General features: G+C 71.9%; 56 protein-coding genes, 1 tRNA gene and 3 pseudogenes (2 of these 60 running past the window's edge). 24 read left to right on the forward strand and 36 right to left on the reverse strand.

Annotation, left to right across the window (positions count from 1 at the left end; all coding sequences use genetic code 11):
- The 3 genes in view from ACLJWH_RS05130 to ACLJWH_RS05140 are tightly spaced (each overlapping or abutting the next) and all read right to left on the reverse strand, a layout consistent with a single transcriptional unit that may run on beyond the window.
- Positions 1–205, reverse strand: partial view of a hypothetical protein gene (locus ACLJWH_RS05130; protein WP_411140339.1) — the 5' portion only. Its footprint begins 92 nt before the window's first position; the window shows 205 of its 297 coding nt (coding positions 1–205); it begins with the start codon at positions 203–205; its stop codon lies beyond the left edge, outside the window.
- Complete coding sequence (locus ACLJWH_RS05135) at positions 202–393, reverse strand: hypothetical protein (RefSeq protein ID WP_411140340.1); 192 nt, start codon at positions 391–393, stop codon at positions 202–204. Before ACLJWH_RS05135 ends, ACLJWH_RS05130 begins: the two co-directional genes overlap by 4 nt.
- Positions 383–643, reverse strand: a complete 261-nt coding sequence (locus tag ACLJWH_RS05140; protein ID WP_411140341.1) for a hypothetical protein — start codon at positions 641–643, stop codon at positions 383–385. The genes ACLJWH_RS05135 and ACLJWH_RS05140 overlap by 11 nt, the downstream gene beginning before the upstream one ends.
- Positions 644–746: 103 nt before the next feature.
- Here ACLJWH_RS05140 and ACLJWH_RS05145 point away from each other — a divergent pair, with 103 nt between their 5' ends.
- On the forward strand, positions 747–1577 hold the full coding sequence (locus ACLJWH_RS05145) for a helix-turn-helix domain-containing protein (protein WP_411140342.1): 831 nt from the start codon (positions 747–749) through the stop codon (positions 1575–1577).
- Entirely contained in the window at positions 1574–1786 is a 213-nt protein-coding gene (locus ACLJWH_RS05150; protein ID WP_411140343.1) for a DUF397 domain-containing protein, read from the forward strand. Before ACLJWH_RS05145 ends, ACLJWH_RS05150 begins: the two co-directional genes overlap by 4 nt.
- A 139-nt stretch (positions 1787–1925) precedes the next feature.
- On the opposite strand, the gene ACLJWH_RS05155 is transcribed toward ACLJWH_RS05150, so the two are convergent.
- The gene (locus tag ACLJWH_RS05155; protein ID WP_411140344.1) at positions 1926–2063 is read right to left on the reverse strand and encodes a hypothetical protein; all 138 of its coding nucleotides are present in this window, start codon (positions 2061–2063) and stop codon (positions 1926–1928) included.
- 443 nt (positions 2064–2506) lie between these two features.
- Complete coding sequence (locus tag ACLJWH_RS05160; RefSeq protein WP_411140345.1) at positions 2507–2836, reverse strand: helix-turn-helix domain-containing protein; 330 nt, start codon at positions 2834–2836, stop codon at positions 2507–2509.
- A gap of 88 nt (positions 2837–2924) precedes the next feature.
- Between ACLJWH_RS05160 and map the strand changes: the two genes are divergently transcribed.
- Positions 2925–3692 carry a type I methionyl aminopeptidase gene (gene map, locus ACLJWH_RS05165; protein WP_411140346.1) on the forward strand — a complete coding sequence of 256 codons (768 nt, stop codon included), beginning with the start codon at positions 2925–2927 and terminating at the stop codon, positions 3690–3692.
- Between the two features lie 275 nt (positions 3693–3967).
- Here map and ACLJWH_RS05170 read toward each other — a convergent pair whose 3' ends face one another.
- A complete protein-coding gene (locus tag ACLJWH_RS05170) occupies positions 3968–5365 on the reverse strand; it encodes an SGNH/GDSL hydrolase family protein (protein WP_411140347.1) in 1398 nt (465 codons plus the stop codon).
- A gap of 391 nt (positions 5366–5756) precedes the next feature.
- Between ACLJWH_RS05170 and ACLJWH_RS05175 the strand changes: the two genes are divergently transcribed.
- Positions 5757–6254, forward strand: coding sequence for a hypothetical protein (locus tag ACLJWH_RS05175; RefSeq protein WP_411140348.1), 498 nt, complete (start codon positions 5757–5759; stop codon positions 6252–6254).
- Positions 6255–6530: 276 nt separating this feature from the next.
- Here ACLJWH_RS05175 and ACLJWH_RS05180 read toward each other — a convergent pair whose 3' ends face one another.
- Positions 6531–7175, reverse strand: coding sequence for a pentapeptide repeat-containing protein (locus ACLJWH_RS05180; protein WP_411140434.1), 645 nt, complete (start codon positions 7173–7175; stop codon positions 6531–6533).
- Between the two features lie 485 nt (positions 7176–7660).
- Between ACLJWH_RS05180 and ACLJWH_RS05185 the strand changes: the two are divergent.
- Positions 7661–8855: pseudogene (locus ACLJWH_RS05185) on the forward strand (FAD-dependent oxidoreductase).
- 223 nt (positions 8856–9078) lie between these two features.
- Entirely contained in the window at positions 9079–10077 is a 999-nt protein-coding gene (locus ACLJWH_RS05190) for a zinc-binding dehydrogenase (RefSeq protein WP_411140349.1), read from the forward strand.
- 255 nt (positions 10078–10332) lie between these two features.
- Here ACLJWH_RS05190 and ACLJWH_RS05195 read toward each other — a convergent pair whose 3' ends face one another.
- The 3 genes from ACLJWH_RS05195 to ACLJWH_RS05205 form a co-directional block, all read right to left on the reverse strand.
- A complete protein-coding gene (locus ACLJWH_RS05195; protein ID WP_411140435.1) occupies positions 10333–11436 on the reverse strand; it encodes an aminopeptidase P family protein in 1104 nt (367 codons plus the stop codon).
- Positions 11437–11745: 309 nt separating this feature from the next.
- Positions 11746–12123: a hypothetical protein gene (locus ACLJWH_RS05200; protein WP_411140350.1), complete on the reverse strand. Its 378-nt coding sequence runs from the start codon at positions 12121–12123 to the stop codon at positions 11746–11748.
- A gap of 420 nt (positions 12124–12543) precedes the next feature.
- Complete coding sequence (locus ACLJWH_RS05205) at positions 12544–13314, reverse strand: ArsR/SmtB family transcription factor (RefSeq protein WP_411140351.1); 771 nt, start codon at positions 13312–13314, stop codon at positions 12544–12546.
- 209 nt (positions 13315–13523) lie between these two features.
- Here ACLJWH_RS05205 and ACLJWH_RS05210 point away from each other — a divergent pair, with 209 nt between their 5' ends.
- The 4 genes from ACLJWH_RS05210 (at position 13524) to ACLJWH_RS05225 (ending at position 16382) form a co-directional block, all read left to right on the forward strand.
- Entirely contained in the window at positions 13524–13946 is a 423-nt protein-coding gene (locus ACLJWH_RS05210; protein WP_411140352.1) for a RidA family protein, read from the forward strand.
- Between the two features lie 32 nt (positions 13947–13978).
- Positions 13979–15403, forward strand: coding sequence for an MFS transporter (locus ACLJWH_RS05215; RefSeq protein ID WP_411140353.1), 1425 nt, complete (start codon positions 13979–13981; stop codon positions 15401–15403).
- Between the two features lie 134 nt (positions 15404–15537).
- The gene (locus ACLJWH_RS05220) at positions 15538–16101 is read left to right on the forward strand and encodes a hypothetical protein (protein ID WP_411140354.1); all 564 of its coding nucleotides are present in this window, start codon (positions 15538–15540) and stop codon (positions 16099–16101) included.
- A gap of 20 nt (positions 16102–16121) precedes the next feature.
- Positions 16122–16382 carry a hypothetical protein gene (locus ACLJWH_RS05225; protein ID WP_411140355.1) on the forward strand — a complete coding sequence of 87 codons (261 nt, stop codon included), beginning with the start codon at positions 16122–16124 and terminating at the stop codon, positions 16380–16382.
- Between the two features lie 113 nt (positions 16383–16495).
- Here ACLJWH_RS05225 and ACLJWH_RS05230 read toward each other — a convergent pair.
- Positions 16496–16569 (reverse strand) — tRNA-Thr (locus ACLJWH_RS05230).
- Positions 16570–16773: 204 nt separating this feature from the next.
- Between ACLJWH_RS05230 and ACLJWH_RS05235 the strand changes: the two genes are divergently transcribed.
- From ACLJWH_RS05235 to ACLJWH_RS05245, 3 genes are all read left to right on the forward strand, one after another.
- Positions 16774–17910 carry an ABC transporter ATP-binding protein gene (locus tag ACLJWH_RS05235; protein WP_411140356.1) on the forward strand — a complete coding sequence of 379 codons (1137 nt, stop codon included), beginning with the start codon at positions 16774–16776 and terminating at the stop codon, positions 17908–17910.
- 228 nt (positions 17911–18138) lie between these two features.
- Complete coding sequence (locus ACLJWH_RS05240; RefSeq protein WP_411140357.1) at positions 18139–18555, forward strand: hypothetical protein; 417 nt, start codon at positions 18139–18141, stop codon at positions 18553–18555.
- A gap of 53 nt (positions 18556–18608) precedes the next feature.
- Complete coding sequence (locus ACLJWH_RS05245; protein WP_411140358.1) at positions 18609–19337, forward strand: NDP-sugar synthase; 729 nt, start codon at positions 18609–18611, stop codon at positions 19335–19337.
- Positions 19338–19582: 245 nt separating this feature from the next.
- On the opposite strand, the gene ACLJWH_RS05250 is transcribed toward ACLJWH_RS05245, so the two are convergent.
- From ACLJWH_RS05250 to ACLJWH_RS05280, 7 genes are all read right to left on the reverse strand, one after another.
- A complete protein-coding gene (locus tag ACLJWH_RS05250; RefSeq protein WP_411140359.1) occupies positions 19583–21217 on the reverse strand; it encodes a DoxX family membrane protein in 1635 nt (544 codons plus the stop codon).
- 202 nt (positions 21218–21419) lie between these two features.
- Positions 21420–22376: a 23S rRNA (guanosine(2251)-2'-O)-methyltransferase RlmB gene (gene rlmB / locus ACLJWH_RS05255; protein ID WP_411140360.1), complete on the reverse strand. Its 957-nt coding sequence runs from the start codon at positions 22374–22376 to the stop codon at positions 21420–21422.
- Positions 22377–22492: 116 nt separating this feature from the next.
- Complete coding sequence (gene cysS, locus ACLJWH_RS05260; RefSeq protein WP_411140361.1) at positions 22493–23884, reverse strand: cysteine--tRNA ligase; 1392 nt, start codon at positions 23882–23884, stop codon at positions 22493–22495.
- A 103-nt stretch (positions 23885–23987) separates the two neighbouring features.
- Entirely contained in the window at positions 23988–24392 is a 405-nt protein-coding gene (locus ACLJWH_RS05265; protein ID WP_411140362.1) for a PPOX class F420-dependent oxidoreductase, read from the reverse strand.
- 161 nt (positions 24393–24553) lie between these two features.
- Positions 24554–25078 carry a 2-C-methyl-D-erythritol 2,4-cyclodiphosphate synthase gene (ispF, locus tag ACLJWH_RS05270; protein WP_411140436.1) on the reverse strand — a complete coding sequence of 175 codons (525 nt, stop codon included), beginning with the start codon at positions 25076–25078 and terminating at the stop codon, positions 24554–24556.
- Positions 25071–25823: a 2-C-methyl-D-erythritol 4-phosphate cytidylyltransferase gene (gene ispD, locus ACLJWH_RS05275; RefSeq protein ID WP_381684035.1), complete on the reverse strand. Its 753-nt coding sequence runs from the start codon at positions 25821–25823 to the stop codon at positions 25071–25073. The genes ispF and ispD overlap by 8 nt, the downstream gene beginning before the upstream one ends.
- Before the next feature lie 484 nt (positions 25824–26307).
- Positions 26308–26790, reverse strand: a complete 483-nt coding sequence (locus ACLJWH_RS05280; RefSeq protein WP_003953493.1) for a CarD family transcriptional regulator — start codon at positions 26788–26790, stop codon at positions 26308–26310.
- Between the two features lie 899 nt (positions 26791–27689).
- Here ACLJWH_RS05280 and ACLJWH_RS05285 point away from each other — a divergent pair.
- Positions 27690–28310 (forward strand): DUF461 domain-containing protein, encoded by a 621-nt coding sequence (locus ACLJWH_RS05285; protein WP_411140363.1) that lies wholly within the window; start codon positions 27690–27692, stop codon positions 28308–28310.
- A gap of 109 nt (positions 28311–28419) precedes the next feature.
- On the opposite strand, the gene ACLJWH_RS05290 is transcribed toward ACLJWH_RS05285, so the two are convergent.
- Together ACLJWH_RS05290 and ACLJWH_RS05295 are read right to left on the reverse strand one after the other, a co-directional pair.
- Positions 28420–29100 (reverse strand): response regulator transcription factor, encoded by a 681-nt coding sequence (locus tag ACLJWH_RS05290; RefSeq protein WP_052856056.1) that lies wholly within the window; start codon positions 29098–29100, stop codon positions 28420–28422.
- Positions 29097–30365, reverse strand: coding sequence for a sensor histidine kinase (locus ACLJWH_RS05295; RefSeq protein WP_411140364.1), 1269 nt, complete (start codon positions 30363–30365; stop codon positions 29097–29099). Before ACLJWH_RS05295 ends, ACLJWH_RS05290 begins: the two co-directional genes overlap by 4 nt.
- A gap of 635 nt (positions 30366–31000) precedes the next feature.
- Between ACLJWH_RS05295 and phoU the strand changes: the two genes are divergently transcribed.
- Positions 31001–31684 (forward strand): phosphate signaling complex protein PhoU, encoded by a 684-nt coding sequence (phoU, locus tag ACLJWH_RS05300; RefSeq protein ID WP_411140365.1) that lies wholly within the window; start codon positions 31001–31003, stop codon positions 31682–31684.
- Positions 31685–31949: 265 nt separating this feature from the next.
- Positions 31950–32108 (forward strand): hypothetical protein, encoded by a 159-nt coding sequence (locus tag ACLJWH_RS05305; protein WP_411140437.1) that lies wholly within the window; start codon positions 31950–31952, stop codon positions 32106–32108.
- Between the two features lie 164 nt (positions 32109–32272).
- Here the strand turns inward: ACLJWH_RS05305 and ACLJWH_RS05310 are convergent, their stop codons facing one another.
- The 4 genes from ACLJWH_RS05310 to ACLJWH_RS05325 all read right to left on the reverse strand — a co-directional run bounded on the left by ACLJWH_RS05310 (position 32273) and on the right by ACLJWH_RS05325 (position 35505).
- A complete protein-coding gene (locus ACLJWH_RS05310) occupies positions 32273–33034 on the reverse strand; it encodes a phosphoglyceromutase (RefSeq protein WP_411140366.1) in 762 nt (253 codons plus the stop codon).
- Between the two features lie 110 nt (positions 33035–33144).
- Positions 33145–34365 carry a glycosyltransferase family 39 protein gene (locus ACLJWH_RS05315; protein ID WP_411140367.1) on the reverse strand — a complete coding sequence of 407 codons (1221 nt, stop codon included), beginning with the start codon at positions 34363–34365 and terminating at the stop codon, positions 33145–33147.
- Between the two features lie 170 nt (positions 34366–34535).
- Complete coding sequence (locus ACLJWH_RS05320) at positions 34536–35015, reverse strand: hypothetical protein (RefSeq protein ID WP_411140368.1); 480 nt, start codon at positions 35013–35015, stop codon at positions 34536–34538.
- On the reverse strand, positions 35008–35505 hold the full coding sequence (locus ACLJWH_RS05325) for a SigE family RNA polymerase sigma factor (protein WP_411140369.1): 498 nt from the start codon (positions 35503–35505) through the stop codon (positions 35008–35010). The genes ACLJWH_RS05320 and ACLJWH_RS05325 overlap by 8 nt, the downstream gene beginning before the upstream one ends.
- Positions 35506–35656: 151 nt before the next feature.
- On the opposite strand from ACLJWH_RS05325, the pseudogene ACLJWH_RS05330 reads away from it, so the two are divergent.
- Positions 35657–35994, forward strand: a pseudogene (locus ACLJWH_RS05330) (deoxyxylulose-5-phosphate synthase).
- Positions 35995–36012: 18 nt separating this feature from the next.
- Here ACLJWH_RS05330 and ACLJWH_RS05335 read toward each other — a convergent pair.
- The 3 genes from ACLJWH_RS05335 to mshA form a co-directional block, all read right to left on the reverse strand.
- Positions 36013–37812: a glycosyl hydrolase family 28-related protein gene (locus ACLJWH_RS05335; RefSeq protein ID WP_411140370.1), complete on the reverse strand. Its 1800-nt coding sequence runs from the start codon at positions 37810–37812 to the stop codon at positions 36013–36015.
- 238 nt (positions 37813–38050) lie between these two features.
- The gene (locus ACLJWH_RS05340) at positions 38051–38665 is read right to left on the reverse strand and encodes a YbjN domain-containing protein (protein ID WP_411140371.1); all 615 of its coding nucleotides are present in this window, start codon (positions 38663–38665) and stop codon (positions 38051–38053) included.
- A 22-nt stretch (positions 38666–38687) separates the two neighbouring features.
- Positions 38688–40058 carry a D-inositol-3-phosphate glycosyltransferase gene (mshA, locus tag ACLJWH_RS05345; RefSeq protein ID WP_411140372.1) on the reverse strand — a complete coding sequence of 457 codons (1371 nt, stop codon included), beginning with the start codon at positions 40056–40058 and terminating at the stop codon, positions 38688–38690.
- 156 nt (positions 40059–40214) lie between these two features.
- Here mshA and ACLJWH_RS05350 point away from each other — a divergent pair, with 156 nt between their 5' ends.
- A complete protein-coding gene (locus ACLJWH_RS05350; protein WP_411140373.1) occupies positions 40215–41066 on the forward strand; it encodes a class I SAM-dependent methyltransferase in 852 nt (283 codons plus the stop codon).
- 22 nt (positions 41067–41088) lie between these two features.
- Here ACLJWH_RS05350 and ACLJWH_RS05355 read toward each other — a convergent pair whose 3' ends face one another.
- Positions 41089–41979, reverse strand: coding sequence for a helix-turn-helix domain-containing protein (locus ACLJWH_RS05355; RefSeq protein ID WP_411140374.1), 891 nt, complete (start codon positions 41977–41979; stop codon positions 41089–41091).
- A 160-nt stretch (positions 41980–42139) separates the two neighbouring features.
- On the opposite strand from ACLJWH_RS05355, the gene ACLJWH_RS05360 reads away from it, so the two are divergent.
- Positions 42140–43147: an aldo/keto reductase gene (locus ACLJWH_RS05360; RefSeq protein ID WP_411140375.1), complete on the forward strand. Its 1008-nt coding sequence runs from the start codon at positions 42140–42142 to the stop codon at positions 43145–43147.
- Between the two features lie 67 nt (positions 43148–43214).
- On the opposite strand, the gene ACLJWH_RS05365 is transcribed toward ACLJWH_RS05360, so the two are convergent.
- From ACLJWH_RS05365 to ACLJWH_RS05385, 5 genes are all read right to left on the reverse strand, one after another.
- Entirely contained in the window at positions 43215–43646 is a 432-nt protein-coding gene (locus tag ACLJWH_RS05365) for an NUDIX hydrolase (RefSeq protein ID WP_411140376.1), read from the reverse strand.
- Positions 43647–43721: 75 nt separating this feature from the next.
- The gene (locus ACLJWH_RS05370; protein ID WP_411140377.1) at positions 43722–45104 is read right to left on the reverse strand and encodes a CHAD domain-containing protein; all 1383 of its coding nucleotides are present in this window, start codon (positions 45102–45104) and stop codon (positions 43722–43724) included.
- Positions 45067–47355 (reverse strand): RNA degradosome polyphosphate kinase, encoded by a 2289-nt coding sequence (locus ACLJWH_RS05375; protein WP_411140378.1) that lies wholly within the window; start codon positions 47353–47355, stop codon positions 45067–45069. The genes ACLJWH_RS05370 and ACLJWH_RS05375 overlap by 38 nt, the downstream gene beginning before the upstream one ends.
- A gap of 302 nt (positions 47356–47657) precedes the next feature.
- A complete protein-coding gene (locus ACLJWH_RS05380; RefSeq protein WP_411140379.1) occupies positions 47658–48713 on the reverse strand; it encodes an ABC transporter permease in 1056 nt (351 codons plus the stop codon).
- Positions 48710–49852, reverse strand: a complete 1143-nt coding sequence (locus ACLJWH_RS05385) for an ATP-binding cassette domain-containing protein (protein WP_411140380.1) — start codon at positions 49850–49852, stop codon at positions 48710–48712. Before ACLJWH_RS05385 ends, ACLJWH_RS05380 begins: the two co-directional genes overlap by 4 nt.
- A 105-nt stretch (positions 49853–49957) precedes the next feature.
- Here ACLJWH_RS05385 and ACLJWH_RS05390 point away from each other — a divergent pair, with 105 nt between their 5' ends.
- Together ACLJWH_RS05390 and ACLJWH_RS05395 are read left to right on the forward strand one after the other, a co-directional pair.
- Entirely contained in the window at positions 49958–50560 is a 603-nt protein-coding gene (locus ACLJWH_RS05390; RefSeq protein ID WP_411140381.1) for a GNAT family N-acetyltransferase, read from the forward strand.
- 167 nt (positions 50561–50727) lie between these two features.
- Positions 50728–51177, forward strand: coding sequence for a DUF523 domain-containing protein (locus ACLJWH_RS05395; protein WP_411140382.1), 450 nt, complete (start codon positions 50728–50730; stop codon positions 51175–51177).
- A gap of 141 nt (positions 51178–51318) precedes the next feature.
- On the opposite strand, the gene ACLJWH_RS05400 is transcribed toward ACLJWH_RS05395, so the two are convergent.
- Positions 51319–51597: a hypothetical protein gene (locus tag ACLJWH_RS05400; protein ID WP_411140383.1), complete on the reverse strand. Its 279-nt coding sequence runs from the start codon at positions 51595–51597 to the stop codon at positions 51319–51321.
- Positions 51598–51652: 55 nt separating this feature from the next.
- Between ACLJWH_RS05400 and ACLJWH_RS05405 the strand changes: the two genes are divergently transcribed.
- Positions 51653–52384, forward strand: a complete 732-nt coding sequence (locus ACLJWH_RS05405; RefSeq protein ID WP_411140384.1) for a MerR family transcriptional regulator — start codon at positions 51653–51655, stop codon at positions 52382–52384.
- Between the two features lie 116 nt (positions 52385–52500).
- On the opposite strand, the gene ACLJWH_RS05410 is transcribed toward ACLJWH_RS05405, so the two are convergent.
- The gene (locus ACLJWH_RS05410; protein ID WP_411140385.1) at positions 52501–53133 is read right to left on the reverse strand and encodes a hypothetical protein; all 633 of its coding nucleotides are present in this window, start codon (positions 53131–53133) and stop codon (positions 52501–52503) included.
- Positions 53134–53366: 233 nt separating this feature from the next.
- Between ACLJWH_RS05410 and ACLJWH_RS05415 the strand changes: the two genes are divergently transcribed.
- Together ACLJWH_RS05415 and ACLJWH_RS05420 are read left to right on the forward strand one after the other, a co-directional pair.
- Positions 53367–54185 carry a helix-turn-helix domain-containing protein gene (locus ACLJWH_RS05415; protein ID WP_411140386.1) on the forward strand — a complete coding sequence of 273 codons (819 nt, stop codon included), beginning with the start codon at positions 53367–53369 and terminating at the stop codon, positions 54183–54185.
- Positions 54182–54538 (forward strand): DUF397 domain-containing protein, encoded by a 357-nt coding sequence (locus ACLJWH_RS05420; RefSeq protein ID WP_411140387.1) that lies wholly within the window; start codon positions 54182–54184, stop codon positions 54536–54538. The genes ACLJWH_RS05415 and ACLJWH_RS05420 overlap by 4 nt, the downstream gene beginning before the upstream one ends.
- A gap of 120 nt (positions 54539–54658) precedes the next feature.
- Here the strand turns inward: ACLJWH_RS05420 and ACLJWH_RS05425 are convergent.
- Positions 54659–54755: pseudogene (locus ACLJWH_RS05425) on the reverse strand (putative ATP-grasp-modified RiPP); it runs 139 nt beyond the window's last position.

A 54755-nucleotide genomic window follows, 5' to 3' on the forward strand; every position in this document is an offset into this window, starting at 1 on the left:
CCCGCACCAGCGGGGTCGGGCGCTTCGGCGTTGCGTGCCGGCGGGGGCCGGGCGGTACGTAGACCACGCCCGACGCCTGATCCAGAGCCCCTCCGTGCGGCGTCCACCACCCCTCGGGACTGCCCTCGTACGGGGTGCCCGCGAAAGGATCGGTAGCTGCGGCAGTCCCCTGCGCCGTCGCAGCATCTTCACCTCGTTCGGTCATGCCTCCACCTCCGTCTCGTGCGGGTGCCGCTGGATGATCGTGTTGCAGCCCTGGATGGTCACCGTGCTGCCCAGTTGGTGACCGCGATTACGGGCTCGTGCCGCCGCCATGCAGATGGGGCACTCCGGATGGGGCACGGGCTCCAGCCCGGGGACGCGCAGGGCCGGGACCGGATCTTCACTGCTCATCAGACCTCCGCTTGAGCTGGAGAAGACCGATCTCGACCCTCCGCAAGATCGTCCAGTTGGGCACGGCGTACGGGCCGCGCGGTACCTCAATGGGCAGCGGCGCCCACGGGGAGAACCAGACTTCGGCGGGGGTGTCCGCAGCTCCCCCTTCCGGGGTCAGTCGCCAGAACCCGCCGGCATCGATCAGTAGGGATAACTGGCCTGCTGTGAAGTCGAGTTGGTGTTTCGGGGGAGTGTGCTTCTGAGGCAAGGTCGCTCCTCTCCGTAGCAGTTCCACTACCGAGGCGGCCCAGCGTGGCCTACAGTCAGCCCGTCTTCAACCTGCGTGATATGAGTGGGGAGTTGGTACCCAGATGGTGAATCGCAAGGAACTGAACCCTGACGAGTCGCCCGGCGCGCGCTTCGGCGTACGTTTACGCATGTTGCGGGACGAACACGGCTGGACACAGGACGAGCTAGCTAGGCGCATGGGGTTCTCCCCAACGCACATTTCAGCCGTTGAAACTGGTCGTCGCCCCCCAACTACTCGCTTCGCGAGTAGCGCTGACCGGGTCTTCGGCACAGGGGATCGGCTCGAACGTCAAGGCCGGGCCGCACGGGACAGCTCAATACTGGAGGGATTTCCCGAGTTTGTTGCGCAGGAGGTATGCGCGGCAGAGATCAGGCTCTTTGAACTGGGCATCATCCCCGGCCTGCTCCAGACTCCGGAGTACGCCGCCGCCATCACCACGGGCGCTGTGCGACGGGGCGCGATCACGGAGCAGCAGGCAGAGGAACGGCTAACGCTTCTCGCGCGGCGGCAAGCGTCCTTAGATCGGACTCCCGCGCCCCTGGTCTACGTGGTTCTTGACGAGAGCTGCGTACGGCGCGTGGTGGGCGGTCCCCAAGTGATGTCGGCCCAGCTTGACCGGCTCGCCGCTTTCGCCGAACTGCCCTCTACGACTCTTCAGGTGGCTCCCTACGACCTTGGGGAGCGAAGGTCGTTCGATCTACCAGTGCACTTGCTGACGCTGCCAGACCGGTCCCAACTCGCCTACGCAGAGTCCGCACAACAAGGAAGGTTGGAGCGTGATACGCGCTTCGTCCAGCCCCTGCTGACGGCCTACCATCAGCTACAGATCGAAGCGCTCTCCCAGGTAGCATCCGTGGCCATGATCGAGCAAGTACGAAAGGGCTCCCCGTGACGACGACCGATTCCCCCCGCTGGTTCAAGTCCTCCTACAGCAGCAACGGCGGCGCGTGCATCGAGGTCGCCGCCAACCTCGTCGTCTCGCGCGGCATCGTCCCCGTCCGTGACTCGAAGGACCCGCACGGCCCGGCTTTGGCCTTCGGCGCAGGCGTGTGGGGCGAGTTCGTAGCAGAGGTGAAGGGCGACGGTTTCCCGTCCACCTGAGTCAGCACCAAGTCAGCACGGTGCCCACAACGACACAGAAACGGCCCGGAACACTCCGAAGAGTGACCGGGCCGTTTGCCCCCTGACCTGCGGATTTGGCGCCGTAAGTCAAGGATGATAGAAGCCTATGAAAAGGACGCTACGGACTTCGGCGTGAACGTCTGAGTCTCAATGCCCGGTTGGCCGCATTGACTGCGGCGATCGCATCGGCCGCGGCGATCGCATCGGCCGCGGCGATCGCATCGGCCGCGGTGATCACATTGGCCGCGGTGATCACATTGGCACGGTGATCGCATTGGTACGGCGATCACATCGGCACGGTGATCGCGTTGATCGTGGTGGCCATGTTCCGGAGCTACGGAATCGCGGAGTTCCGTAGTTACGTGGCTCCGTAGTTACGTGGCTCCGTGGTGGTTGAACGGCCGTAGCCGTTGGACGGTCGCGGTGGCTGGGCAGCCCTGGCCGCCGGCTGCTACGACGTCAGGACGGCTACGGCAGCCGGATGTCCGCGCCGACGCAGGAGCGTGCGGCCGCATGACCGCGCGGAGGGCCGGTTCCCTTACGGGGGCCGGCCCTCCGGCACGTCCAGGGGCAGGGACAAGGGCAGGGACAAGCCGGAGACGGGCCGGGCCCGCGACGAGAGCGCAGGCGAACCGAAGCGCGAACGCGACCGAACGCGACCGAAACGGCCGAACCGACCGAACCAGCCGCACGTGCCGCCTACGCAGCCACTCCGCGCCCCACCCCGCCCCGCACCACACTTCGCGCCCCGCCTCCCGTACCGTCCCGCGGCCCCTCCCCCGCGGCGTCAGGTGCCGCCAGGACGGCCAGTTCGTCCAGCGACAGGCCGAGCGCGCCCGCGAGGGCGGCCATGGTGAAGAACGCCGGGGTCGGCACGCGCCCCGTCTCGATCTTGCGCAGCGTCTCGGCGGACAGTCCCGCCCCCGCCGCGACCTCGACCATGCTGCGGTCACCGCGCGCCGCGCGCAGCAGCGCACCCAGCCGCTCGCCGCGCTCGCGTTCCCAAGGGGTCAATGGAGTTCGCACCATGCCCGTGATACTAATACCGGTATACAAATACCGGTAAATAAATACCGCCCCCGCACGCCGCGGCCGGGCCGGGCAGGAGGTCGTACCCATGGTGGAGATCAAGACGGATGCAGCGCTGGACGCGATGCGGGTGGCCGGCCGGGTCGTCGGCGACGCGCTGGCGGCGGTGCGCGCGGCGGCCGCCCCCGGGATGCGACTGCTGGACCTGGACGAGGTTGCCCGTACGGTCCTGCGCGAGGCCGGCGCCACCTCACCGTTCCTCAACTACCGGCCGTCCTTCGCACCCACCCCGTTCCCCGCGGTCATCTGCATCTCCGTCAACGACGCGATCGTGCATGGCATCCCGGACACCTACCGGCTGTGCGACGGCGACCTGGTGAGCATCGACTGCGGCGCCATCGTGGACGGCTGGGCCGGCGACGCGGCCGTCAGCTTCACCGTCGGCACACCGCGCCCCGAGGACCGCCGCCTGATGGACACCACCCGGCAGGCGCTGGAGGCGGGAATCGCGGCGGCCGTGGTCGGCGGCCGGATCGGCGACATCGCGCACGCGATCGGCAGCATCGGGCGGGCGGCCGGTTACGGCATCCCGGAAGACTTCGGCGGTCACGGCATCGGCCGCCAGATGCACGAGGACCCGCCGGTCCCCAACGACGGCCGCCCCCGCCGCGGATTCCGCCTCCGCCACGGCCTCGTGATCGCCATCGAGCCGATGTTCCTCGCCGGCGGCGGCAATGACTACTACGCCGCCACCGACGGCTGGACGCTGCGCACCTCGGACGGCAGCCGCGCCGCCCACTTCGAGCACACCGTCGCGATCACGGACGAGGGTCCTCGGGTGCTGACCCTGCCGTAGTAGGGGTACGCGAGACGGCGCGGCGCGTGCGGCACGAGACGGGATGCGGAAGGAACGGCGGAGTGCGCGGGGCCCTGGGGCGAGGCGGGGCCCCGGATCGGCTCAGTGTTCCGATCACGGACCGGATCACGGACCAGATCACTGCGCCGAGCTTCGCGCCGATACCCGGCCGTCCGCCCACCCGTCCACATGTCCACCTGCCCGCCCGCCTGCCCGCCCGCCCGCCTGCCCGTCTGCCCGTCTGCCCTCCATCCGTCCGTCCCCACGCCGCGGCCTCAGAGGGCGTCGAGGTCTACCGCCGCGGCCATCGCGCGGTAGCCGGCGTCGCTCGGGTGCAGATGGTCGCCGACGTCATAGGGGGCCGCGATCCGGTCCCGGTCGGCGGGGTCGGCCAGGGCGTGGTCCAGGTCCAGCACCCCGTCGAACTCGCCGGAGGTCCGTATCCACTCGTTGAGCGCATCACGCTTGGCCTCACCCCGCTCGGTGTAGTACAAGGCACCCTTGAACGGTGTCAGCGTGGCGCCGATCACCCTGACGCCCCTGCTGTGCGCCTGGCGTATCAACTCCCGCTGCCCCGCGATCAGTTGCCGGACCGAAACCTCCGGCGTCGGGCTTTCCGAGGTGATGCTGCGCTCGCTCGCGCCGATGTCGTTGATGCCCTCCAGCACGATGACCGTGCCCACATTCGGCTCGTCCAGTACGTCCTTCCGAAAACGGGCCACTCCCTTCTCGCCGGACCCGCTCGTGTCGTTGGTCAGCTGGTTGCCGCTGATCCCTGCGTTGAGGACGCTCCGCGACCGCCCGGTGGCGGCGAACCGCTCGGCCAGCGCATCCGGATAGCGGTGGTTGGCATCGGGTGTGGAGCCGTAGCCGTCGGTGATGGAGTCCCCGAAGGCCACCACGGCGTCCCGTTGCACGGCCCGGCCGCCGGAGACCTCGACGCCCGAGAGGTAGTACCAGGACCGCGAGGTCTCGGCGAAGGCCGCGGCCCCGGTGTCGGAGCGGTGATCGCCGGCCGCCCGGTAGCTGGTGGCCATGGCCAGTGCGTGGAACGTGGCCGGGCCGGTCGGCGCGTCCAGATACAGCGTGACGGTCAGCGACTCCAGGGCGCCGACCGTCAGCCCGACGCCGTCGCTGCGCAGCTCACCGCCGGCCGGTATGGTCGCCGACCGGCTGTGCCCGAAGGTCAGTGCCCGCACCGACCCCGGCCGCACCGAAGCACCCCGCGCCGTACGGGCGATGGACGCACCGGCCACTTTCAGCGGCGTACCGCCGTACCGGTTCGACAGCTCTATGCGGGCCCGCGAACCGCCGGTACTGACGCGGACGACCTGCCGGACCGTCTGCCGGACGAACCCGGCCTCGGACCAGTTCTGACCGTTCCCGCCGGCCGGTGCCTGCGGCGAGGCGGCCCAGCCACCACGCCATCGGCCGCCGAGCCCGCCGCCGGATCTGTCGCCGGGTATCCCGTGTCCCGCGTCGTGCCCCTGACCGTGGCCCGTGCGCTGACCGGCGGAGACTCCCCCCTCGGATCCTGAGGCCGCGGACGCCGGTACGGCCGCCGCCCCCTGCACCCCGAGTCCGGCCGGCCGGAACGGCAGCACCGGTAACGCCACCAGCACAGCCGTCGAGATCAGTGCGACACCTGAACGCCGCAATATGGAACCAGACATGACCATTCCCCGCCCTCTCCCCGCCCTCTGAATCCATGGGGTCTCAATAACTACCCACCGAATCGCTGAACCACAGAGACGAAACAGAGACGTAGCTGTGGGACGAACCACCGGACTGCTGGGACGAACCAGCGGGACAGGTCCAGCGGCCCGAACCCGTGGGACGAACCAGCGGATCAATGAGGCACCTCAGTGATCCGCCGGACCGGCGAACCGGCGGATCAGCAAACCGTCGGTCCGGTGAATCGCCGGTTCCGTGAAGCGCCGGTTCCGTGAAGCGCCGGTTCCGTGAAGCGGTGCGACGCTCTGATCGTTTGCCGTGCATTCCCCTGGCGGGCCGTAAGCCGACCGGTGTGGGCGGCCCGCCCCACCGGCGTGACACCATCAAGAGGTGATCGACCTCGGCTATTCCCTCTCCCGCCGTTTCCCGGACCCCCCTCAGATGGACTACCGGACCGCGGACGTGCACACGCTGCGCCACGACCTCTTCTGCGGCGACGTCTACATCGCCGACACCAAGGCGGACCGCGAGCTGTCCACCGCCTGGGGATGGGTGCCGGTCCTCGACTTCTCCTGGGCGCTGTGCGACATCGTCGAACAGCTCGACCGCGACCCGCGCGGCAACCGCTCCGCCCGCACCGTCCACGCCGAGCTGGACTTCACCGAGTCCAGCGACCGGCTGCTCTTCGAGCGCCGCTTCGGGTGGGTGGACATCGACGCCGACTGGATGCCGGCCGACGAGCCCCCGCTCAGCTTCAACCACTCCGCCCTGCGCCGGGAGGCCCGCGACTTTCTGCACGACCTGATCGCCGACCTCACCGATATGCACGACGGCCTCGACGACAACCCGGTCATCTGGGACCTCCAGGCCCGCTTCCCCCGCGTCTGACCACCGCGTCCGACCACGGCCAGACCACCACCGGGCAGCAGCCGGACCGCATCCGGACCGCATCCGGACCGCATCCGGACCACCGTGGACCGCCTGCCGACCACCCGCTGATCACCAACGGATCACCAGCGGGCCGTCGCCGGACTGGCCGACCACCGACCCCGTCAGCGCCCCACGCCCGCGCCCGCCGACGCTCCTGACCGCTACCCCCTGCTCCCTCTCCCGCGTCCCTCCCGCTGTCCCCCCTCTCGTCCCGCTCCCGCCCCGCCCCTCCCCTCACTCCACCCGTACGCCTATCGCCGCCGCGAACGCCGGTGCCAGATCGAGCAGTTGGGACGGGCTGATCACCGCTCCGTCCAGCCGGTCGATCCCCCGCGCGATGTCCACCGCGGCCGCACCGCGCAGATCGACATCCTTCATCCGGGCGCCGGTGAAATCCGCCCGTGCGATGGTGCAGTCGTCGAACGTCACTCGCTCCAGCTCCGCGCCCGAGAAGTCCGCCTCGACCAGCACGCACCCTTCGAAGGCGACATCCCGCAGCTTCGACGTGCGCAGATTGAGGAAGTCGATCTTTCCACCGCGCACCACGACCCGCTCCAGCACCGCACCGTGCAGCTGCGCCCCGCCGAGCCGGGCGTCCGACACCTCCACATCACGCAGTGATGCCTGGGACAGGTCGGTCCCGACACCGCGCACACCGCTCAGCACGCTGTCGATGATCCGTGCCCGGCTCAGCACCGTCTCATCCAACGCGCACCGCCGCACGGCGCAGTCCATGAAGCGGGCGCCGCGCGCCACCTGACCCGCCCAGTCGGCGTCCGCGAACTCCAGCCCGTCGTAATCCCCTTCGGGCTCCAGCTCCCCGCCGTCGTACGGCTGCAACTCGGGCAACCGCACCTCCGGCCGCCGTACCGCCCGCACCGTCCCCTTACCGCGCCCAGCCACGCGATCCACCGCCTTTCCGTACCGCTCGTGCCCGTTCGTTCTTCCGAACCCGTCGTCCGGGCGCATCTTCCGCGTCCGCCTTCCGCATCCGTCTTCCAGATCCGCCTTCCAGATCCATCCTCCGGATCCGCCCTCCGCTTCTCGTGACCGGAATCGCCGCCCGCGACCGGCGCCGACGTGCTGCCCGGCCCGCCGAACCGATCACCGCTCGCAGACCCCATCACTGTCCGCACACCCCATCGTGAACCACGCCACTGACAATGCCCCGCCGCTCACCCCACACCCACCACTTGACCTGCGGAAACGGGAAATCTCCGAAGCGCATGTCACATCCGGCACCCCGCCACCCGTCCAAGCCCGCAACGACACAGCGCAATCCCCTGCCCGCCCACCCGTCGGCCAACCCCCAACCCGCGCCCCACCAACTCACCAACTCACCAACTCACCAAAGGAGCGTCGCCATGCCCCACCGGATCTCCGGCGTCGGAGGCGGCTTCACGGGTCTGACCGCAGCCATCTCGGCTGCCGCGGCAGGCGCGGACGCCACCCCCCACGAGGCGCACCGCACCCTGGACGGCCGTGCCCGAACCGGCGACAGCCCGTACCTCACCCACGACGGCCCGCACGCCCTCCACAACCGTGGCCCGCCCTGGGCCTGGCTCAAGCAGCGCGTCCTGCTCGAACCGATCGCCGCGCTGCCGCCCCCAGAAATCACCCGTCCGCGCCTCTTCCACCACGGTGCGCTGCGCCGGCTCCCCCGTCCGGCCTCTTGAAGCTGCGCGCGGCCACAGGAAACCCCCCGTCGACCAGGTCTTCCTCGCCTGGGCGACCTCTCGGGTCGGCGAGCCGACCCCGAGCGCCACGGCCCCCTACGCAGGCGCCGCCACCTTCCACCACGCCCCGGCTCCCGCTCCCGCTCCGCCACCTTCATCCAGGAACGGCTGCGGCGCGCCACCAGCATCCCGCCCGAGGCCCACTACGTCCGCGGCCGCTGGAGCGGGCTGATCGCGCGGACAGCGGACCACGCCCGCGGCCTCGGCGCCCGCATCGAGACCGGCGCCCGCGTCGAGACCGGCTCCCGCGTCGACAAGCTGTCCGAGACCCACCCGATCTTCGTCGCCATCCCTCTCTCCCCGGTCCGCGCCCTCCTCAAGGACGACGGCCTCAACCTGGGCCAACGCCCGTACGGTGCTGCTCGACATCGCCGTACGGACCAGGCGCGGCGCCCTGTTCGCGCTGTCCGGACTCGACTTCTCCGGCTGAATCGAGCGGTCCACCGCCCCGGACCCGGGCCCCGCGCCGGGCGGCGAACAGCTTCCCCAGGGCCGGACCGGTATCGCTCCGGACGAACGGCGCGCCGACGGGCTCGCGCGCGCCGAACGCCTCCTGGACGCCGGTTTCCCGGACTGGCGCCGACCCGCCACCTGGCGCCGCGAGTCCCTGTCCACCGGCCGTACGGGCGCGGTGGATCTGCCGGGCACCACCTGGCTCGACCGTCCGGCCATCGACCGTGGCTACGGCGTCTGGCTGACGGGCGGCCAGGTCGCAGCACCGGGCCTGCTCTGCGAAGTCTCCTTCCACAGCGCCATCGAGGCGGTCTCGCTCGCCCTGCCCGCAGGCATCGCCCGGCGAACAGGAGACGCACGGCGCGCATAGGCACCTCGCGATGCAGCGCGAAGTATCAGCATCACGAGGGGGAATTGACCTCAACCAACCTTGAGTTAGCAGAGTGACAGCAGTTGTCCGTCAGCCAGCCGTACGGCAGATATGGCCGCCCCACCAGCCACCCCTGCCCCGACCCACTCGCCCTCCCCCCTATCCCCCCTATCCCCCCTTCCTCCCTCCCTTCCCTCCCTCCGCCTCAAGGAGACGCCCCACCATGCACGCCATACGCCTGCACGCCTTCGGTCCCGCGGCAAACCTCACCTACGAGACGGCCGAGGACCCCCGGCCGGGGCCCGGCGAGGTCCGCATCGCCGTGGCCGCGGCCGGCGTCCACGTCCTGGACACGGCTCTGCGCGCGGGCAAGCAGGGCGGCCCGGCGCCGCTTCCCGATCTGCCGACGATCCCCGGCCGGGAGGTCGCCGGCACCGTGGACGCCCTCGGCGAGGGCACCGACCCCGCCTGGCTCGGCCGCCGGGTCGTCACCCACCTCGGCATGGTCCCCGGCGGCTACGCCGAACTGGCCGTGGCCGCCGCCGACCGGCTGCACGCGATTCCCGAGGGGCTCGACGCAGGCCAGGCCGTCGCCATGATCGGCACCGGCCGCACCACCATGGGCACCCTGCTCTTCGCCGACCTCACCCCCGACGACATCGTGATCGTCACCGCGGCGGCCGGCGGCATCGGCTCACTGCTCGTCCAGTACGCGAAGAACACCGGAGCGACGGTCATCGGCCTGGCCGGCGGCCTGACGAAGGTGGCACGGGTCCGCGAACTGGGCGCCGACCTCGCCGTCGACTACACCGACGCCGACTGGCCGTCCCTGGTCCGTGCCTTCCTCGACGACCGTGCCGCGGCCGGTACCACCATCGTCTTCGACTCGGTCGGCGGCGAAGCCGGCCTGGCCGCCGTGGACCTGCTCGTCCGAGGGGGCCGGCACCTCGTCTCCGGCTGGTCCTCGGGCGGCCCGCTGGAGTTCACGGACGACGAACTGGCAGCCCGCGGCATCACCTCCGAGCGGGTCGTCGGCCCACCGATGCTGGCCAAGGCCGGCGGCGACAACCCGACCCGCACCTTGGAGACCGCGGCGCTGGCGGAGGCGGCGGCCGGCCGACTCGTACCGGAGGTCCAGCGCTTCCCCCTGGCCGAGGCGGCCGCCGCCCACCACGCCTTGGAGAACCGCGCCACCATGGGGAAGGTCGTCCTGGTCCCGTAGCGGACTTCCGCCGGCCGTCATCCCCGTCCCGGTCCCCCGTCCCGATCTCCATGAGGAGGACGGGGGACCGGAAACGGTGCCGGAGACAGGGACGGACACGGAGGTGGAGCTGGAGGCGGAGACGGACGTGGAGACGAGGCTGGCCACCGGCACGGGGACGGGGACGGGGACGAGCAGACTGCGCCCCCTCCCGCCCCTCCGCCGCACCGCGCCCAGGCCGCCGACTCCGCCCAGCCCAGCCCAGCTCAGCTCAGCTCAGCTCACCACCGCCATCTCCCGCGCCGTCTCGTTCAGCCGCCGCCCGCCCGACTCCGTGCACGTCACGATGTCCTCGATCCGCACCCCGAAACGCCCCGGCAGATAGATGCCCGGTTCGATCGAGAAGCACATCCCCGGCACCAGCGGCAGATGCTCGCCCTCGACCATGTACGGCGGCTCGTGCGTGGTCACCCCGATGCCGTGCCCGGTCCGGTGGATGAAGTACTCGCCGTACCCCGCCGCCTTGATCACCTGCCTGGCCACCCGGTCGATCTCCTGGCACGCCACCCCGGGCCGCACCGCCTCGAACGCCGCCTGCTGCGCCTCCCGCACGATGTCGTGCACATTGCGTTCCTCCGCGGTCGGCTCGCCCACATGCACGGTCCGCGTCGTATCCGACCCGTACCCGTCCTTGAGGCCGCCGAAGTCGAGCACGACCATGTCGCCCTCGCCGATGACCCGGTCGCCCGCCTCATGGTGCGGATTGGCGCCGTTGGGGCCCGATCCGACGACCGTGAAGTCCACCTGGCTGTGCCCGTGCTCGGTCAGCAGCCGGGCCAGATCCCCCGCCACCTCCTGCTCCCGCCGCCCGGCGAAGCGCACCCCGAGGATCGCCTCGTACGTCGCGTCCGCCGCCGCCCCGGCCGCCGCCAGCCGCTCCACCTCGTGCACGTCCTTGACGGCGCGCAGCATCGGCAGCACCTCCGTCAGCGCGCCGTACGCGCTCTCCGGCAGCGCCCGCTGAAGCCCCAGCAGATGCATCGCCCACGTCGCGTCGGACATCCCGTAACGCCCCTGCGGATCGAGCCACTTGGCCAGCTCCGTGTACGGGTTCGAGCCGTCCCGCCAGCCCGCCACGTCCATGGCCCCGGCGCCGGCGGCCCGCTCCGCATCGGGCTGCTCCAGTACGGGCACCAGCAGCCGCGGCCGCCGGCCGGCGGCGATGACCAGGGCGGTCAGCCGCTCGGTTTCCGCGGTCGGCCGGTAGCCGCACAGCCACGTCAGATCCGGCCCCGGCGTCACGATCAGCCCGGCCAGCCCGACGTTGGCGGCGACCCGGCCCGCCCGTTCCATCCGCCGCTCGTAGTCGTCACGCGTCATCGAAATCACCATGCCGGTGAATTTACGCCGCCGACGCCCCGCGGCCCGTCCAAAACCCCATCCCACCCGCTCCATCGACCCCACCAGCCCCACCCGAGCCCTCCCCCTCCTCTCCCGGTCGGGCTCCGCCCACAGCGCCGCGTAACTCGGCAAACCGCGCCACTCCCCCTCCCCTCCCCGCCCCGCCCCGACAGCGAGCGGCCTGCGCCTCGCCGTCCACACCTTCGCGCGGCCACCGGAACCGTCACCCCACCGGCCCCGTCCGGGGCGGGTCCGCTGTCCGGTGGTTCTCCGGATGAGGCCGGTGCCTCAGGGCCGCCCGGCTCGGGTGAAGAACGCGGACGTGGGCGTGCCCAGGCCCGTTACGTGGTCGTAGCCGGGTACCGCGGACAGTCCGATGTCCTGCCCGAAGGCGTGCAGGTAGACCGATCCGGGGTTGTCCGCCGCGTACGTCAGCTCACCGAGCCTGGTGGTGGGGCCGAGCGGAGTGTCGGTGACGTCGCGCAGTTCGGGCTTGCCGTGCAAGGGGTAGAGGCAGGCGCTGGCGAAACCCGTGGGCCGGTGGTTCCGTTCGTTCAGGACGGCTGGCATCCCGGCGACGAGAGAGGCCGAGGCGCTGGTGCCGCCGGCGTAGACGGGCTCGTAACGCCCCGGTGCGTCCGGGGCGTTGACGTAGCCGAGGTCCATGATGGTCCCCGGATCACCGTCGGCGCTGATGTCGGGGGCGAACAGGCGCCGGCCGGGGTGACCCCTTCCTGGTAGGACGGCTGTCGGAAGAGTTCGCTGGTGCCCCCTCCCGAGCCTCCACTGCGGTTGCCCGGCAGGTGGCAGGAGCTCGCCGAGGCCATGGGCCACGGCCGCACTGCTCGGATCTCATCTCCTCACACCCACAGAGGCCAAGGCCGCCGAAGCGCTCCTGGACCTGGAAGCGAGCGTCGTCAAAGCCCTGCGACTGCCCTCCCGTGCACCACACCGGCAGGCCCGGGAGTTCCCCGGTGGATCCCACGGCCCACCGGTTCCGCGACGGCAAGATCCTCGCCTACCGGTGGTGAGGTGATGCGCGGCGCCGTGCGTCACCTCAGGTCCGGACCGCGCTCGCGGTCCGCATCACACGGCGGCGCGCGTGCGCAGGTCCTCCATCTCCACGCCGAGCCACTCGCGAAGTCCCTGCGCTCCCTTGTCGGGTACCTGGATCACCCGGCTGCCGCGCACCCGCACGACCCATCCGATCTCCAGCAGTCGCTCAAGCAGCGCGGCACCCACGGCTCCGGCCAGATGGTGGCGCTGCTCCGTCCAGTCGACGCAGTAGCGCACGAGCGGCCGGTCCGTGCGCGGCGGCTCGACGCCCACCTCGGCCAGTACCGTCCAGCCGAGTTCGGTGACCTCGTAGGTCAGGTCCCAGCCGGGCGCGGACAGCCGGTCGCGAACGGATCGGTCCAGGTCGTGCACACCGTCCCCGCCTGTCAGGACCTTCCGGTCGATCAGCGCCCGCATCACGCTGACCCCCAGGTGGCCGGCGAGATGGTCGTAACACGTGCGCGCCAGGCGCAGGGAGCGAGCCCGGGTGCCGGAGCGCAGGGACCGGGGAGTGAAGGGCGGGGCCAGCCTGGCCAGCGCCTCAAGCGCGGCGGCGACCTCGGTGGACGCCAGGCTGTAGTAGCGGTGGCGGCCCTGGCTCCGGACTGTGAGCAGACCTCCCTCCACGAGCTGGGACAGATGGCTGCTGACCGTGGAGGGCGCCACCCCCGACTCCGCCGCGAGCATCGTCATCGGAAGTGCCCGATCGTCCAGCAGGGCGAGCAGGATGCGAGCCCGGGTCTGGTCTCCGATCAGGGCGGCCGGCGTCAGAAAGTTGGCGTCTCCCGCTAAGTCGCGCATGGCTCTCCAAGGTACTGGGTCCAGTCGGTCGCACGCTCCCGATGCTGCCACGGTCACGTGTACACCACACCCACCAGTCCGGCCGGACCGACGGCGGCACATTTCGATCTGACCCGAAGCTTTCCGGGGCTACGTTGGAATCTGCCGCTCCCCCGTTTCACACCGCAGCGCACGCCCAAACGTGCATTGCGGTGCGTGGGATTCACCCCATGGTATTTACGGAGGTAATAGTGGGCCGAAAGTTGATCACCCGAGGAAAGCTTCCTGGTTATCGCTACTCGCCCGGAGTGGTGGTGGGCGACACTGCCTACCTTGCCGGTCATTCCGGCGTCGACAAGGACGGGAAGCTCGTCGCGAACGACATTGCGTCTCAGGACCGCCAGGTACTGGCAAATATGCGTGCGACTCTCGAGGCCGCGGGAATGACGCTCGAGGACGTGGTGAGCATACGGGTCTGGCTCACCACCTATGACGGCATGCCCGCGTTCGACGAGGTGTACGGCGCCTTCTGTCCGGTTGACCCGCCTGCCCGTACGGCGTTCATCGTGGAAAAGCTTCCCCTGGGCGCGGCCGTCGAGCTCGATGCGATCGCGGTCCGCGACTCGTCGGAAGTGAAGGCGCGACTGGCCTGATGTCACGCATGGATCGAAGTGACGAAGCACCCATGCCCCTGCGCGAGTTCGGGAACCTGGATGGAGCGGCCGACGCGGCCCGGGGGCGGCCGCAGGCGGCATCCCGGCTTCCTCTGATCGCGCTTTGCCTGGGGTTCTTCATGGTGATGCTGGACGCGACGGTGGTCACGGTCGCGCTGCCGCCCATCGGCCAGGACTTCGGGACCGGTGGCGACCTAGCGGGCGCCCAGTGGATCGCGGACGGCTACACCATCGCCTTCGCCGGGCTGCTCCTGTCCGCCGGTTCGCTCGGCGACCGGTTGGGCAGCAAACCCGTCTTCCAGGCGGGACTCGGGCTGTTCGTCGCCACGTCACTGGGTTGCGGCCTCGCCCCCACCCTGCCGTTCCTGGTCCTGATGCGTCTGCTGCAGGGCCTCTCCGCCGCGCTGGTGGTGCCCACCTCGCTGGCGCTGATCCACACCTCATACTCCAACAAAGAGGACCGCGCCCGGGCGATCGGAGTCTGGGGCGGCATCGGGGGCATCGCCGCCGCTTCAGGCCCCGTGCTCGGCGGGCTGCTCGTCTCCGCACTCGGCTGGCGCTCGGTGTTCTACGTCAATCTGCCCTTCGGCCTGCTCGGCATGGTCCTGACCGCTCGTCATGTGCGCGCGCCTAGGTCGCAGACGGTGCGCGGCATGGACCTGCCCGCGCAGTTCCTCGGCATCCTGACGATCGCCGCCGCGACCTACGCCGTCATCGAAGGCGGTCACCGGGGCTGGTCCGCGCCAGTGGTCGTGGCCGCGTTCGTACTGTTCGCGCTCTGCGGGTTGGCCTTCGTGCTCGTCGAGCGGCGGACCGAGAACGCGATGCTGCCGCTGTCGCTGTTCCGGCACGTGACGTTCACCAGCGCCACCGCCGTCGGGCTGCTGCTCAACATCGGCTTCTACGGCCAGCTGTTCGTCGTCACCTTCTACTTCCAGCAGTACCGCCACTACGCGGTGTTGTGGGCCGGGCTGGCGATCCTGCCGCAGACGGCGATGGCAGGTCTGGCCTCAGCCCTGGGCGGTCGGATGACCGCGCGTACCGGCCCCCGGACGCCCATGACGCTCGGTCTGCTGATCGGCGCCGCCGGCTTCCTGTCTCTGCTGATCGCCGGGCGCTCAACCCCATACTGGGTGCTGGTACTACCTCTGGCCGCCATCGGTTTCGGTACGGCGTTCACGATGCCCGCAGCCGTGGCGGCCGTGGTCGAGTCCGCCCCTCCGAACCGGTCAGGGGTCGCGTCCGGAGTGCTCAACGCCAGCCGTCAGGTGGGCAGCGCGGTCGGAGTCGCCCTGCTCGGCGCACTGGTCGCCGACACCGCACACTTCGAGTCGGGCATGCGCACTGGTTCGCTGGTCAGCGGGGGCTGCTTCGTTGTGGGCGCACTCATCGCCCAGGCCATGGGCCGGGACCCGGGGGAGCGAGCCTTGGCCTGACGGACCCTGCCGTGCAGGTCCGAACCTTTTCGCTCTCGTCCACAAGAGCGGACGGATACCGGTTGTTGCCGGCACCATCGGCCGACACAGCGGACAGCCCGGTTGCGGGCCGAGTCTCCAGCAGAGGAAAGCTGATGAACGAGAGCGGACTCGCCCGCAGTCAGGGAGGTCGACGTCTGGTCGCCAAGTTCGACCAGCGGCTCAGCGAACTGATCGCGGCGCACTACCCGGACAAGCGGCATCGTCCGGGCTACGCAAAACTGGCCACGCAGGTCGGGGAGACCACGGGCGGCACGATCTCGGCAACGTGTCTGTGGGAGCTGGCCACCGGCAAGGAGCGCAATGCGTCCCTGGAGCAACTGGACGTGCCGGCCGAGTTCTTCGAGGTCCCGCCGGAGTATTTCTTCGACGACGCCGCCGCGGAACGCATCACCTCGGAGCTCAGATTGGCGACCGCGCTGCGGGACACCCAGGTACGCAACCTCGCCTCGCACGCCGACGGTCTGCCCCCGGAGGCTCTCGACGCACTGCTCACAGCGGCATCGCGCTCCGCAAGGGCGACGGACACATCGTCCTGGCCGCCGACTGCTACGTCACCCAGGACATCGTCGTCAACTCCGCGAATTTCGGCAACGTCGACAGGGGCAGGTACTGCTTCAAGGTCACCGAGACCGGCAAGACCGGTTACCTCACCCTGATGCCTGACCACTGATCCCCGGTGGCGTACAGCCCGCCCGTACACCGGCACTGCGCGGCCACACTCTCCCTGGCGGCCGGCATCCACATGAAGAAGATCCCAATCCTCCTCGGTCACAGCAGCTACGCCCTGACCGCCGACACCTACACATCGGTGCCACCTCAGTTCGAGAAGGCCGAGGCCGATGCTCCAGTGGCGCCGGTACCGCGAGCAGGGAAACGGCAGGAGCCGCCGGCCGAGGCCGAGGTTCCCAGCGATGAACCTGGGGAGACGCCCACCTGAGGCAGGTTCCCAGCGCGTCCCCAGCGCGTTCCCCTCTGACGCGAAAAGGCCCTCCGTGAGATCACGGAGGGCCTTCGTCACGCTGGTACAGGCTCTGACCTGCACACTCTCTGAGCCCCCTGTCGGATTCGAACCGACGACCTTCGCTTTACAAGAGCGGTGCTCTGGCCAGCTGAGCTAAGGAGGCGTGCCGGAAGAAGTGTACCCAGGCGCGCCGGATGCCGGTCCCCATAATTTCGTGACCTTGGGACTACTGACACCGGACCCGGGCGCGGGTAACGTCGCGCACAGTCCGCGGCAGTGGACTACACCACTGGGCGGCCCATCCGGCCGCGCCACTCCTTTACTCGGATCGTCCGGCACGTTCCTGCCGGTGAAGGGACACCTCGACATGGCCACGGTCACGTACGAACAGGCAACCCGCATCTACCCGGGTTCCGAAAAGCCCGCCGTCGACAAGCTCGACATCGCCATCGAGGACGGCGAGTTCCTCGTCCTGGTCGGCCCGTCCGGCTGCGGAAAGTCGACCTCGCTGCGCATGCTCGCGGGGCTGGAGGACGTCGACAGCGGCGTCATCCGCATCGGCGACCGGGACGTCACGCATCTGCCGCCCAAGGACCGGGACATCGCCATGGTGTTCCAGAACTACGCGCTCTACCCGCACATGACCGTCGCCGACAACATGGGCTTCGCGCTCAAGATCGCCGGTGTGTCGAAGGCCGAGATCCGCCAGAAGGTCGAGGACGCGGCGAAGATGCTCGACCTCACCGAGTACCTGGGCCGCAAGCCCAAGGCGCTCTCGGGCGGTCAGCGCCAGCGTGTCGCGATGGGCCGGGCGATCGTCCGGGAGCCGCAGGTCTTCCTCATGGACGAGCCGCTGTCCAATCTGGACGCCAAGCTCCGTGTCCAGACCCGTACGCAGATCGCGAGCCTTCAGCGCCGCCTGGGCATCACGATGGTCTACGTCACCCACGACCAGGTCGAGGCGCTGACGATGGGCGACCGCGTCGCCGTCCTCAAGGACGGTCTGCTCCAGCAGGTCGACTCGCCGCGCAACATGTACGACCGCCCCAACAACCTCTTCGTCGCAGGCTTCATCGGCTCCCCGGCGATGAACCTGGTCGAGGTGCCGATCACCGACGGCGGTGTGAAGTTCGGCAACAGCGTCGTCCCGGTCAACCGCGAGGCGCTCACCACGGCCGCGAACAACGGCGACACGACGGTGACGGTGGGTGTGCGCCCCGAGCACTTCGAGATCGTCGAGCGGAACGGCGCCGCCGCGCAGTCGCTGGCCAAGGACAGCAAGGACGCCCCGGCGGGTCTGGCCGTCACGGTCAATGTGGTCGAGGAGCTCGGCGCCGACGGCTTCGTGTACGGCACCGCCGAGGTCGGCGGTGCGGTGAAGGACCTGGTCGTCCGGGTCAACGGCCGCGAGGTCCCGGCCAAGGGCGCGCTGCTGCACGTCGTGCCCCGGCCGGGTGAGACACACGTCTTCTCGACGAAGACGGGCGAGCGCCTCTCCGACTGACCCACCCCGGTGCGCGGGGCGGCCGACCGGCCCCCGCGCACCCCGATGCCACCGCGGCGGCGGTGCCGGGTTTCGCATCCCGGCACCGCCGCCGTACGTCTTCGTCGCCCCCGGAACCGTCTTTTCGCACCTGTACGTCAACCTCACAACCGCACCGACGAGCCATTCCGTCCCCCGATAAGGTGACGAAATGTCGCCAAATCATCACTCCTCGCTACCATCACCTCCGTGAACTCCGCAGCCCGCCGCATCGGCCGAACCCTCGCCCTGGTCCTCCCCGTCGTCCTCGTCCTCTCCGGGACGCTCGCGGTCACCCGCGTCCCGTGGTCCTCGACGGCCACGAGGTCGCAGGTGCTGACCGCCTCCTCCGGGAAGGCTTCCACCAAGGCCACGCCCCGCTCCCCGCAGGACGTCCTCCGCGACCACCTGCTCGTCGAGCTCCAGGAGAAGGACCCCGGCGTCGCCCTGACCCACCTCCAGGAGGCGACCACCGAACGCCCGTCACTGGCCCGGCACTGCGCCTCCATCGCCCGTGCCCTCGGCCGCGCCGCGGTCGCCAAGTACGGTGCCGCACACCGCGCCCAGGCGTTCTCCCGCCCCGTCTGCGACACCTCCTTCGCCACCGGCGTCGCCGCCGCCCAGTGATCCCCGCTCACCTCGCCCCGTGACCCCCGCTCGCACCGCTTAGGGTGCGAATCATGACCGTCCCTCCGTTCCCGTACCCCACACAGGCCGTGGTCCTGGCCGGCGGCCAGGGCTCGCGTCTCCGTCCGTACACCGATGACCGGCCCAAGCCGATGGTCGAGATTCCCGGTACCGGAACCCCGATCATCGGCCACCAACTGACCTGGCTGGCCGCGGAAGGCGTCACCGACGCGGTGATCTCCTGCGGCCACCTCGCCGAGGTGCTCCAGGACTGGCTGTCCCGGGCCCGGCTGCCGCTGCGCGTCACGACCGTCGTCGAGACCGAGCCGCTGGGCCGTGGCGGCGGCCTCAGGTACGCCGCCGCCTCACTCCCCCGCCCGGACGAGCCCTGGTACGCCACCAACGGCGACATCTGGACCCGCTTCCCGCTCCGCGAGATGGCCGCCTTCCACCACGAGCGCGGCGCCGAGGCCACCCTCGCGCTGGCCCGCCCGCGGATCCCCTGGGGCGCCGTGGAGACCGACGAGTTCGGTCACGTCCTGGACTTCATCGAGTCGCCGCCCTCGCCGTATCTCATCAACGCGGGCGTCTACGTCTTCTCCGCCGCCTTCAGGGACCTGCTGCCGGTCCGCGGCGACCACGAGCGCACCACCTTCCCCCGCCTCGCCCGCGAACGCCGGCTGGCCGGCTATCCGCTCCCGCACGGGGCGTACTGGCGCGCCATCGACACGGCCAAGGACCTCGTCGAGGCCGCCGAGGAATTGCGCGCACAGGGCTGTTGAGCCCCGTCCGGAACTTCCGGGACACCCGGAACGGCCCCGTGCCGCCGTAGCCCCGCTCGTAGCCCGCGACCGCGGCCCGTCCCCGTACATCCCGCGCCACCGACCGCGCCCCCCGCACACGCCTGCCCCCGACCGCCCTCCGCCGTACGGCTCGTCGAGTGGAGCCGAGCCGTACGGTATCGGGGCGATCGGGGACAGGTCGCGCGGCGAGGGCGCGGTCGGTGGGCCGGCGTCCTCCGGCGGGGTCAGCCCAGGAGACCGCCGAGCGTGCTGCCGCGGCCGGAGTCGCCGCCGAGGCCGCCGGTACCGCCACCGCCCGTGCTGCCGCCACTGGTGCCCCCGCCGGTGCCGCCCGAGGACGGCGGCGCGTGGGTCACTCCCGGGGTCCGGCTCGGCACCCGCTGCGCCGGTGTGCCGCTGGTGGTGGCGCCGGGCCGATGGGCGGTGGTGCCGCGGGTGGTGGTGACGTCGGTGGACGGCACCCTCCCCGGCGTGGAGGCGGACGGCTTGCCGGGCTTGTCCTTCGTGGGCGAGGCGCTCGTGGAGGGCTTGCCCCGGCGCTGCGGTGCGCTGCTGCCGGTGTGGCCCTGGCCGGGCCGGGCGTGGCTCTCGCCGGGGCGGGGCAGCGGCGAACCGGGCAGGTTGTTGACCGGGGGCTCACCGGGCCGCGGCACGGTCGGCACCGAGGAGGACCGTACGGCGCCGCCGAGCAGCGAGCCGACGAGCAGCGTCAGACCGGCCACCACGGCCGTCAGCACGGCACCCCGGCGCAGCACCCGGCGCCGCAGATCGGCGACCTCGACGCGCGGGCCGAGCCGCCGCCATGCCTCACCGGCCAGCCGGGCGTCCATGGAGTAGACCGGCGCGCCCGCGATGATCAGCGGGCTCCAGGCGGCGAGGTTGATGATGTCGGGCGCGTCGTAGGCCGGGATGGTGCGCCAGCTGACGGTCATCAGCAGGGCCGCGGAGAGCAGGGCGCCGAACGAGGCGGCGAGCCGCTGCCAGAGGCCGCAGATGGTCAGCACGCCGACCACGACCTGGAGGAAGGCGACGGACAGCCCGGCGCCGACCGGGTGCGCGACGGCGAAGTCGCGCAGCGGAACGGCCAGCGTCCAGGGGTCGAGCGACTGGAGCCACTTGACCATCGAGCCCCGCTCGCCGCCGTCGAAGTAGACGGGGTCGCAGAGCTTGCCCATACCGGCGTAGACGGAGATCAGGCCGAGGAAGATGCGCAGCGGCAGCAGGACGACGCCGAGGTTCATCCGGCGCCCGGGGTAGTACGCGTGCCGGACCGCGTCGGAGCCGTGCCGTTTGGGTGCGCCGTCGTAGCGGTCCCGGGCCTCGAACCGGCCGTCGTCCGCGTCGTCGTCCAGGCGGCCGCCGTCGCCGTAGGTGCGGCCGCCGTAGGGGCCGCTCACGGGGCGTACGCCGCGCGGCAGGGTGTCGGATTCGGTGGGGCCGCGCTGGCCGACGACGGTCGCGGGGGCCGCGGTGTCGAGGCGGACCCGGGGCAGGACCTGGGTCGTGCCGACGTCCTCGCCCTGGCCGCCGGTATCGAGGCCGATGCCCGCGTCGCGCACCGCGTGCAGGAGCTGGGTGGTGGCGCCGGCCGCGCCGCCCGGGTCCGTGCGGCCGCTCCACACCACGGGCGCGCGGCGTCTGGTACCGACGGCCGTTCCCCTGATGACGGGGACGCGCGCGGTGTCGGCCATGATGCTGCTCACGACGGGTGCGGCGAGCCGCACCCGGAAGCTGGCGTGGTTGACAATGACCTGCGCCGGATCGCACGGCACCTTGACCGAGCTCAGGACCGGCTCGTCATCGAAGCCGGGCGAGCGTCCCCCCGTAGGTGTGCGGGGTGTTCTGGTGTCCACGCTCATCTAACCGAGTGACTCGCGGTTAAGACACTGCCTCGGCCGTGGCGATCTGTCCGAGACCCGTCAAAAGTTCGCGGGATCTCCGGAAGACGTACGGAGGGTCAGGTTTTGCCCTGGACTATGGCGTCTCTCCGCCTCCGGGGCACTCTGCCACCTCCTGCGTACCGGCCGCCTCCTGGACGGCCGGTACACGGTGGCCGCGCGCTCAGGCGCGGCGGCGCGCCGCCTCCCACAGGACCACGCCCGCGGCGACACCGGCGTTCAGCGACTCCGCACCGCCCGGCATCGGGATCCGCACCCGCACGTCGCAGGTCTCGCCGACCAGCCGCGACAGGCCCTTGCCCTCGCTGCCGACGACGATGACGAGCGGACCGTCCAGCGCCTCGACGTCCTGGAGCTCCAGCTCGCCGTCCGCGGCCAGGCCGACGACGGTCAGCCCCGCCTTCTGGTACGCCTCCAGGGTCCGGGTCAGGTTGGTGGCGCGGGCGACCGGCGTACGGGCCGCGGTGCCCGCCGAGGTCTTCCACGCACCGGCCGTCATCCCGGCCGCCCGGCGCTCCGGCACGACCACGCCGTGGCCGCCGAAGGCACACACGGAGCGGACGACCGCGCCGAGGTTGCGCGGGTCGGTGACCCCGTCCAGCGCCACGATCAGCGGCACCTCACCAGCGTCGAAGGCGGCGGTGGCCAGGTCCTCGGGGTGCGCGTAGTCGTACGGCGGCACCTGGAGGACCAGACCCTGGTGGTTCAGGCCGTTGGTCATCCGGTCCAGCTCGGGGCGCGGCGCCTCCATCAGGTTGATGTTGCCGCGCGCCGCGGCGAGCTGGAGCGCCTCGCGCACCCGCTCGTCGGAGTCGATGAACTGCTGGACGTAGAGCGTCGTCGCGGGCACGCCGTCGCGCAGCGCCTCGAAGACCGGGTTACGGCCGACGACGAGCTCGGAGGTGCCCTTCGCACCGCCGCGGCGCGGGGCGGGGCGGCGCGAGGCGGCCTGCTTCGCCTTGGCGTTGGCGAGCCGGTTCTTGACATGCCCCTTGCGGTCCGAAGCGGGCGGGGTCGGACCCTTGCCTTCCAGGCCCCGGCGCCGCTTGCCGCCGCTGCCGACCTGCGCGCCCTTCTTGTTGGACGTGCGGCGGTTCCTGCGCTGGCTGTTGCCGGCCATGGGTCACCTGTTTCTTCACTGCTCTCGACGTCTCTCGACGTGGAGTGGGTACGTACGTATGGATTGAGTGTCGCCCGCGGGCGCCGGGAAGGGCGAATCCGGGCCCCGGCCGCAGGTCAGGACAGCGACCAGCGCGGGCCGGACGGGGTGTCCTCGATGGCGAGGCCGGACTGCTGGAGCTGATCGCGTATGGCGTCGGCGGTGGCGTAGTCCTTGCGGGCGCGGGCCGCCTGCCGCTGCTCCAGCACCAGCCGTACGAGCGAGTCCACGACCCCGTGCAGATCCTGGCCGCGGTCCGTGCCGCCGGACCAGCCCTCGTCGAGCGGGTCCAGGCCGAGCACGCCCAGCATCGCCCGCAGCTCGGCCAGCCGGGCCACCGCCGACTCCTTGTCATCGGCGGTCAGCGCGGAGTTGCCCTGCCGGACTGTCGTGTGCACGATCGCCAGGGCCTGCGGCACGCCCAGGTCGTCGTCCATCGCCTCGGCGAAGGCCAGCGGCACCTCGGGGGCGGGCTCGACGATCCCGGCCTTCTCGACGACCCGCTGGACGAACCCCTCGATCCGCGCGAACGCCGACTCGGCCTCGCGCAGCGCTTCCTCGCTGTACTCGATCATCGAGCGGTAGTGCGGGGTGCCCAGGTAGTAGCGGAGCACGATCGGGCGCCAGCGCTTGACCATCTCCGCGATCAGCACGGAGTTGCCCAGCGACTTGGACATCTTCTCGCCGCTCATGGTCACCCAGGCGTTGTGCGTCCAGTAAGCGGCGAAGTCGTCGCCGAACGCCTGGGCCTGGGCGATCTCGTTCTCGTGGTGCGGGAAGACGAGGTCGACGCCACCGCCGTGGATGTCGAAGGCGGAGCCCAGGTACTTGTGGGCCATCGCCGAGCACTCCAGGTGCCAGCCGGGCCGGCCGCGGCCCCAGGGGGTGTCCCAGCTGGGCTCGCCGTCCTTCGCCGCCTTCCACATGGCGAAGTCACGCGGGTCGCGCTTACCGGTCTCACCCTCGCCGGCCGGCTGGAGGAGGTTGTCCAACTCCTGGTTGGAGAGCTGGAGATAGCCGGGGAAGGACTTCACGTCGAAGTAGACGTTGCCGTCCGCCGCGTAGGCGTGGCCGCGCTCGATCAGGCCGCGCATCATCTCGACCATCTCGGGGATGTGGCCGGTGGCGCGCGGCTCGTAGGTCGGGCGCAGGCAGCCGAGCGCGTCGTACGCCGCGTTGAAGGCGACCTCGTTCTCGTAGCCGATCGACCACCATGGGCGGCCCTGCTCGGCGGACTTCTTGATGATCTTGTCGTCGATGTCCGTCACGTTCCGTACGAACGTGACGTCGTAGCCGCGGTAGTCGAACCAGCGACGCATGATGTCGAAGTTCAGTCCCGACCTGATGTGCCCGATGTGCGGGGCCGCCTGCACGGTCGCGCCACACAGGTAGATCGAGACACAGCCCGGTGTGAGCGGGGTGAAATCGCGAATCTGCCGGGCGCTGGTGTCGTACAGGCGAATGGTCACGGAACCAGGGTAATCGGAACGGGGCAGTGCCCCGCGACCCCTTGGACCGCGGGGATACACAAGCGTCACAATCGCCGGATCCGCCGGAGCTGCCGGCGGACGTTCAGAGGCGGCCGACCACCTTGCGCGGGGTGATCCGGACGACCACCCGCTCGGCGTCCGAACCGGCCGCCGCGTTGAATTCGGCGTAGCTCTTCCCCGTGTACTTCCTGGACAGCTCGTCGATGAGCTGCTGTCCGCCCTCGGTGGTGAGGGTGGCGGAGCCGCGGATCTCGGCGTAGGTGTACGGGGCGTCGGCGGGCTGGACGACGACCGACACCCGGGGGTCGCGGCGGAGGTTGGTCTCCTTGCGGCGCCCGGCGGTCGTCGAGATCAGCAGGTCGTCACCGTCCCTCTTCACCCATACCGGGGATGCCTGGGGGCCGCCGTCCGGCTGGACCGTCACCACGGTCACGAAGACCGGGCCGTCGAGGACGTTCTTGAGGGCATCGGACAGCGTGGCGCTCACGGTGGGTCCTTCCTGCGAGCCGTACCGAGGGACATGAACACTCCGATCCTGCCCCAACACAGGCGGGGCACCCGGCATTCCGCCGCCATCCGGGGGAATGCCGGGACACCCCTGTCAGGGCACGTCCGCGTGTCCGCGCCCCGGCCCGTAGGGGCCGTGGCTCAGAACGTACGGACCACCAGCGCCGTGGCGACCGCGGCCAGCCCCTCCGCGCGGCCGGTCAGCCCCAGCCCGTCCGACGTCGTCCCGGACACCGAGACCGGCGCCCCGACCGCCGCGGACAGCGCCCGCTGCGCCTCGTCCCGCCGCTTGCCGACCTTCGGGCGAACGCCGATGACCTGCACCGCGACATTGCCGATCGCGAAACCCTCGGCCCGGACGATGCGCGCGGCCTCGGCCAGCAGCGTCACCCCGGAGGCGCCGGACCACTCGGGGCGGTCGGTGCCGAAGTGCGCGCCGAGGTCGCCGACACCGGCCGCCGAGAACAGCGCGTCACAGGCGGCGTGCGCGGCCACATCGCCGTCACTGTGACCGGCCAGGCCGTACTCCTCGCCCTCCCACCGCAGTCCGGCGCACCACAGCTCGCGGCCTCGCTCGAAGGCGTGCACATCCGTACCGATGCCGACGAGCGGGATGCCGGGCACCCCCGGCGCTCCCCCGGACCCGGGTGCGGTCGGCTCAGACATAGCCATCGGTGGCCCTCCTGCGGGCGAGAACGGACTCGGCCAGGACCAGGTCCAGCGGCCGGGTCACCTTGAACGCTTCCTCGTGACCGGGGACGACCACGACCGGGGCCCCGAGCCGCTCGACCAGCCCGGCGTCATCGGTGGCGCCCTCGCCCTCCACGCGCGTGTCATGGGCCTTGAGCAGGGTCTCCCGGTCGAAGCCCTGCGGGGTCTGCACGGCGCGCAGCCGGGCCCGCTCCGGGGTGCCGACCACCGGTTCCGGGGTGCCCTGCGGCTGCGGCTCGACCTGTTTGACGGTGTCCGCGAGCGGCAGCGCGGGAACGACGGCGGGCGCACCGGCCCGGACGGCGGCGATCACCGTGTCGACCGTGTCGACGGGGACCAGCGGGCGCGCCGCGTCGTGCACCAGCACGACGTCGACCGCCTCCGGGAGCGCCGCCAGTCCGAGCCGGACGGATTCCTGGCGGGTCGCGCCGCCGGGGACCACCACGAGGTCGGTGCGGTCGGTGAGCGGATGCTCGTCGAGGAGGTGGCGGACCTCGGCGGCGCCGTCCGGCGGGGCGACCACGACGATGAGGGAGACGGCCCGCGAGGCGGCCATCGCGCGGACGGCGTGCACCAGCATGGGGGTGCCGCCCAGTGCGCGCAGGGCCTTGGGGGCGCCGGGGCCGAGCCGGACGCCGCGGCCGGCGGCGGGGATCACGGCGGCGGTGCGGACCGGGCGGGAGGGATCTGGTTCTGGCATCTAGCTCTCCGGAGTCCGGGACGTCCCCGGAATTGGCGCAGAAAGGTTTGTTTGCTCTGCGGAGATGGGTATGGCCTCAGCGTGCCGGGCGCGCCGCCTTGACCAGCCCCTTCCGTGACACTGGTCGAGACAGCTGCCCGAGCCCGGCGTGCCGCGGGCGCGTATGCGTCACCGGCGGCACGCGCGGCGGGCGATGCGGCCGAAGGCGGGCCGCGGAGGGCACGCCCGGTGCCGCTTCCCTCTCGGCTTCGGCCGTGTGGGGCTCCGTGGACCGCGGACACCGGGGACGGCGACCGGCCGCAGATATGCCGCAGCGCCCGGCAACAGACCACTCCGATGGGGAGACGGTCGTCACTCGGGCACCGCGGCATTGCTGTGTTGCGTCAAGGCTGTGTTGCATCACGCACTGTTGGATCACGCGCTGAGATTGCATCGAGCACTGAGATCGAAACTTCAGCACGACGCCGAGTCGAGCACGGCGTCGTCAGGAGGCGAGGACCTCGTCGAGCAGGGCCTCGGCCTTGTCTTCGTTGGTGTTCTCCGCGAGGGCGAGCTCGCTCACCAGGATCTGGCGCGCCTTTGCGAGCATCCTCTTCTCACCGGCGGAGAGTCCGCGCTCACGCTCACGACGCCACAGGTCGCGAACTACTTCGGCAACCTTGATCACGTCACCGGAAGCGAGCTTCTCCAGATTTGCCTTGTAGCGCCGGGACCAGTTCGTCGGCTCTTCGGCATACGGTGCGCGAAGCACCTCGAAGACCCGGTCCAGTCCGTCCTGGCCAACCACGTCGCGTACGCCGACGAACTCCGCATTGTCCGCTGGCACACGAACAGTCAAGTCGCCCTGGGCGACCTTCAGCACCAAGTAGGTCTTGTCCACGCCTTTGATCTGGCGAGTTTCGATGGCCTCGATCAGCGCGGCCCCGTGATGGGGATAGACCACGGTGTCGCCAACCTTGAACGTCATGTGACAGGTACCCCTTCCGTGGCTATCCATGCTAACACGGGAACGGGCCGTTCTGAATGGCGTTTTCGCAGGTCAGGGCATATCTCGGGGCTTGACAACAGCAGCCGGAACGTGCTGCGAGGGGCTGTCCGGCACGGGTATCCGCAGGTCGGAGGGGCTTCACAGGTGAGCAGAAACCCGCCCGTCGCACGCCGGGAACGCGACGACCGACAGACCGAACGTCCCGTTTTGCGGTGATCCGTATGAGCGACTTCCGCTGCTCCGTTCGGTTGGTCGAGGGCGGCTCCGACGCGTTTCTTGAATTGATCACCGTCCGGCGACAGAGGAAGGTGATCAATTCCGGGAGGTGCGCGCATTCCCTGCGAATACCGTTATTCACTGGGGAAACCGCTGGCCACATGCGAACACTCTCTTGTCGAATATTCCCTCCATCTTCTCCGGGCGCGCCGTGGAAGGCATCCGGAAGACCTTCGCGCAACGCGTCGGGGCCGGGAGCAGGATCGGGAGCGGCACCGGGAACGACATCGCGAACAGGAGCGGTAGCGGGAGCGGACGGGGAACGGGCCCGGGGCGGGGTCGTGGCGGAGGCCCTGTGGAAGGGGTCTCGGACGTGCCGGGCCGCATCCTGGGCCCGCCCGGCCGGTGCCCGGTTCCCCGGCCCCGCCCGGCCGCTCGGCGGGCGGGCCGGCCAGGGGCTCGCGGGGGGCGTGATCGCGCTGGAGGCGGGTCGGGTGCGGCGGCCCGGGGGCGGCTCGGTAACCTAGCGGCGCTGACACACCCTTAGGGCGGCTTTACGCACCTGTCGTCATGACGCGTACGCAACGGCCGTCCCAGGAGTCCATCCGCGCGACCGGGCACGACGTTCGGCCGCCGTAGCTCGTCAAGGAGATGCCGCCGCCGTGAGCCGCAGCCTTCGACGCGGCGTCCTCGCCGCTTCCGCCCTCTCGCTCTCGATCGCCACGCTCTCCGCGTGCGGGGCCGGGAACGACGCCCAGACGCTGGACATCAAGCCGGACAACGCGGCGACCGCCGTGGGCGACATCAAGGTCCAGAACGCCTCCGTGGTCACCCAGCCCGACCCGACGTCCAAGGGCCCGGCGACGATCAACGTGACGGTGTTCAACAACGGCACCAAGGACCAGCGGCTCACCGCGATCACCGTGGTGGGCACCGGCAAGACCGCCAAGCTGACGCCGTCCGCCACGGGCGCCGCCGGCCCGATCACCGTGCCGGCCGGCGGTTCCGTCGTGATCGGCGGCCAGGGCAACCCCTCGGCCGTCCTGCCGAGCAGCCGCGAGGCCGTCCAGGACGGCAACGCGCAGACCCTCTCGTTCGACTTCAGCGCGACCGGCAAGGTGGAGCTGAACGCGTACGTCGTCCCGGCGAAGGGCGCCTTCGAGAGCTACGGCCCCACCGCGCAGCCCACCCCCTCCGGCACGGCGTCCCCCGGCTCCTCGGAGTCGGGCGCGCCGTCCGGTTCCGGGACCCCGTCCGGTGAGGCGTCGCACGCCGGTCACTGACCGCGCGGCGCGCACAGCCGTCCCGTACGTACGCGTCAGGGGCGCCCGTCCGATCCGGAGGGGCGCCCCTGACGCGTATCCGGCCGGCCGGCGGCCGGCCGCCGGCGGTTTACGGCTCGAACTTGTAGCCCAGGCCGCGGACCGTGACGAGATAGCGCGGTGCGCCCGGGTCGGGCTCGATCTTGGCGCGCAGCCGCTTGACGTGCACGTCCAGAGTCTTGGTGTCGCCCACGTAGTCGGCGCCCCAGACCCGGTCGATGAGCTGCATACGGGTCAGCACCCGGCCGGCGTTGCGCAGCAGCATCTCCAGGAGGTCGAACTCCTTGAGCGGCAGATCGACCTTGCCGCCGCCGACCGTGACGACGTGGCGGTCCACGTCCATCCGGACCGGGCCGGCCTCCAGGGCCTGCGGGGCGACCTCCTCCGGCTCGCCGCGGCGGCGCAGCACGGCGCGGATGCGGGCGACCAGTTCGCGGGAGGAGAAGGGCTTGGTGACGTAGTCGTCGGCTCCTATTTCGAGGCCGACCACCTTGTCGATCTCGCTGTCCTTGGCGGTCACCATGATGACCGGGACGTTGGAGCGGCCACGCAGCTGGCGGCAGACCTCGGTGCCGGGCAGGCCCGGCAGCATCAGGTCCAGCAGCACCAGATCGGCGCCGTTGCGTTCGAACTCGTCCAGTCCGTCGGGGCCCGTAGCCGCGATGGCGACCTCGAAACCCTCCTTGCGGAGCATGTACGACAGTGCGTCGCTGAACGATTCCTCGTCCTCGACGACGAGCACTCGGGTCACGGAAGGACCTCCGGGGCGGGATGGGCGGGGAGCGGTTCGTTGAAGGTCTCGTACGGGCGGTCCTCGTCGTCGAGGGCCTCCGGAGCGAGATCGGCGGGCTGCGCGCGGTCGCGTACAGCACCGGCTTCCGGGAGACGCAGGGTGAAGGTGGAGCCCTGTCCTTCAGCGCTCCAGACCGTGACCTCCCCGCCGTGCGAGGCGGCCACGTGTTTGACGATGGCGAGGCCGAGGCCGGTCCCGCCCGTGGCGCGCGAGCGCGCCGGGTCCACTCGGTAGAACCGCTCGAAGACGCGGTCCCGGTCCTTCTCGGATATCCCGATGCCCTGGTCGGTCACCGCGATCTCGATGAGGTCGCCGCGCGGGGTGGGCACCCGGCGGCCGGCGATCCCGACGCGGGTGCGCGCCGGGGAGTAGTTGACGGCGTTCTCGACGAGATTGCCGAGGGCCGCGGCGAGCTGGCCGCGGTTTCCCCATACGTGCAGGTCGGCGGTGCCCCCGGCGGCCATGGTGATCTGTTTGGCACCGGCCTGCTGACGGCAGCGGTCGATCGCCTCGGCGACCAGTTCGTCCACCCGCACCGGCTCGGCGTCCTCCAGCGGATCGTCGTTCTGGACCCGGGAGAGGTCGATGAGCTCCTGGACGAGGTTGGTGAGGCGGGTGGCCTCGTTCTGCATCCGGCCGGCGAAGCGGGTGACGGCCTCGGGGTCGTCGCTGGCGTCCATCACGGCCTCGGAGAGCAGGGAGAGGGCGCCGACCGGGGTCTTGAGCTCATGGCTGACGTTGGCCACGAAGTCGCGGCGGACCGCCTCTATGCGGCGGGCCTCGGTGAGGTCCTCGACCAGCAGCAGGACGAGCCGGGAGCCGAGCGGGGCGACCCGGGCGGAGACGGCGAGGGCTTCCCCGCGGCCGGTGCCGCGGCGCGGCAGGTCCAGCTCGACCTGGCGTATCTCGCCGTCCCTGCGGGTGTCCCTGGCCATCTTCATCATCGGCTCGACGGCGAGCTTGCCGCCGCGGACCAGCCCGAGGGCGTACGCCGCTGAGCTGGCCTTGACGACGGCGTCGGCCTCGTCCAGGACCACGGCGGAGGAGCGCAGCACCGACAGCACGGTGTCCACACCGGGCGGCAGCACGGCGTCGGTGTGCAGGGAGGTCCGCGTGGGCTTGGCCTGATCGCGCTCGCTCCAGCGGAACGCCAGCATGGCGAAGACGCCGGTGCACAACCCGGCGATCGCTGCCACTGCGGCGACGGCCGCGTCCACGTTCATGACCCCAGGTTATGCGCCGGGTCGGACACTTCCCCAGCCGTGCGGGTGTCTGCTCGAACACCCGTCGCCCAGAATTCACTGTGGCGTCGGTGCCGGTTCACTCCGGAGGGCCGTACGGGGCCCGTGGCCGCCGTTCGGGTGCCGCCCCGGGACCGCTCCGGGGCCGGCGGGGATACCGCTGTGGCGGGGCGGGACTCCTGAGGCGCTACCGGTCGGGCCGTACGCCTGGGTCCGGAGCAGCGCTCACGTCGCCCAGAGTTCACCTTCACGACGGCGGCGATTCACTCCCGATGGCACCGCAGGTCGCGATGGCCCCGCACTGTGAGGGTGCGGGTGACGGATCGATCCCGCACCGGCGCGTGGCCGCAAGCCCGGGACGACCCCCTGGCGACGCGGTCTCCGGGACCACGGCCCTCGGGACCACGGCCTGGGGCCTCACGGGCCCCGGGTCCGCGAGATCTGCGGACCCGGGGCCCGTGGGCCGCTCCGGAGGAGGCTCCCCCGCCCCGGGGCACGAGGTCTTCGGAGTACCGGCCGCGCGGCCTCAGCCCGTGGGAACGTGGGGACGCGGGAGCAGAACACCCGTTCGCCATCCCCCTTCCCACACCACCACTCGATGCGAGAGAAGGTCACTGATGCGGGACGCGTACCACGAGGAGCTGGATTCGATCGGCGAGGGACTGGTCGAGATGGCCCGGCTCGTCGGCTCCGCGATCGGGCGCGCCACCACGGCGATACTCGACGCGGACCTCAAGCTGGCCGAGAACGTGATCGCCGCCGACGAGAAGGTCGACGATCTCCAGCGCGATCTGGAGGCCCGCGCGATCACCCTGCTGGCGCGGCAGCAGCCGGTCGCCACCGACCTGCGGATCGTCGTCACCTCCCTGCGGATGAGCGCCGACCTGGAGCGCTCCGGCGACCTGGCCCAGCACGTGGCGAAGCTGGCCCGGCTGCGCTTCCCGCAGACGGCCGTACCGCGCGATCTGCACGCCACCATCCTGGAGATGGGGCAGCTCGCGCAGCGCCTGATGGCCAAGGCCGGCGAGGTCATCATCACCAAGGACGTCGATCTGGCCCTCCAGCTGGAGCAGGACGACGACGCGATGGACATGCTGCACCGCACGCTCTTCCAGCACCTGATGGACGACCGCTGGCAGCACGGCATCGAGACGGCTGTGGACGTGACGCTGCTGGGCCGCTACTACGAGCGGTTCGCGGATCACGCGGTGTCGGTGGCCAAGCGGGTGGTCTACCTGGTGACCGGTGAGCACGCCGACGAGATCGCCCCGCCGACGACGGCGGCGGTGGACGGCACGTGACGACGGCGGCGGGCGACGTGTGACGGGGGTCGGCGGCGGTGGGCGGCGGGCCGTGGGCGGCGTGTGACGGTGTCGGACGGCACCCGGGCGTGCGGGGCGGTACGTCGGCGCAAGGCGGGCGCGTGGCCGCCGCGGCGGCGCAGGGCGCGCGACCGCCCTGTCCGCACCACCGCGCGCCATTGACACGTGCTTCCGCGCGCCGTTGACGCGCCTCGTCACCCGGGCATCCAATGGCCCCCAGGTTGACCCCTAGAGGAGGCAATTCATGGCACCCATGGCGGACTCCCCCACTCCCACGCCCCGCGCGGAGCCGACGGCGGTCGAGCGCCCCCGGCTCCCCCTGCTCGGCGCCTGCGGCTGCGGCCCCAGTTGCAGCTGCGGCTGCCAGTCCGGCGGGCCCTGCCAGTGCGGCGGCTCCTGCTAGCCACCGCGACGGACAACGGCACGGCACCGCACACCACAACAGGCGCGGCACGACAGGCGCAGCACGACAGGAACAACGGCGGCCCCGCCCGGCGAAAAGCCGGACGGGGCCGCTGAGGTGTTTCTGGGTGTTACCCGCGGTGCTTCCGGAGGCTCCGGGGCGTCCTACTTCTTCTTGCCCTGGTTCTTCACTGCCTCGATGGCGGCCTTGGCGGCCTCCGGGTCGAGGTAGGTGCCGCCCGGCTTGACCGGGCGGAAGTCCGCGTCCAGCTCGTAGGCGAGCGGGATGCCGGTGGGGATGTTCAGGCCGGCGATGTCCTCGTCGGAGATGCCGTCGAGGTGCTTGACCAGGGCGCGCAGGCTGTTGCCGTGGGCGGCGATCAGGACCGTGCGGCCGGCGACGAGGTCCGGGACGATGCCGTCGTACCAGTACGGCAACATGCGGGTGACGACGTCCTTGAGGCACTCCGTGCGCGGGCGCAGCTCGCTGGGGATGTCGGCGTAGCGCGGGTCGTCGCTCTGGGAGAACTCGGAGCCGTCCTCCAGGGCGGGCGGCGGGGTGTCGTACGAGCGGCGCCAGAGCATGAACTGCTCCTCGCCGAACTCCGCGAGCGTCTGCGCCTTGTCCTTGCCCTGGAGCGCGCCGTAGTGGCGTTCGTTCAGGCGCCAGCTGCGGTGGACCGGGATCCAGTGGCGGTCGGCGGCCTCCAGGGCCAGCTGCGCGGTGCGGATCGCGCGCTTCTGGAGTGAGGTGTGCAGCACATCGGGGAGCAGACCGGCGTCCTTGAGCAGTTCTCCGCCGCGGACCGCCTCCTTCTCGCCCTTCTCGTTGAGGTTCACGTCCACCCAGCCGGTGAACAGGTTCTTGGCGTTCCACTCGCTCTCGCCGTGGCGGAGGAGGATCAGCTTGTACGGTGCGTCGGCCATGGCATCGAGCGTAATCGAGATCCGGACAGACCCCGCCCGGGAGGACCCCGGGGGCCGCTACCGGGATCCGGCGGCGCGGAGGCACGGGCGCGCGGGCGGGGCCGGGCGGCTCAGCCCGCCCAGTGTCCGGAGGTGAAGGCGATGGCGAAGACGGTGGCCAGCGGAGCCACGGCACAGAGGTACGCGTTCTTGACCCAGGGGCTGCGCAGGCTCCAGGCGGCCAGTCCCGTCCACAGCGGCCACCACAGGAGGGTGGCCCGGGGGATGGACACGTACCAGTAGGAGGTGCCCAGGGCCCACAGGCTGAGGCCGATGTAGACGGCCTCCGACCAGCGGCGGCGCCACAGCAGCAGGCCGAGCAGGAGGACGCCGACGATCATGGCGGCGAGTTCGGCCTGGAACATCAGGGCGTATCCGGTGGTGTAGCTGCCGTCGAAGGCGGCGTTCCAGGTGTGGGACCAGGCTTCCCACGGGGGGTGGAACGCGCGGTTCCAGCCGCGCTCCTGGGCGTGCTTCCAGGCCATCCAGTCGCCGGTCCGGGCGTGCAGGTACCAGGTGTAGAGCAGGGCGGGGAGCGCGGGCAGGGCCAGCCAGGGCAGCGACCGCCAGGTGCGGCGCCCGTCCCGGGCCAGGAGGAATTCGGCGGCCAGGGCGGCGGCGAGGAACAGGCCGCTGACGCGGGTGGCGGTGGCAGCTGCGGCGAGGACCGCGGCCAGCGGCCAGCGGCCCCTCTTGGCCGCGAGCCAGGCGGGCAGGGCCAGCGCCAGGAAGAGGGCTTCGGTGTAGCCGGCGGCGAGGAAGACCGTGCACGGCGAGAGCAGCAGGAACAGCACCGCCCGTCCCCCCGTACCGGCACCCGCGGACAGCCGGGCGATCCGGGCCAGCGCGAGCACCGCCACGGCGCCGGCGGCCAGCGAGATCAGCAGCCCTGCCACGATCCAGTCCGGAACGAGGAGGTGGACGGCGCGCAGGACGAGCGGGAAACCGGGGAAGAACGCCTCGCGGTTGTCCGGGCGCGCGGAGTCGCTGTGCGTGGTGTCGAAGTAGCCGTACTCGGCTATGCGCTGGAAGTGCTGCCAGTCCCACTGGTCCCACCGGGAGAGCAGCGGGGCCGGCTCGTGGGCGTCCGGGCCCGTGGCGAACACCCAGCCGGTGCAGTAGGCGGTGATCCACAGACCGATGCGGGTGAGCAGGTACAGCTGGAGTACGAGCCGGTCGGTGGCGCCGAACCGGTCGCCCAGGCGGGCGGCGAGGCGCCGGGGCCACCACCGGGACCGGCTCCGGCGGCGGAGCCGCCGCCACCGGGCCGCGGGAACACGGTCCGCTCGCACGGTACGCGGCACCTGTGGGGGCGGGCAGGGTCGCGGGCTGGTGCCGGGGGGTGCCACGGCCATGGCGGAACTCCAATCGGGCGTGCGGGGCGGGCGGAACCGTCCGGCGGCACGCGTGGGGGGACGAGTGAGGTCGTCGGCCCCGCCCGGGAAGGGGCGGGCCGGTTCCGTCACCCGGGCGGGGCGGTGGCCGTGCCCGAGCCGGGGGGCGGGGACGTGGTCCGTACCGGGCCGCCGGGTGGGGCGGTGGGGCCGTGCCCGGCCGGCGGCACCGTCGTCCCCCGCCCGCCCGGCGGGACCGTCGTCTCCGGCCCGCCCGGCGGCTCCGTCGTCTCGCGGCCACCGGGCGGGACCGTGGTGGAGGTCCCGGTGGGGGGCCGGCCGGTGGCGTGCGGGGACGGTCCCGGAGAGGGCTCGGTGGCGGGCCCGACGCTCGCCGGGGATCCGTTCAGGGCGCCGGTGGCGACGGCGCCGCTCACCCCGCCGGCCAGGAGCAGGCCGGTGAGGGCGAGGGTGGCGATCCTGCGGCGCCGCACCCGCTCACCGCGCGCGGTGATCGCCGAGACCGCGGCCGGGCTGCTCCCGTCCCGCGCGGTCGCGGCCAGGTGCTTGAGCGCGGCCGCCAGCGGGTCGTCGTGGTTCTCATGCACCGTGCGTCTCCTGGGCGTGAAGGTCCCCCAGGCGGCCGGCCAGTGCGGCCCGCCCGCGGGACAGATGCGTCTTGACCGTGCCGGTGGACAGGCCCGTCTCCCGAGCTATCCGCTCGACGGACAGATCGCAGACGTAGTGCAGGGTCACGGTCCTGCGCTGCTGCGGTGACAGGTCCTTCAGTGCCTGGACCAGTACGACCGCACCAGGGTCGGGAGCGCTGACGGGCGGGGGGCCGCCGTGCCGCTCCCAGGCTTGCTCGGTGCGCCGGCGCACCTGCCGGCGCCGCGCGGCGAGCCGCCAGGCCACCGTGCGGATCCACGCCTCGGGCGCACCGTCCGCGGCCAGCTTCCCGCGGCGGCTCCAGCCCTTGACGAACGCTTCCTGCACGACGTCCTGCGCCTCGTGCAGATCGCCGAGCATGACGTACAGCTGTCCGGTGAGCCGTCTGACCGCGTGGGCATAGAACTCCTCGAATTCTTCGGCGGTCAATGACGTGCTCTCCCTCTGGTCGGTTCACCTTCTCTAGACCTGGCGGTACCCATCCGGTTGACATCGGAGGGGGACCGGTTTCGAGGGGATCCGCACCGGGCCGGGGCGGCGCGCCCTAAGGGCTGTCCCCGGCAGCCCCCAGCCTTCCCCCATGGCTCATGCGAAGACCTCGTACGTCTGCCTGCCCTGCCGGGCCTCGTACAAGCAGCCTTGTCCCGGGGACCACGAGCGGCGCTGCCCGCGGTGTGCGCGGCCGCTGATCCATGCCGGTTCGGCCTTCGCGCCGCCGCGCCGCCGCGCCGCCGGGACACTTCCGGCCGGCGGACGCTCTCGGTGCTGCTGCATGCGGGCGTCCGCTTCCACAAGACCTGCTGCGGCGGCCCCGGCTACCGCCCGCGCACCCTGCCCGAGGTCCGCGCGCGGCCGGCGCACGCCCGGACCACGGGCGAGCCGTTCGCCGACGCCCTGGTCCGCCGCGAGCTGCCCTGACCGCCCGGCCCGCGCCCCTCAGTGCCGCAGGGCCCGCTGTGCCTCGTAGAGGTTGCGCGGGGTGACGGCGCCCGGGTGGCCGTACGCCTCGGTGCGGGTGTGCAGCGGGCCGGTGAAGTCGGGGCTGTCCACCTGGCCGAATTCGGTGACCTCGCTGATGCCGACGGTCGCGCTGTACGGGGCGATGCCGTCGAGCTTGACGCAGCCGGCGCGGTGGTTGGTGACGGTGATGTTCCAGTGGGTGAAGCGGGCGCCGTAGAGGGGGCCCGCGCTCGCATCGCCCCCGTGGGCGCCGTCGTTGGTGACCGTGATGTCGGTGCGGACGTTGGCGAACGGCAGACCGCGGTGGCTGTCGAAGGTGCCCATCGCCATCCGGCCGCGCGACCAGACGTTGTAGCTGGACAGGCCCTCGACGTTGATGCCGTGGAGCTGGGTGCCGGGCGGCGCCGGGACGGTGCGCCGGTCGATGGTGAAGTCCTCGACGAGGTTGTCGTGCGACCCCTCGCGGCAGCAGTACGGGTGGTGGCTGCCGCGGCCGGAGACCCGGGTGCGGCGCAGGGTGCACGCCTTGGCGGCGATCAGCAGGAAGCCGTTGTCGACGTGGCGTACGTGGACGTCGTCCAGCCAGCAGTCCCAGGCGCATTGCAGCGCGACACCGTTGTAGCCCCTGTCCAGGAGATGCGGGGACTGCGGGGTCTCGGCCATCTCCAGCGTGAGGGATTCGACCCCCGAACCGGTCAACGGGGTGATGTGGCTGGTGAGTTGGGGATCCCAGGCGGGGCGGGCGTCGAGCGGGAGGGGCCGGTCGAGGGTGAGGCGGTGGTGGCGGGTGTCGACGGCCGTGATGCGGCAGGGCCACTCGTACGGGACGTAGGAGGTGAGCTTGGTCTTGTCGGACCAGAGGTACGAGGCCGCGCCGGGTATGTCGCCGCTCATATGCCGCAGGAGGGTGTGCTCGGCGTCGTCGGTGAGGCGGAGGAGGGCGCGGTCGCCGGGGCGGAAGCGGCGGGCGTTCCCGACGGTGATGGTGTGGTCGCCCTGGCGGGCGGTCGGGCCGGTGAGCGGGGTGAGGGTGTGCCAGTCGTCGCGGCGGTTGCCCGTCCAGCCCTCGAAGGGCCAGTCCCCGGACCGGATGGCGTCGGTCAGGGATGCCCAACGGGCGTGCGGGCAGAGCCAGATGAGGCCGCCCGCCCAGGACCAGCTGGACTTGTCGCCGCCGTACCGGCTGCCGTAGGGGCCGATGAGGTCGGTGAGGCTGCGGGTGGCGTGCAGGGTGGTGCGGCCGCTGCCCGCGCCGCGCAGTACGACGTGGTCATCGCCGATGCGGATGATGTCGTCGATGCGGTAGGTACCGGGCGGCAGCAGGACCGTGCCCCCGCCGCGGCGGCCGGCGTCCCGGAGGGCGCGGTTGATCGCGGGGGCGGCGTCGGCCGAACCGTCCGGCGCGGCGCCGTAGTCCCTGACGACGTCCGCGACGACGGGGTGCCGGGGGAAGCGGGCGGCACCACCGCGGTAGCCGGCCCGGCCGACGTAGGGGATCTGGGGGTGGGTGTACGGCCGCGCCGTGAACTCGCCCCAGAGGGAGGTGAGTTGGCGCCCCGTCGAGGCCGCTGCGGTGACCGCACCGGTTGGCGTCGCGGCGGCGGCCGGGCCGGACGGCAGGGCGGCGGTGGCCGCCACGCCGATCGCGCTGCCGAGCAGCCCCCGCCGGCTGATCCGGCGCCCGGTCCGCCCATCGGCCCGCTCCGCACCCGGACCCCCGCCCGGCGCCTCACCCTGTCCCCTGCCCCGTCCCCTGCCTTGTCCGTTGATCTCCATGTGCCCGCCTTCCATGGATGTGAACGCTGTTCATAGGAGAGACGGGCGTGAGGATGCCATGCCGCCGGGGCGGGCGGAAGGGGTCGGGCGGCGGAAGGGGTGCGCGGCGGGCGGGGCCGTACAGCGGGCGGACCGCGCCGCGCCCGCCCGGCCGACGGCCGGTCCCTGGGAAGGTCGCCGGGACAGGACGCCAGGACGACCGCCCGGACGACCGCCGGGACAGTCGCCAGGACAGCCGCTAGGACGCCCCCCGCGCCGGCCCCTCGGACGACCCGTCGGACGCCCCCTTGGTCAGATGTGTGAACGCGTCAAGGTTGCGGGTGGACTCGCCGCGGGACACCCGCCAGGCGTACTCCTTGCGGATGGCCGTGGCGAAGCCCAGTTCCAGCAGGGTGTTGAAGCTGCCGTCGGCGTTCTCCAGGACCGTGCCGAGGATGCGGTCGAGTTCGTCGGCGGCGACGGCGGCGAGCGGGAGCTTGCCGACGAGGTAGATGTCGCCGAGCTTGTCGATCGCGTAACTGACGCCGTAGAGACGGATGTTGCGTTCGAGGAGCCAGCGGTGGACGGCCTCGTGGTTCTCGTCCGGGTGCCGGACGACGAAGGCGTTGATGGAGAGGGAGTGCCTGCCGACGATCAGTGAGCAGGTGGTGGAGAGCTTGCGGGTGCCGGGCAGCTTGACGACGTAGCTGCCGTCGGACGGGGATTCCCACTCCAGACCGGCGTCCCCGAGGGTCCGCTCGATCACCCCGCGTGCGGTCGCCGCACCGTCCCCGGGGCTCGCCCCGCCCTGCGCCGCCGCCGCGCCCTTCGAGGTCACGCCGGACTCCTCGGATACCTCAGACACCTCGCCCATGGGGGGATCGTAAGGGACGCGGTCACCCGTGGAGGGGGCGCAGGTGACGGCGTCGTTCCTGCATCGCCGCGGCGTAGACGTCGCCGGTGGCCGCGGCGGCGGTGCCCCAGCCGAAGGACTGGGCGTGCCGGGCGGCGGCGGTGCCCATCCGGCCGGCCAGCGACGGGTCGGCGACGAAGCGGGCCAGCGCGCGGGCGTAGTCGGCCGGGTCGTGGCCGGGGACGAGGAAGCCGCTGACGCCGTCGCGGACGGCCACCGGCAGGCCGCCGACCGAGGCCGCGACGACCGGGGTGCCGCATGCCTGTGCCTCGATGGCGACCAGCCCGAACGACTCGCTGTAGGAGGGCATGACCAGGACGGAGGCGGCGCGGTACCAGTCGGCGAGCTGCTCCTGGCCGACCGGCGGGCGGAACCGCACGACGTCCGCGATACCGAGCCGGGCGGCCAGCTTCTGGAGCCCCTCGGGCTTGGCCAGGCCGCTGCCGCTCGGCCCGCCGACCACCGGGACGACCAGCCGCGAGCGCAGCGCGGGGTCCTCGTCCAGCAGGACGGCGACCGCGCGCAGCAGGATGTCGGGGGCCTTCAGCGGCTGGATACGGCCCGCGAAGAGCGGGATCACCGCGTCCTGCGGCAGACCGAGGCGGGCACGGGCCGCGGCCCGGCTCTCGGTGACCGTGCCGCCGGCGGGCCGGAAGCGGTCGAGATTGACGCCGGGGTGCACCACGGCGACCCGGCCGGGGTCGGCTTCGTAGTGCCGTACGAGTTCGCCCGCCTCCTCGGCGGTGTTCGCGATCAGGCGGTCGGCGGCCCGGACGACCTGGGTCTCCCCGATCACCCGGGCGGACGGTTCGGGGGTGTCACCGGCGGCGAGCGCGGCGTTCTTGACCTTGGCCATGGTGTGCATGGCGTGCACGAGCGGGACGCCCCAGCGTTCGGAGGCGAGCCAGCCGACGTGTCCGGAGAGCCAGTAGTGGGAGTGCACCAGGTCGTAGTAGCCGGGGCGCTGGCCCGCCCACACCTGCATCACACCGTGGGTGAAGGCGCACAGCTGGGCCGGCAGCTCCTCCTTGGCGAGGCCCTCGTAGGGGCCCGCGTCGACGTGCCGGACGAGCACGCCGGGGGAGAGTTCGACGGTGGGCGGCAGGGTGCCGGTGGTGGCGCGGGTGAAGATCTCCACGGCTATGTCGATCGAGGCGAGCTTCTTGGCCAGCTCGACGATGTAGACGTTCATCCCGCCCGCGTCCCCGGTGCCGGGCTGGTGCAGCGGGGAGGTGTGCACGCTGAGCATCGCCACCCGGCGCGGCCGCCGCGTACCGCCGGGCAGCCGCAGCCGGGACGGGCCCGCGAACGGTCCGGGGCCACGACTACGGAGCCGGGACACCTTTGGGCTCACTGCGGGCTACCTCCTAGCCGGGGCGGGCTGCTCGTCTCCGACCCCCTGCAACAACGGAACCCGGCCATCCATTTCCGTCCGGGGCCCGCACTCCGTACTTTGCCAAAGCGTGACCAGCCGCCGGGCGGGCGGCCCCCGGCGCATAGGCTCGATGGCATGGCCCGCCGCTCCTCCGCCCCCGCCGCTCCGGCATCCGTGCCCGCCCGACCCGTCCGGTCCGGCCGGCCCGTCGGAACCGCCACCCGTGGGACCACCAACCCGAACCGGCTGCGCCGCATGGACCGCTGGATCGCCGCGGAGCACGGCGCCGAACTGCGGCGCAGCGCGGATCCCGTCGCCGTGGACCTCGGGTACGGCGCCGCGCCCTGGACCGCGGTGGAGCTGCTGGCCCGGCTCCGTACGGCCTGCCCCGCGGTGCGGGTCGTCGGCGTCGAGATCGATCCGGCGCGGGTCGAGGCGGCCCGGCCGTACGAGCGGGCGGGGCTGGACTTCGTCCACGGCGGTTTCGAGGTGCCGCTGCCGGGCGGGCCGGGCCGCGCACCGGTCCTGATCCGGGCGGCGAACGTGCTGCGCCAGTACGACGAGGACGCGGTGGCCGCCGTATGGCAGCGGCTGTGCGCGCGGCTGGCGCCCGGTGGACTGCTGGTCGAGGGCACCTGTGACGAGATCGGGCGGCGGCACGTCTGGGTGGCACTGGGCCCCGAGGGGCCGCGCACGGTCACCTTCGCGACCCGGCTCGGCTCCCTGCACACCCCGTCCGACCTGGCCGAACGCCTGCCGAAGGCGCTCATCCACCGGAATGTGCCGGGCGAGCCCGTGCACGCCTTCCTGCGCGATTTCGACCGCGCCTGGGCCGGCGCCGCGCCGCTGGGCGCCCTGGGCGCGCGACAGCGCTGGCTCGCCGCCGTACGCGCCCTGGCGGCGGACTGGCCGCTCACCGGCGACCCGCGCCGCCGGCGCCAGGGCGAGGTCACGGTGCGGTGGGAGGCGCTGGCCCCCCGGGGGTGAGCCGGCCGGGGCGCGCGAGGCGCTACCCCGCCCCGGCCGGTACCGGGGCGGGCGCCGCCGCCAGCTCCCGCAGCCGCCGCTCCGTCACCGAGCCGCGCGGTGCGCTGTAGGTCAGCAGGAGCTGGTCGGGATCGGTGCTCGGGCGGAAGCTCTCGAAGGTGACGACGAGCTCGCCGACCAGCGGGTTCACGATGTGCTTGGTGCCGCGCAGGCATTCGTGCACCGCCTGCGCCTCCCACCGCCGGCGGAAGTCCGCGCTGCGGTCCAGCAGCTCGTCGACGACCTCGCAGATCCGCGGGTCGTCGGGGTGCCGGCCGCTCTCGGCGCGCAGATTGCCGACGACCTCGTCGGCGATCCGCTCCCACTCCGGGTGCAGGGCGCGGGCCACCGGGTCGAGGAAGACCAGCAGCGCCGAATTGCGCCGGCCGCGGTCGAGCGCCGCGAGGTCGAAGGCGAGCCGGCCGCCCGGCGTGTTCCAGGCCAGGATGTCCAGGCCCCGGCCCACGACCATGGCCGGGACGGTGTGCTCCATCGCGTCCAGGAGCTGCCGGATCTCGGGGCGTACCGTCCGGTGGGGTCCGTGCTGGCCGGGGCAGTCCTGGCCGGGGTCGTCGGTGCGGCCGTCGCGGCGGCGCGGGGCGGCCACATTGCGCAGATACGCCAGCTCCCCTTCGGTCAGCCGCAGCGCCCGCGCGATGGCGTCCAGGACCGCGTCGGAGATGGCCGGGGCCCGGCCCTGCTCGATGCGGGTGTAGTAGTCGACGCTGATGCCGGCGAGCTGGGCGACCTCCTCGCGCCGCAGCCCGCGCACCCGGCGGCGGGCGAGTCCGTCCGGCAGGCCGAGGTCGGCCGGATCGAGCGCCGCACGGCGCGCTTTGAGGAACGGACTGATTGCGATATCCGCATGCAGCATCCGTCCAGTATGCGGCGCACGGCCGGTTGGGTGGTTCCGCCGGACCCAGGCTGCGACGGGCCTGGTACGCCCGCGGCGGGGGCAGCAAGGTGGTGCGCACACCGGTCACGGCCCGTACGCGGCGCCCGTGCCCACCGGCCATTCGGAGAAGGAGCGGCTCATGAAGCGCAGGATCCTCGGCGGCACCGGCATCTCGGTCAGCGAGTACGCCCTGGGCGCGATGATGCTCGGTGCCTGGGGCAACACGGACCACGACGACGGGGTGCGCATCGTGCACCGCGCGCTGGACGCCGGTATCAACTTCGTGGACACCGCGGATGTGTACGCGGCGGGCGAGTCCGAGGAGATCGTCGGCAAGGCCCTCAAGGGGCGGCGCGACGAGGTCGTGCTGGCCACGAAGTTCTTCAATTCGATGGGGCCGGACGCCAACCAGGGCGGGAACTCCCGGCGTTGGATCGTCCGGGCGGTGGAGGACAGCCTGCGCCGGCTGGGCACCGACCACATCGACCTCTACCAGGTGCACCGCCCCGATCCGGCCACCGACATCGACGAGACGCTGTCCGCGCTCTCCGACCTCGTACGGTCCGGCAAGGTGCGGGCGGTCGGCACCTCGACCTTCCCCGCCGAGGCGATCGTCGAGGCCCAGTGGACCGCGGAGCGCCGCGGCCATGTCCGCTTCCGCAGCGAGCAGCCGCCGTACTCGCTCCTGGCGCGGAGCGTGGAGGCCGCGGTGCTGCCGACCGCGCAGCGCTACGGCATGGGCGTGCTGACCTGGGGTCCGCTGAGCGCGGGCTGGCTCTCCGGGCGTGATCTGTCGGCCAGTTCGCGGGCCGGGCTGGAGGCGCAGAAGTTCGATCTGTCGGTCCCGGAGAACGCGCGGAAGGCGACGGCGGTCAGCGCGCTGGCCGAGGTCGCGGCCGAGGCGGGCCTGTCGCTGCCGCATCTGGCGACCGCGTTCGTCCGGTCCCACCCGGCGGTCACCTCCGTGATCATCGGCCCGCGCACCCTCGACCAGCTCAACGGGCTGCTGGAGGGCGCCGAGGTGACGCTGAGCGCGGAGGTGCTGGACCGGATCGACGCGATCGTGCCGCCGGGCACCGATCTCAACCGGGCGGACAGCTACTACGTACCGCCGGCCGTGGCCGACCCGGCACTGCGGCGGCGCTGAGGGCGGGCGCCCCCGCACCGGCTCCCGGCCCGGCCCGGCGCCGCGCCGCCCCGCTCGTCGCTCACCGTTACGACGCGCCCCGGGTCACGTCGAGGGCGTCGAGGAGGGCGTCCACCAGCTCCCTGTCCCATTCCTGGGTGAGGACGCGGCGCGCGTCGGCGGGCGGGAGCCACAGCATCCGGTCCACCTCCGCGTTCGGATAGAACGAGCCGCCGGTGGCCTCGGCCGCCCAGTAGCGGACCTCCTTCGGCCGGCCGTTGACCGGATACCGGACGGTGGGGAGTTCCGGCCCCAGGTCGCATGTCATACCGGTCTCCTCCAGCGTTTCGCGGAGCGCACCGGCCGCGGCGTCCTCACCCCGCTTCAGCTTGCCCTTGGGGTGCGACCAGTCGCCGTACTTCGGGCGGTGTACCAGCGCGATCTCCAGTCCGGCCGCGGACCGTGCGCGGCGCCACAGCACACACCCCGCCGCCCGTACCGGCTTCTGTGCCACCGTCACGTCTCCGTCCTTTCCCCTTGCCCGGTCGTCCGACCGTCCGTGCCCTCGCAGCCTGCCAGGCCAGCCACCGCCGGCTCAGCCCGGCCGGCCCGCTCCGTGCCCCGGACCGGGGTCGGGCGCGGGGGCCGGCAGCCACATCCGGCCGAACGCGAACCGGGCCGCCGCCACCTCGTGCCGCTGGTCGGCGTGGAGCACCCCCAGCGCGTACGCGGTGGCCGGGGCGATGCGGGGCGTACGGGCCGCGGCGGCGGCAGCGGTGGCGGCCTCCGCGGCGTCCCGGTGCCGCTCCAGCGCCCGGCCCGCCTCCGCCAGCCGGGCATCGGCGCGCTCCGGCGCGATCACCTCCTGGGCGTAGCGGCTCAGCCGCAGCAGCAGCCGCACCTGGTGCCAGGGCGTGTCCTGGCGGTGGTCGGCGGCCAGCGCGTCGGCGTGGTACGGGTGCCCGGTACGGGAGAGCGGCAGCGTGCCGACCGCCTCGGCGAGCCGGCGGTGCGCATGCCCGGCGAGCGGCGGCAGCGCCTCGGCGGCCGGCAGGTCCGCGGCCGTCCGGACCAGTGGCGCCTCGGAGGCGAGTACCGCCACGGAATCCGCCACCGCGTGGAAGCGGGAGGAGCCCAGCGCCTGGAGCGCGGCGGAGTGCGCGCGGGTGCGGGCGAGGGTGAGCTGGCGGTCCAGCAGCGCCCCGGCCCGCGCCGCACCGGCCGACAGCGCGCTCCCGGCATCCTGCTCGGCATCCGGTTCGGCGTCCCGCCCGGCGGCCCGCGCCCCGGAGCCCGCCCCCGCGGCCGTACGGTCGCCACGGCCGGCGACCCCGGCCCGCTCCCCCCGGCCCGTGAGCCGCTGCAACGCCGCCATCAGCCGGTCGCGGCGGGCCGCGCAGGTCTGCTCGCGGGCGAACGTGCCCGACAGCCAGCCCAGCTCCGCCCGGAGCTGGTCGGCCCACGCCTCCTCGGTCAGCGGCCGGAAGGTGTGCAGCGTGGCGCTGATCCGGCGGGCGGCGCCGCGCAGCTGCCGGGCGGCCTCCCCGGCGCCTTCCGCGTCCGAGCCGCTCTCGCGGTGCAGCCGCAGGCTGCGCAGGAAGTCCGCGGCGTGCCGGTGCAGATACCCGGCGAACACCTCACCGGCCGTACGGGCACCGAGCCCCGGCTCGTCGAAACCGTACGGCCCGAACAGCCCTGAGAGCCCTGCCGGCCCAGCCGGCTCGTACGGCGCGTACGGCCCGGACAGCTCGTACGCCCCCGACAGCTCGTACGCCCCGGACAGCTCGTACGCACCCGCCGGCCCGTACCGCCCGTCCGGTACGCCGCCGCGCGCCTGGGGGCCGTCCGCCACCGCGGCACGGGCGCGGGGCACCCCGCCGGAGTCGTGTCCGATACCGATGCCGGCGCCGGGGGGACCGGCCGTCCCCCCGGTCGGCAGATCATGTCGCTGGGCCACGCCGGCGCCTCCGGGCGTCAATGAGCATTTCCTGTACGTTGCGCAGCGGCACGCCGTCCGCGTCCACCGCATGCCGGGTCCAGTCGCCGTCCGGGCCGAGGTGCCAGGAGGAGGTGGTGTCCGATGTCCCCGTCTCCAGCAGTCTGTTGAGGGACGCGCGGTGCGCCGGATCGGTCACCCGCACCAGCGCCTCGATCCGCCGGTCGAGGTTCCGGTGCATCATGTCGGCGCTGCCCAGCCACACTTCGGGCTCGCCGCCGTTGCCGAAGGCGAACACCCGCGAGTGCTCCAGGAAGCGGCCGAGGACGCTGCGGACCCGGATGTTCTCGCTCAGGCCCGCGACCCCCGGGCGGAGCGCGCAGATGCCGCGGACCCACACATCGACCGGCACACCGGCCTGCGAGGCGCGGTAGAGCGCGTCGATGACGGCCTCGTCGACCATCGAGTTGACCTTGATGCGGACGTAGGCGGGGCGGTCCGCCCGGTGGTGCGCGATCTCCTTGGTGATGCGCTGTACCAGGCCGTCCCGCAGCGACTTGGGAGCGACCAGCAGCCGGCGGTAGGTCTCCCGCCGGGAGTAGCCGCTGAGCCGGTTGAAGAGGTCGGAGAGGTCGGCGCCGACCTGCGGGTCGGCGGTCAGCAGCCCCAGATCCTCGTACAGCCGGGCCGTCTTGGGGTGGTAATTGCCGGTGCCCACATGGGAGTAGCGGCGCAGCACCTCGCCCTCCTGGCGGACGACGAGCGAGAGCTTGCAGTGCGTCTTGAGGCCGACCAGTCCGTAGACGACATGGCAGCCGGCCTCCTCCAGCTTCCTGGCCCACTTGATGTTGGCCTGCTCGTCGAAGCGCGCCTTGATCTCGACGAGGACGAGGACCTGTTTGCCGGACTCCGCGGCGTCTATCAGGGCGTCCACGATCGGCGAGTCGCCGGAGGTGCGGTAGAGCGTCTGCTTGATGGCGAGCACGTCCGGGTCGGCGGCGGCCTGCTCCAGGAACGCCTGCACGGAGGTGGAGAAGGAGTCGTAGGGGTGGTGCAGGAGGACGTCGCGGGTGCGCAGCGCGGCGAAGATGTCGGGGGCGGACGCGGACTCCACCTCCGCGAGATCGCGGTGGGTGCCGGCCACGAACTTGGGGTACTTCAGCTCCGGCCGGTCCTGCGCCCCGATGTCGAAGAGGCCGGTCAGGTCCAGCGGTCCGGGCAGCGGGTAGACCTCGGCCTCCGAGATCTTCAGCTCCTGGACGAGCAGGTCGAGGACGGCCGGGTCGATGGACTCCTCGACCTCCAGGCGGACCGGCGGGCCGAACCGCCGCCGCATCAGCTCCTTCTCCAGTGCCTGGAGCAGATTCTCCGCGTCGTCCTCCTCGACTTCGAGGTCTTCGTTGCGGGTGACCCGGAACATGTGGTGCGCGCGCACCTCCATCCCCGGGAACAGCTCCTCCAGGTGGGCCGCTATGACGTCCTCAAGAGGGACGTAGCGCTGCGGGGACGCCGCCAGGAAGCGGGACAGCAGCGGCGGCACCTTGACCCGCGCGAAGTGGTCGTGGCCGCTGACCGGATTGCGGACGACGACGGCCAGATTCAGCGACAGGCCGGAGATGTACGGGAAGGGGTGCGCGGGGTCCACGGCGAGCGGGGTGAGGACCGGGAAGATCTGCTGGCGGAAGAGGGTGAACAGGCGGGCCTGCTCCTTCTCGGTCAGCTCGGGCCAGCGGATGAGGTGGATGCCCTGTTCGGCCAGCTCGGGGGCGATGTCCTGCTGGTAACAGGCGGCGTGCCGGGCCATGAGTTCGCGCGAGCGCGTCCAGATCAGCTCCAGCACCTCGCGGGGCTGGAGGCCGGACGCGGAGCGGGTGGCGACTCCGGTGGCGATCCGGCGCTTGAGGCCGGCCACCCGGACCATGAAGAACTCGTCCAGGTTGCTGGCGAAGATCGCCAGGAAGTTGGCTCGTTCGAGCAGCGGGGTGGCCGGGTCCTCGGCCAGCTCCAGCACCCGCTCGTTGAACGCCAGCCAGCTGCGCTCCCGGTCCAGGAAGCGGCCGGTCGGCAGTTCCTCGCCGTTCGCGCCCAGGACGCCCCGTTCCTCGTACGCGTCCGCGTCGGCGTCGAGGTCCGGCTCCAGCTCGGGCAGCGGTACGCCGACCGCGTGCGGGCGGTGGGCGGCGATGGAACCCACCGACGGCTGGACCGAGGGAACTGCGGCCCCTGGCGCGGCCGGCTGCACCGGCGGCGTCTCGGGCCGGGCCGGGACCTGGGAACCGGACTGCTGGTTCATGTCCTCATTCTTCCGCGCTCCGGGGATTCCGGGCGCGTCGGAAGGGAAGAACGGAGCGATACGGAGCCTCGGGGTGGGGGTATTCGGCACAGCGGGCTGCATTCAGCGATGCTCGCAAGCGATATTGAATCGCCGGTAACGCGGATATGGCGGCCAGGCAAGCGGGACACCACTCCCCGGGGTTTTACCGGATCTTGGGCGACGCGGGGAGGGCGGGACACCCGGGCGGCCCGCTCCCCCGGCGTCCCCGGGCCCCCGGCCCTCGGGCGGGGCCCGGAACCGGCGCCCGGGGGGGCGTCGCCTCAGCCGAACCGCCGCTTGAACACCCGGAACACGATCACCGTCAGCGCCACCGCCAGGACCAGCACGATCCCGGCCTCGGTCCACGCCAGCGGCCAGTGGTGCGACACCGGGTGGTTGTCGAAGTACGACGCGGCCACGTCGTGGTTGCGCAGACACGCCTCGTAATCGCCGGGTGACGCGCACGCGCTCTCGGGCAGCCGGGCGCCGGAGCCGGTGACGTGGCCCTGCTGCTGCGGCCAGCTGCTGTCCGGCAGCTGGGCCGACGCGCCCTTCGGGAACACGGTGCTCACGGTCGGCCGCAGATACGGCCTGATCAGCACGAACACGCTCTGGACGAACGCCATGACACCCAGCGTGACGGCCATCGAGGCGACCGTACGGCGCAGCAGCAGACCCGTCAGCGTGCCGACGGCCAGGGCCAGCAGCGCGTAGGCGACGGGCACCGGGCCGAGCGCGTTGAAGCCGAGCGTGGAGTACCAGTAGGTGCCGGACACCTCGTCGCCGCCGACCTGCCAGACCCAGCCGAAGACCGCCGAGAGCGCCGACGTGGCGGCGAGCACCGCCAGCGCGGGCAGCGCGGTCTTCGCCGTCAGCCAGCGCAGCGGCCTCACCGACTGCGTCAGGACGACCTTGTGGGTACCGCTCTCCAGCTCCCGGGCCACCAGCGGGGCGCCCAGGAACACGCCGATCACGGCCGGGAGCAGCAGCAGCCCCATCGCGGCGTACCGGAGGGACTGCGCGTAGGCGCCGCGGAAGTCGGAGACCACCCACTGGGTGCCCTCGCACCGCGGGTCCAGCGAGATGAGCGAGCAGCCGGCAATGTGGTGGGCGTCGATGAACCCGGCCATCCGGCCGCGCAGCACCGCGAGCCAGATGGCGCCGCCGATCACGATCACGCACAGCGCGCCGAAGGCCGGCCGGTGCTGGCGCCAGACCAGCCAGACCAGCCCGCGCAGCGGTGTACGGCCGCCCCGCGCGCCGGCGCCGCCCGTGCCGTCCGTGTCGTCCGCGGTGCGCGCGGCTCCGCCCGTCCCGTGGTGTGCCGTCGTGCTCATGCCGCCGCTCCCTTGCCGCTGTGATGGTCGTGCACTGCCGGTCCGGCACCGTCCGGCGGACGGCCGGGGTGCGGGGTGCCGCGGCCCGCGGGCCCGGCCCGGGTGACCGGTACGGCACCCGCCCCCGCCGCGGGCCCGTTACGGGGCAGGCCCGGCACCCCTGGCTTGTGGCGCAGCCGCGGCGAGACCGGTTCGGCGCTGGGCGCGATCAGCTCGGGCGCGTCGGGCGCGCGCAGATAGGCGAGCAGGAGTTCCTCCAAGGACGGCTCCGCGGCCTCCCAGGGGCCGGTGAACGACCCCTTTCGCCGTACCAGAGCGGTGAGTTGACCAGCTGTCAGCTGTGCGTCGACGACGGTGTGGGCGGCGATCTCGGGCGGCAGCCCGGCGGCGGTTCCCCGCGGCGGCCCGCCGTCTCGGTGTGGCCCCATCAGAAGGGCGTGCGCGCCGATGACGTCATCGACCTCGCCGGCCAGCCGCACCCGCCCGCCGCCCAGGAGCAGCAGATAGTCGCAGATCCCGTCCAGTTCGGCGAGCACGTGCGAGGCCAGCACGATGGTGGTGCCGTGCTCGGCGGCCTGGGCCAGCAGCAGTCCGGCGATCTGGTGCCGGCCGAGCGGGTCGAGATCGGCCAGCGGCTCGTCCAGCAGCAGGAGTTCGGGCTCCTTGGCGAGCGCGAGGGCGAACGCGACGCGGGTGCGCCGGCCCGCGGAGAGGGCGCCGACCCGGGCGTCCAGAGGCACCCGGCCGTCCCGGACGATCTGCTCCGCCCGCGCACCGCTCCAGCGGCCGGGGTTGAGCTCGCGGCCCATCCGCAGCGTCTCGGCGACGGTCAGCCGGGGGTAGAGCGGCTTGCCCTGGGTGAGGTGGGCGACGCGGGCCCGGCCGGACGCGGTGGCCGGGTCCGCACCGCCGGCCCGGACGACCCCCTCGGTGGGCTTGATCAGCCCGGACACGAGCGAGAGCAGCGTGGTCTTGCCGGCACCGCTGGGCCCGACCAGGGCGCAGATACGGCCGACCGGCAGCCGGAAGGTGCAGTCGCGCAGCGCCCAGCGGCGGCGGTACCGCTTGCCGAGGCCGATCACCTCGATCGCGGTACGCCCCGAGGCCCGGCCGGTCCTGCCACCCATCGACCGCGTCACCTTCCCCTCCTCCTGGCCACCCCACCAGCCATTCCACTAATTAAGTAGTGAAAGGGTGAGGGAAGTGGGCTGCACCTGTCAACCTGCGCTGCGTACGCTGACGCCGTGCCCACGCCTTCCGCGTCACCGACGCCGCCGCTGCCGTACACACCGCACTACCCGATACGCACCGAACGCCTGGATCTCCGCCCCGTCCGCACCGACGATTTCGACGCGATCCACGCCTACCAGCGCCGCCCCGAGGTCTGCCGCTATCTGTACTGGGGCCCGTTCGACGAGGCCGAATCCCGCGCCTCCGTCGCCGCCAAGACGACCCGCACCACCCTCCGCGCGGAGGGCGATGTCCTCCAACTCGCCGTCACCGTCCGCGAGACGGGACACCTGGTGGGCGATGTCACCTTCGTCTGGACCAGCCGCGAACACCGCCAGGGCGGCATCGGCTACGTCTTCCACCCGGACTTCACCGGCCGCGGCTACGCCACCGAGGCGGCCCGCGCCCTGCTGAAGCTGGGCTTCGAGGACCTCCGACTGCACCGCGTCCAGGCCGAGTTGGACGGCCGCAACACCGCCTCGGCCAACCTCCTGGAACGCCTCGGCATGCGCCGCGAGGGCCACCTGCGGGAGAACGAGTTCCTGGACGGCACATGGTGCGACGAGGTCGTCTACGCGATGCTGGCGCGCGAGTGGCGGGAGGGGCGGGAGGGGTAACGGCCTGACGAGCGGCTGCCCGGCAGGACGGCGCCCTCGCCGTCATCGTCGTGGTCCCGGGTACCTGTCGTCACGCCCATCCACCCACCTCAGGGCAACGGCAAACAGTGCGGCCGGCCAAGCTCCACCGCCGCACCGACCCAACCAAGCGCTACTAGCATCGCGGCATGGAAGCAATCCTGGTCAGCGCGTGTCTGCGCGGGGTGCCATGCCGGTTCGACGGGCAGCACAAGACCTCTTCGGAGATCGAGGAGGCAGTGACGGGTCGCGAGGTCGTCTCCTTCTGCCCAGAGGTGGCGGGCGGGCTCGCGACGCCGCGGCGGCCCGCGGAGCTGGTGGGCGGCGACGGGCACGACGTGCTCGACGGGACGGCACGGGTCGTTGAGGACACTGGACGTGACGTGACGGCTGAGTTCGTGGACGGAGCACGGCGCGCACTCGCGGCGGCGCGGCACGGAGGCTGCACGGAGGCACTGTTGATGCCGCGCAGTCCGTCGTGCGGACGGGGTGTGGTCTACGACGGTTCGTTCGCCGGGGAGCTGGTGCCAGGAGACGGGGTGACGGCGGCGCTGCTTGAGCGGAACGGGATCGCCGTGCGGCCCGCACCCGGGGCGTGACGCGATCCCGGACCGGCCGGCCACCTCAACCGGCCACCGGATCGTGAGCGGCATCGCGGACGACGGTGCCTCCGGCGGGCACCACCACGTCGCCCTGGCGACGCCGTAACCGGTGGCGAACGGCAGCCGGATCCTCGGTCCTCAATCCCGATGCCCGTCGACGGGTGCCTTCAACAGCCGGTCCAGCTCGTTCCCGGCCTCGTCGTACCCGGCGTCGGCGATCCGTTGCAGCTCGCGCAGGTCACCGTTGGCGGCCGCGCGCCGAGTGAGCAGGGACCCGGCGCGCAGGGACCCTTCGTCCAGCAGCTCGCTCAGCTCCCCGAGGTCACCGGCCGTCTCGGCGAGGTCGGCCAGCCGGTCCAGAGCGGTCTCGTTGCCCTCATCGGCCAGCGCGCGCAGGGTCTCCCGATCGGTATTCATGTTCGCCATGCTGCAACCCTGCCCCAGGGGAAGGGTCAAGTGGGACGATGGCCGGGTGATCACCATCGGGCAGCTGGCCAGGTACGTCGGGGTGTCGGTCAAGACCGTTCGCGTGTATCACGACAAGGGGCTGCTCCCCGAGCCCGACCGCGATACGTCCGGCTACCGGCGGTACGGCGCGCACGACGCCATCGACCTGATCAAGATCCGGACGCTCGCCGAGGCCGGCGTCCCCCTGTCTCGTATCCGGGACCTGAGAGCAGCGACCGACGAGGAGTTCCAGCAGGCGCTGCGCGACATCGACGACCAGCTCACCGCCCGTATCCGTGGCCTGCGGGCGACGCAGGGGCGCCTGCGCCGGCTCGCCGCCGGGCAGCTGGCACCGCTGCCCACCGAGGTCGAGGCCCATCTGGAGCATCTGGCCCGCTGGGGATTCACGCCCCGGTGGGTGGACCTCCAACGCGACCTGTGGATCCTCGTGTTCGCCACCCACCCGGACCACGCGATCACCCTGTTCCACGACCAGGCCGAGAGCCTGGCCGACCCGGCACTGCGGCAGCTCTTCCTCGGCTACGACCACGCGCACGACCTGAACGCCGACGATCCCCGCATCGCCGACCTGGCCCGCCGGATCGCCGAGGCGACCCGGGAACGCTACGGCCCCGGCGAACTGCCCGAGCCGGACGCAGCCTCCGAGATCCCCGCCCTCATCCAGGGCACGGTCAACGCCTCGTCCCCGGCATGGCAGCGACTCGACACGCTCATTCGCGCACAACTGGCCGCGTGACTCGGCACGTACGGGCGCACGCTCCCGGCTGTCTGCGGAAAGCGGAAATCAGTCGGCACCGCGCAGCGGACGACGGTGCGAACGCTGCCTGATGCGGGCAACGGGCGGGACGGGAGTCATCCGCGTTCCGAGCCGAGGTCGACCACGGTGCAGCGGCGCAGCTCGACGACGAGTTGGGAGGCCAGGAACCAGGACGTGTGCTGGTGGCCGTAGGGCAGATAGCCGTCGTCCGACGAGGCGAGCCTCCCGGTGACGCCAGGTGCGTGAAAACCTCCGAAGACGCCGCGCGGCCGGGGCTTTCGTACGCGGACGGCGACCGGCTCGGACAGGTGCGGGCAGTGCCGGACGGCGGTGGCGGCACAAGGGACGCAGACCGGCGGTTTGGTGCAGTGCGCGCCCTCGGGCCAGCCCGGGGGCAACTCGCCGGGGCCGGAACGCGGGAGGAGGAAGAGCCATCCCTTGGACGTCCGACCGGCCGGTCCCCCGCAGACCTGACACAGCCCTTCCAGCACGGCCCGCCGCTGTCGAACCGGGTGCACCGAGCGGAAGTTGGGCTTACCGCACCCCGGCGCCTCGATGAGACGGCTCCACAGCACGCCCTGCGCATCCCGGTCGACCGGTGTCTCATCGCGATAGCACAACCCGGCACCGTCACCGCGCACCGTGAGCGTCCTGACTGCGACCCGCTCTTCGCTCCAGGCCGTGATGTACGGGACGGGGATTTCCTGCCTTCGGCTAGGGTTCGGCATGTCGTCAACCTCCATGGGGGTTGAGGGCCACGCCCCCGGACGTTCGCGCGTCGCGGGGGTCCTGCGTGTGGCAGTGGGCTGGCATCCGACTGGCCCGACTAGATACCGGGTGTAGCCAATTGGTCACCAGGACAACGCAACGTCCAATAGAATCGGGGCACTTAAACGGCACCGCTGAAATCAGCGACCTGCCGGGATGCTGGCCGTCATCGCAAGAACGAGAGGTCACAGCATTGGACGAGACGACCTCACCCGAGCACTTGAATCCGCTCCAGCGCTTCGGACTCGACGTCAAACGGGTGCGCCTGGGGCGCAAGCTCACGCAGAAACAATTGGGCAAGGCCACGGGCTACTCCGATGCGTACGTCAGCATGGTGGAGTCCGGGAAGGTGATGGCAAGCGCGAAGTTCGCCAGTGGCTGCGACCTGGCGTTCGGGACGAACGGGCTCTTCGCGGGCATGTTGCGGAGAATCGACGAAGGAGACCACCCATCGTGGTTCGTCCCGTACCTCAACCTGGAGCGGAAGGCGTCACGGATACTGGCCTACTCGACGAACCTCGTGACGGGCATCGTCCAGACAGACGACTACGCGCGGGCCGTCTTCCGCACGTCCAACCCCCGGGCCACTGCGGAGGGGATCGAGGACAAAGTTGCCGCGCGGCTACGGCGGCGTGCGGTGTTCGATCTGGACACTCTCCTATGGGTCATCCTGCATGAGGCGTGTCTGCGAACCGTCGTCGGCGGCGCCGAGGTCATGGCCGGGCAGCTTGACTACCTGCTGACGGTGGCCGCTTCACCGGACGTGGAACTCCAGGTCATGCCGTTCTCGGCGGGTGTTCCAGCCACGTCTACGTTGCCCTTCACCGTTTTGCGCTTCCCGGAATCCCCCACCGTGTTGTACACGGAGACCCGGGTAGGAGGCAGGATGCACGACTCCGCACAAACGGTCGATGCCGCTGTGGATGACTACGATCTGCTGAGGGCACACGCGCTGTCCCCGGACCGATCACTAGCCCTGATCACCACGCTGCTGAAGGAGTATCGCGCATGAGCCCCGACTTGGATCTCGCCACCGCCCAGTGGGTCAAGTCGTCCTACAGCGACGCCAACGGCGGCGAATGCGTCGAGTTCACGCGCGACTTCGCCTGGATCAAGTCATCCCACAGCGAAGGCAACGGAGGCCAGTGCATCGAATTCTCCCGCGACCTCGCCTGGATCAAGTCATCCCACAGCGAAGGCAACGGCGGTGAATGCATCGAATTCTCCCCCGACCTCACCCAAGCCCACGGCATCGTCCCCGTCCGCGACAGCAAAGCCCCGGACGGCCCGGCTCTCGTCTTCCCCGCAAGCGGCTGGACCTCGTTCGTCACCGCCGTCAAGCATGGGGAATTCCCCGCCGCCTGACCCACGCGGCAGCGCGCCCAACCCCCAGGCGTTCAGCCCGCCGGTCGCTGGTGAACGCTACTTTCCGTGCGCGGTGACGTCTTCCAACGCGGTGCCGACCAGGACGGTGGAGGCCATCGGTCAGTCCGACTCGTAGTCGGTGGTGTGGTCGTCGTGGGTCTGCGGCTGCGGTTTCTGCCCGTCCCCGCCCCGGACATCGACGCAGGGCCAGTCGTCC

The sequence above is a fragment of the Streptomyces sp. x-80 genome (assembly GCF_046549095.1).
Lineage (GTDB): Bacteria > Actinomycetota > Actinomycetes > Streptomycetales > Streptomycetaceae > Streptomyces > Streptomyces celluloflavus.

Bases quoted from the DNA above. Each gene is read 5' to 3' on its own strand.
- ACLJWH_RS05135 (WP_411140340.1), bottom strand. From the start codon at position 393: ATGAGCAGTGAAGATCCGGTCCCGGCCCTGCGCGTCCCCGGGCTGGAG.
- ACLJWH_RS05145 (WP_411140342.1), top strand. From the start codon at position 747: ATGGTGAATCGCAAGGAACTGAACCCTGACGAGTCGCCCGGCGCGCGC.
- ACLJWH_RS05160 (WP_411140345.1), bottom strand. From the start codon at position 2,836: ATGGTGCGAACTCCATTGACCCCTTGGGAACGCGAGCGCGGCGAGCGG.
- map (WP_411140346.1), top strand. From the start codon at position 2,925: ATGGTGGAGATCAAGACGGATGCAGCGCTGGACGCGATGCGGGTGGCC.
- ACLJWH_RS05170 (WP_411140347.1), bottom strand. From the start codon at position 5,365: ATGTCTGGTTCCATATTGCGGCGTTCAGGTGTCGCACTGATCTCGACG.
- ACLJWH_RS05190 (WP_411140349.1), top strand. From the start codon at position 9,079: ATGCACGCCATACGCCTGCACGCCTTCGGTCCCGCGGCAAACCTCACC.
- ACLJWH_RS05195 (WP_411140435.1), bottom strand. From the start codon at position 11,436: ATGACGCGTGACGACTACGAGCGGCGGATGGAACGGGCGGGCCGGGTC.
- ACLJWH_RS05200 (WP_411140350.1), bottom strand. From the start codon at position 12,123: ATGGACCTCGGCTACGTCAACGCCCCGGACGCACCGGGGCGTTACGAG.
- ACLJWH_RS05205 (WP_411140351.1), bottom strand. From the start codon at position 13,314: ATGCGCGACTTAGCGGGAGACGCCAACTTTCTGACGCCGGCCGCCCTG.
- ACLJWH_RS05210 (WP_411140352.1), top strand. From the start codon at position 13,524: ATGGTATTTACGGAGGTAATAGTGGGCCGAAAGTTGATCACCCGAGGA.
- ACLJWH_RS05215 (WP_411140353.1), top strand. From the start codon at position 13,979: ATGCCCCTGCGCGAGTTCGGGAACCTGGATGGAGCGGCCGACGCGGCC.
- ACLJWH_RS05220 (WP_411140354.1), top strand. From the start codon at position 15,538: ATGAACGAGAGCGGACTCGCCCGCAGTCAGGGAGGTCGACGTCTGGTC.
- ACLJWH_RS05235 (WP_411140356.1), top strand. From the start codon at position 16,774: ATGGCCACGGTCACGTACGAACAGGCAACCCGCATCTACCCGGGTTCC.
- ACLJWH_RS05245 (WP_411140358.1), top strand. From the start codon at position 18,609: ATGACCGTCCCTCCGTTCCCGTACCCCACACAGGCCGTGGTCCTGGCC.
- ACLJWH_RS05250 (WP_411140359.1), bottom strand. From the start codon at position 21,217: ATGAGCGTGGACACCAGAACACCCCGCACACCTACGGGGGGACGCTCG.
- rlmB (WP_411140360.1), bottom strand. From the start codon at position 22,376: ATGGCCGGCAACAGCCAGCGCAGGAACCGCCGCACGTCCAACAAGAAG.
- ispF (WP_411140436.1), bottom strand. From the start codon at position 25,078: ATGTCTGAGCCGACCGCACCCGGGTCCGGGGGAGCGCCGGGGGTGCCC.
- ispD (WP_381684035.1), bottom strand. From the start codon at position 25,823: ATGCCAGAACCAGATCCCTCCCGCCCGGTCCGCACCGCCGCCGTGATC.
- ACLJWH_RS05280 (WP_003953493.1), bottom strand. From the start codon at position 26,790: ATGACGTTCAAGGTTGGCGACACCGTGGTCTATCCCCATCACGGGGCC.
- ACLJWH_RS05295 (WP_411140364.1), bottom strand. From the start codon at position 30,365: ATGAACGTGGACGCGGCCGTCGCCGCAGTGGCAGCGATCGCCGGGTTG.
- phoU (WP_411140365.1), top strand. From the start codon at position 31,001: ATGCGGGACGCGTACCACGAGGAGCTGGATTCGATCGGCGAGGGACTG.
- ACLJWH_RS05305 (WP_411140437.1), top strand. From the start codon at position 31,950: ATGGCACCCATGGCGGACTCCCCCACTCCCACGCCCCGCGCGGAGCCG.
- ACLJWH_RS05310 (WP_411140366.1), bottom strand. From the start codon at position 33,034: ATGGCCGACGCACCGTACAAGCTGATCCTCCTCCGCCACGGCGAGAGC.
- ACLJWH_RS05335 (WP_411140370.1), bottom strand. From the start codon at position 37,812: ATGGAGATCAACGGACAAGGCAGGGGACGGGGCAGGGGACAGGGTGAG.
- ACLJWH_RS05340 (WP_411140371.1), bottom strand. From the start codon at position 38,665: ATGGGCGAGGTGTCTGAGGTATCCGAGGAGTCCGGCGTGACCTCGAAG.
- ACLJWH_RS05350 (WP_411140373.1), top strand. From the start codon at position 40,215: ATGGCCCGCCGCTCCTCCGCCCCCGCCGCTCCGGCATCCGTGCCCGCC.
- ACLJWH_RS05355 (WP_411140374.1), bottom strand. From the start codon at position 41,979: ATGCTGCATGCGGATATCGCAATCAGTCCGTTCCTCAAAGCGCGCCGT.
- ACLJWH_RS05360 (WP_411140375.1), top strand. From the start codon at position 42,140: ATGAAGCGCAGGATCCTCGGCGGCACCGGCATCTCGGTCAGCGAGTAC.
- ACLJWH_RS05375 (WP_411140378.1), bottom strand. From the start codon at position 47,355: ATGAACCAGCAGTCCGGTTCCCAGGTCCCGGCCCGGCCCGAGACGCCG.
- ACLJWH_RS05380 (WP_411140379.1), bottom strand. From the start codon at position 48,713: ATGAGCACGACGGCACACCACGGGACGGGCGGAGCCGCGCGCACCGCG.
- ACLJWH_RS05395 (WP_411140382.1), top strand. From the start codon at position 50,728: ATGGAAGCAATCCTGGTCAGCGCGTGTCTGCGCGGGGTGCCATGCCGG.
- ACLJWH_RS05400 (WP_411140383.1), bottom strand. From the start codon at position 51,597: ATGAATACCGATCGGGAGACCCTGCGCGCGCTGGCCGATGAGGGCAAC.
- ACLJWH_RS05410 (WP_411140385.1), bottom strand. From the start codon at position 53,133: ATGCCGAACCCTAGCCGAAGGCAGGAAATCCCCGTCCCGTACATCACG.
- ACLJWH_RS05420 (WP_411140387.1), top strand. From the start codon at position 54,182: ATGAGCCCCGACTTGGATCTCGCCACCGCCCAGTGGGTCAAGTCGTCC.